50 protein-coding genes (2 of these 50 cut by a window edge) are annotated in these 57,671 nt (G+C 40.8%); 24 read left to right on the top strand and 26 right to left on the bottom strand.

What is annotated here, in order from left to right:
- Window positions 1-518, bottom strand: partial view of a glycosyltransferase gene (locus OWEHO_RS00780; protein ID WP_014200540.1) — the 5' end (the start) only. It extends 610 nt beyond the left edge of the window; 518 of the gene's 1,128 nt are visible here — the first part of the coding sequence; it begins with the start codon at window positions 516-518; its stop codon lies off the left edge, out of view.
- A 29-nt stretch (window positions 519-547) separates the two neighbouring features.
- Between OWEHO_RS00780 and OWEHO_RS00775 the strand changes: the two genes are divergently transcribed.
- Window positions 548-1,765: an S-adenosylmethionine:tRNA ribosyltransferase-isomerase gene (locus OWEHO_RS00775; protein ID WP_014200539.1), complete on the top strand. Its 1,218-nt coding sequence runs from the start codon at window positions 548-550 to the stop codon at window positions 1,763-1,765.
- The gene (locus tag OWEHO_RS00770) at window positions 1,762-2,889 is read left to right on the top strand and encodes a hypothetical protein (protein WP_014200538.1); all 1,128 of its coding nucleotides are present in this window, start codon (window positions 1,762-1,764) and stop codon (window positions 2,887-2,889) included. The genes OWEHO_RS00775 and OWEHO_RS00770 overlap by 4 nt, the downstream gene beginning before the upstream one ends.
- Here OWEHO_RS00770 and OWEHO_RS17635 read toward each other — a convergent pair.
- Window positions 2,873-3,700 carry a phosphatase PAP2 family protein gene (locus tag OWEHO_RS17635; RefSeq protein ID WP_014200537.1) on the bottom strand — a complete coding sequence of 276 codons (828 nt, stop codon included), beginning with the start codon at window positions 3,698-3,700 and terminating at the stop codon, window positions 2,873-2,875. The genes OWEHO_RS00770 and OWEHO_RS17635 overlap by 17 nt on opposite strands.
- Window positions 3,701-3,739: 39 nt before the next feature.
- On the opposite strand from OWEHO_RS17635, the gene OWEHO_RS00760 reads away from it, so the two are divergent.
- From OWEHO_RS00760 to OWEHO_RS00740, 5 genes are all read left to right on the top strand, one after another.
- Window positions 3,740-4,588, top strand: coding sequence for a CheR family methyltransferase (locus OWEHO_RS00760; RefSeq protein WP_014200536.1), 849 nt, complete (start codon window positions 3,740-3,742; stop codon window positions 4,586-4,588).
- Entirely contained in the window at window positions 4,551-5,144 is a 594-nt protein-coding gene (locus OWEHO_RS00755; protein ID WP_014200535.1) for a chemotaxis protein CheB, read from the top strand. Before OWEHO_RS00760 ends, OWEHO_RS00755 begins: the two co-directional genes overlap by 38 nt.
- Entirely contained in the window at window positions 5,104-6,147 is a 1,044-nt protein-coding gene (locus tag OWEHO_RS00750; protein ID WP_014200534.1) for an endonuclease/exonuclease/phosphatase family protein, read from the top strand. The genes OWEHO_RS00755 and OWEHO_RS00750 overlap by 41 nt, the downstream gene beginning before the upstream one ends.
- A gap of 163 nt (window positions 6,148-6,310) precedes the next feature.
- Window positions 6,311-7,288: a hypothetical protein gene (locus OWEHO_RS00745; RefSeq protein ID WP_014200533.1), complete on the top strand. Its 978-nt coding sequence runs from the start codon at window positions 6,311-6,313 to the stop codon at window positions 7,286-7,288.
- 196 nt (window positions 7,289-7,484) lie between these two features.
- The gene (locus OWEHO_RS00740; RefSeq protein WP_041627302.1) at window positions 7,485-7,898 is read left to right on the top strand and encodes a hypothetical protein; all 414 of its coding nucleotides are present in this window, start codon (window positions 7,485-7,487) and stop codon (window positions 7,896-7,898) included.
- 75 nt (window positions 7,899-7,973) lie between these two features.
- On the opposite strand, the gene yidC is transcribed toward OWEHO_RS00740, so the two are convergent.
- The 14 genes from yidC to OWEHO_RS00670 form a co-directional block, all read right to left on the bottom strand.
- Complete coding sequence (gene yidC, locus OWEHO_RS00735; RefSeq protein WP_014200531.1) at window positions 7,974-9,761, bottom strand: membrane protein insertase YidC; 1,788 nt, start codon at window positions 9,759-9,761, stop codon at window positions 7,974-7,976.
- Between the two features lie 2 nt (window positions 9,762-9,763).
- On the bottom strand, window positions 9,764-11,377 hold the full coding sequence (locus tag OWEHO_RS00730) for a CTP synthase (protein ID WP_014200530.1): 1,614 nt from the start codon (window positions 11,375-11,377) through the stop codon (window positions 9,764-9,766).
- Between the two features lie 126 nt (window positions 11,378-11,503).
- Window positions 11,504-12,457 carry an AAA family ATPase gene (locus OWEHO_RS00725; protein WP_143764663.1) on the bottom strand — a complete coding sequence of 318 codons (954 nt, stop codon included), beginning with the start codon at window positions 12,455-12,457 and terminating at the stop codon, window positions 11,504-11,506.
- A 1-nt stretch (window position 12,458) separates the two neighbouring features.
- Window positions 12,459-13,814 carry a peptidylprolyl isomerase gene (locus OWEHO_RS00720; RefSeq protein WP_014200528.1) on the bottom strand — a complete coding sequence of 452 codons (1,356 nt, stop codon included), beginning with the start codon at window positions 13,812-13,814 and terminating at the stop codon, window positions 12,459-12,461.
- Window positions 13,815-14,654 carry a hypothetical protein gene (locus tag OWEHO_RS00715; protein WP_143764428.1) on the bottom strand — a complete coding sequence of 280 codons (840 nt, stop codon included), beginning with the start codon at window positions 14,652-14,654 and terminating at the stop codon, window positions 13,815-13,817.
- A 22-nt stretch (window positions 14,655-14,676) separates the two neighbouring features.
- Window positions 14,677-16,644, bottom strand: coding sequence for a peptidylprolyl isomerase (locus OWEHO_RS00710; protein ID WP_014200526.1), 1,968 nt, complete (start codon window positions 16,642-16,644; stop codon window positions 14,677-14,679).
- A gap of 47 nt (window positions 16,645-16,691) precedes the next feature.
- Entirely contained in the window at window positions 16,692-18,167 is a 1,476-nt protein-coding gene (gene guaB / locus OWEHO_RS00705; protein ID WP_014200525.1) for an IMP dehydrogenase, read from the bottom strand.
- A gap of 173 nt (window positions 18,168-18,340) precedes the next feature.
- Entirely contained in the window at window positions 18,341-21,796 is a 3,456-nt protein-coding gene (locus OWEHO_RS00700; RefSeq protein WP_014200524.1) for a T9SS type B sorting domain-containing protein, read from the bottom strand.
- Window positions 21,797-22,026: 230 nt separating this feature from the next.
- Window positions 22,027-23,259, bottom strand: coding sequence for a T9SS type B sorting domain-containing protein (locus tag OWEHO_RS00695; protein WP_014200523.1), 1,233 nt, complete (start codon window positions 23,257-23,259; stop codon window positions 22,027-22,029).
- Window positions 23,246-25,453 carry a fibronectin type III domain-containing protein gene (locus tag OWEHO_RS00690; RefSeq protein ID WP_014200522.1) on the bottom strand — a complete coding sequence of 736 codons (2,208 nt, stop codon included), beginning with the start codon at window positions 25,451-25,453 and terminating at the stop codon, window positions 23,246-23,248. Before OWEHO_RS00690 ends, OWEHO_RS00695 begins: the two co-directional genes overlap by 14 nt.
- 194 nt (window positions 25,454-25,647) lie before the next feature.
- Complete coding sequence (locus tag OWEHO_RS00685) at window positions 25,648-26,595, bottom strand: NAD(P)H-dependent flavin oxidoreductase (RefSeq protein ID WP_014200521.1); 948 nt, start codon at window positions 26,593-26,595, stop codon at window positions 25,648-25,650.
- Between the two features lies 1 nt (window position 26,596).
- The gene (locus OWEHO_RS00680) at window positions 26,597-28,171 is read right to left on the bottom strand and encodes a S8 family serine peptidase (protein WP_014200520.1); all 1,575 of its coding nucleotides are present in this window, start codon (window positions 28,169-28,171) and stop codon (window positions 26,597-26,599) included.
- Window positions 28,172-28,180: 9 nt separating this feature from the next.
- A complete protein-coding gene (mnmA, locus tag OWEHO_RS00675) occupies window positions 28,181-29,362 on the bottom strand; it encodes a tRNA 2-thiouridine(34) synthase MnmA (protein WP_014200519.1) in 1,182 nt (393 codons plus the stop codon).
- Window positions 29,363-30,088 (bottom strand): toxin-antitoxin system YwqK family antitoxin, encoded by a 726-nt coding sequence (locus OWEHO_RS00670; RefSeq protein WP_014200518.1) that lies wholly within the window; start codon window positions 30,086-30,088, stop codon window positions 29,363-29,365.
- 161 nt (window positions 30,089-30,249) lie between these two features.
- On the opposite strand from OWEHO_RS00670, the gene OWEHO_RS17630 reads away from it, so the two are divergent.
- From OWEHO_RS17630 to OWEHO_RS00655, 3 genes are all read left to right on the top strand, one after another.
- A complete protein-coding gene (locus OWEHO_RS17630) occupies window positions 30,250-32,118 on the top strand; it encodes an HAD-IIIA family hydrolase (RefSeq protein WP_014200517.1) in 1,869 nt (622 codons plus the stop codon).
- 225 nt (window positions 32,119-32,343) lie between these two features.
- Window positions 32,344-33,327, top strand: coding sequence for a GHMP family kinase ATP-binding protein (locus tag OWEHO_RS00660; protein ID WP_014200516.1), 984 nt, complete (start codon window positions 32,344-32,346; stop codon window positions 33,325-33,327).
- On the top strand, window positions 33,320-33,922 hold the full coding sequence (locus OWEHO_RS00655) for an SIS domain-containing protein (protein WP_014200515.1): 603 nt from the start codon (window positions 33,320-33,322) through the stop codon (window positions 33,920-33,922). The genes OWEHO_RS00660 and OWEHO_RS00655 overlap by 8 nt, the downstream gene beginning before the upstream one ends.
- Here OWEHO_RS00655 and OWEHO_RS00650 read toward each other — a convergent pair.
- Complete coding sequence (locus OWEHO_RS00650; RefSeq protein WP_014200514.1) at window positions 33,919-34,854, bottom strand: J domain-containing protein; 936 nt, start codon at window positions 34,852-34,854, stop codon at window positions 33,919-33,921. The genes OWEHO_RS00655 and OWEHO_RS00650 overlap by 4 nt on opposite strands.
- Before the next feature lie 324 nt (window positions 34,855-35,178).
- Between OWEHO_RS00650 and OWEHO_RS00645 the strand changes: the two genes are divergently transcribed.
- The 4 genes from OWEHO_RS00645 (at window position 35,179) to OWEHO_RS00630 (ending at window position 37,961) form a co-directional block, all read left to right on the top strand.
- On the top strand, window positions 35,179-35,553 hold the full coding sequence (locus OWEHO_RS00645) for a hypothetical protein (RefSeq protein ID WP_014200513.1): 375 nt from the start codon (window positions 35,179-35,181) through the stop codon (window positions 35,551-35,553).
- A 124-nt stretch (window positions 35,554-35,677) separates the two neighbouring features.
- A complete protein-coding gene (locus OWEHO_RS00640; protein ID WP_014200512.1) occupies window positions 35,678-36,331 on the top strand; it encodes a porin family protein in 654 nt (217 codons plus the stop codon).
- A gap of 30 nt (window positions 36,332-36,361) precedes the next feature.
- Complete coding sequence (locus tag OWEHO_RS00635) at window positions 36,362-37,159, top strand: formate/nitrite transporter family protein (protein ID WP_014200511.1); 798 nt, start codon at window positions 36,362-36,364, stop codon at window positions 37,157-37,159.
- Window positions 37,160-37,301: 142 nt separating this feature from the next.
- Window positions 37,302-37,961: a hypothetical protein gene (locus OWEHO_RS00630; protein ID WP_014200510.1), complete on the top strand. Its 660-nt coding sequence runs from the start codon at window positions 37,302-37,304 to the stop codon at window positions 37,959-37,961.
- Here the strand turns inward: OWEHO_RS00630 and OWEHO_RS00625 are convergent.
- On the bottom strand, window positions 37,954-39,795 hold the full coding sequence (locus OWEHO_RS00625; RefSeq protein ID WP_014200509.1) for an ABC transporter ATP-binding protein: 1,842 nt from the start codon (window positions 39,793-39,795) through the stop codon (window positions 37,954-37,956). The genes OWEHO_RS00630 and OWEHO_RS00625 overlap by 8 nt on opposite strands.
- Complete coding sequence (gene truA, locus OWEHO_RS00620; RefSeq protein ID WP_014200508.1) at window positions 39,785-40,531, bottom strand: tRNA pseudouridine(38-40) synthase TruA; 747 nt, start codon at window positions 40,529-40,531, stop codon at window positions 39,785-39,787. The genes OWEHO_RS00625 and truA overlap by 11 nt, the downstream gene beginning before the upstream one ends.
- A 51-nt stretch (window positions 40,532-40,582) precedes the next feature.
- Between truA and OWEHO_RS00615 the strand changes: the two genes are divergently transcribed.
- The 5 genes from OWEHO_RS00615 (at window position 40,583) to OWEHO_RS00590 (ending at window position 44,089) form a co-directional block, all read left to right on the top strand.
- The gene (locus OWEHO_RS00615) at window positions 40,583-41,074 is read left to right on the top strand and encodes a metallophosphoesterase family protein (protein WP_014200507.1); all 492 of its coding nucleotides are present in this window, start codon (window positions 40,583-40,585) and stop codon (window positions 41,072-41,074) included.
- Window positions 41,075-41,462: 388 nt separating this feature from the next.
- Window positions 41,463-42,263, top strand: coding sequence for a helix-turn-helix domain-containing protein (locus OWEHO_RS00605; RefSeq protein ID WP_041627742.1), 801 nt, complete (start codon window positions 41,463-41,465; stop codon window positions 42,261-42,263).
- A gap of 92 nt (window positions 42,264-42,355) precedes the next feature.
- Window positions 42,356-42,907: a cupin domain-containing protein gene (locus OWEHO_RS00600; protein WP_014200504.1), complete on the top strand. Its 552-nt coding sequence runs from the start codon at window positions 42,356-42,358 to the stop codon at window positions 42,905-42,907.
- A gap of 10 nt (window positions 42,908-42,917) precedes the next feature.
- Entirely contained in the window at window positions 42,918-43,517 is a 600-nt protein-coding gene (locus tag OWEHO_RS00595; protein ID WP_014200503.1) for a short chain dehydrogenase, read from the top strand.
- Between the two features lie 17 nt (window positions 43,518-43,534).
- A complete protein-coding gene (locus OWEHO_RS00590; protein WP_316928297.1) occupies window positions 43,535-44,089 on the top strand; it encodes a VOC family protein in 555 nt (184 codons plus the stop codon).
- Between the two features lie 126 nt (window positions 44,090-44,215).
- Here OWEHO_RS00590 and OWEHO_RS00585 read toward each other — a convergent pair whose 3' ends face one another.
- Window positions 44,216-45,151, bottom strand: a complete 936-nt coding sequence (locus OWEHO_RS00585) for a T9SS type A sorting domain-containing protein (protein ID WP_014200501.1) — start codon at window positions 45,149-45,151, stop codon at window positions 44,216-44,218.
- 90 nt (window positions 45,152-45,241) lie between these two features.
- On the bottom strand, window positions 45,242-47,254 hold the full coding sequence (locus tag OWEHO_RS00580; RefSeq protein ID WP_014200500.1) for an O-antigen ligase family protein: 2,013 nt from the start codon (window positions 47,252-47,254) through the stop codon (window positions 45,242-45,244).
- A 69-nt stretch (window positions 47,255-47,323) separates the two neighbouring features.
- Between OWEHO_RS00580 and OWEHO_RS00575 the strand changes: the two genes are divergently transcribed.
- Both OWEHO_RS00575 and OWEHO_RS18570 read left to right on the top strand, forming a co-directional pair.
- Window positions 47,324-47,659 carry a PadR family transcriptional regulator gene (locus OWEHO_RS00575; RefSeq protein WP_014200499.1) on the top strand — a complete coding sequence of 112 codons (336 nt, stop codon included), beginning with the start codon at window positions 47,324-47,326 and terminating at the stop codon, window positions 47,657-47,659.
- Between the two features lie 5 nt (window positions 47,660-47,664).
- Entirely contained in the window at window positions 47,665-48,075 is a 411-nt protein-coding gene (locus tag OWEHO_RS18570) for a GldL-related protein (RefSeq protein WP_223252704.1), read from the top strand.
- Between the two features lie 79 nt (window positions 48,076-48,154).
- Here OWEHO_RS18570 and OWEHO_RS00565 read toward each other — a convergent pair whose 3' ends face one another.
- From OWEHO_RS00565 to OWEHO_RS00550, 4 genes are all read right to left on the bottom strand, one after another.
- Entirely contained in the window at window positions 48,155-49,600 is a 1,446-nt protein-coding gene (locus OWEHO_RS00565; RefSeq protein ID WP_014200497.1) for a TolC family protein, read from the bottom strand.
- A gap of 10 nt (window positions 49,601-49,610) precedes the next feature.
- The gene (locus OWEHO_RS00560; RefSeq protein ID WP_014200496.1) at window positions 49,611-52,811 is read right to left on the bottom strand and encodes an efflux RND transporter permease subunit; all 3,201 of its coding nucleotides are present in this window, start codon (window positions 52,809-52,811) and stop codon (window positions 49,611-49,613) included.
- 24 nt (window positions 52,812-52,835) lie between these two features.
- Window positions 52,836-53,918, bottom strand: a complete 1,083-nt coding sequence (locus tag OWEHO_RS00555) for an efflux RND transporter periplasmic adaptor subunit (RefSeq protein ID WP_014200495.1) — start codon at window positions 53,916-53,918, stop codon at window positions 52,836-52,838.
- 165 nt (window positions 53,919-54,083) lie between these two features.
- A complete protein-coding gene (locus tag OWEHO_RS00550) occupies window positions 54,084-54,494 on the bottom strand; it encodes a hypothetical protein (RefSeq protein ID WP_014200494.1) in 411 nt (136 codons plus the stop codon).
- A 403-nt stretch (window positions 54,495-54,897) separates the two neighbouring features.
- On the opposite strand from OWEHO_RS00550, the gene OWEHO_RS00545 reads away from it, so the two are divergent.
- From OWEHO_RS00545 to OWEHO_RS00535, 3 genes are read left to right on the top strand one after another with little or no spacing between them, the layout of a single operon-like run.
- On the top strand, window positions 54,898-55,242 hold the full coding sequence (locus OWEHO_RS00545) for a YciI family protein (protein WP_014200493.1): 345 nt from the start codon (window positions 54,898-54,900) through the stop codon (window positions 55,240-55,242).
- A gap of 1 nt (window position 55,243) precedes the next feature.
- Window positions 55,244-55,702: a DUF1569 domain-containing protein gene (locus OWEHO_RS00540; RefSeq protein WP_014200492.1), complete on the top strand. Its 459-nt coding sequence runs from the start codon at window positions 55,244-55,246 to the stop codon at window positions 55,700-55,702.
- 6 nt (window positions 55,703-55,708) lie between these two features.
- Window positions 55,709-56,944 (top strand): RNA polymerase sigma factor, encoded by a 1,236-nt coding sequence (locus OWEHO_RS00535; RefSeq protein WP_014200491.1) that lies wholly within the window; start codon window positions 55,709-55,711, stop codon window positions 56,942-56,944.
- A gap of 55 nt (window positions 56,945-56,999) precedes the next feature.
- Here the strand turns inward: OWEHO_RS00535 and OWEHO_RS00530 are convergent, their stop codons facing one another.
- Window positions 57,000-57,671, bottom strand: partial view of an ABC transporter substrate-binding protein gene (locus OWEHO_RS00530; RefSeq protein WP_014200490.1) — the end only. It continues 939 nt past the right edge of the window; the window shows 672 of its 1,611 coding nt (coding positions 940-1,611); its start codon lies beyond the right edge, outside the window; the stop codon is at window positions 57,000-57,002.

Raw genomic sequence — 57,671 nt, 5'->3', positions numbered from 1 at the left:
CTGGAATCCGAAATATTCCGTACCACATGGATCGGCTTTCCGTATTCATCCTCATACAGCGCAGCAATACTATCATTTACCGTAATTACCGTTTTGAGCTTTGGAAAAATAAATTGCTCCAAGCTTGTCCACACCTTTTTTACTAAAGGTCTATTTTGAATTTCGGGCACACCGGTAAAATACTCATGTGAATCGTAAATCAAGGGTTTCCGCTTGAGCGAAGACACTAGATAGTTTGGCAACAAGGTGTCTAAATCATTACTTATGTAAAGATCAAAACGATGGAAAAGCAGGTACCAAAACAGCCTGAAATTGTAGTTGGCATAAAAAAGAAAGCCTTTTCTAAACCAAAGTTTGAACCTACGATGAGGATATGGCTTTTTATATTCCAGACTTTCAGGCAGCTTTCGGCCTACAAATGTGGGTTCAATCCCCATTTGGAGCAGCACCTCATTGGTGCGCATCACGCGCTGGTCAGTTACCAGGTCATTTGTTACGCTTACTACGGCCTTCTTCATACTTTTGCGGCCTCAAAGAAAAGCCATTTTTGGAACAAGACGTAAAAAATATCCGAATAGAGGAGTACAACTATCCGCTCCCTGATGAACGAATTGCCAAATACCCTGTATCACCCAGAGATACTTCCAAGCTTCTAATTTATGAGGATGGAAATATCAGGGAAGATCAGTACAAGCATCTTCTGAAATATTTGCCAAGAGATAGTTTTTTGCTTTTTAATCAAACCCGGGTAGTTCAGGCCAGGCTTAAATTTCCTAAAAATGAGACCACTACCATAGAGGTTTTCTGTTTGGAGCCAGCCGAGCGAATGGACATCCAGCAGGCCATGCAAGCCAAATCTCCATTGAGGTATAAATGCCTCGTAGGCGGTGCCCGCAAGTGGAAAACTGGAAAATTGTCTATTGAACTAGAAGATGGAACTGCGCTTTATGCAGAAAAGATTGACCGCGATAATGGCTCATTTATCATCGAATTCTCTTGGGATAGTGATTGCCATTTTGCTGATATTTTAGAAAAAGCCGGAAAAACCCCGCTTCCACCCTACCTCAATCGCGATGCTGAAGATGCGGATAAAAGCACGTACCAAACTTTATTTGCCAAGCAAAATGGTTCTGTAGCTGCTCCTACTGCCGGTCTTCATTTTACCGAAGCCTTGCTTCAGGAGCTAAAGGACTGTGGCGTTGAAGAAGCTTTTATTACACTTCATGTTGGCGCAGGAACTTTTAGGCCCGTTTCCACCGAAACCGTGGCCGAGCATGATATGCATTACGAGGAGTTTTTTATTGATAAAAAGCTCATGGATTCATTATTGGATAATCTCGATCGTCCTATTATTCCAGTAGGAACAACCTCCCTGCGCGCTTTGGAAAGTATTTATTGGCTAGGCGTAAAAATTCTAAAATCAGGAATACCGGATGACAGTTATGTGATTACTCAGTGGGAACCTTATTCGGGTGAAAAACTACCTAGCCCCTTAGAAGCTTTGCAAGCAGTGGCCTATGAAATGTCCATCAAAAACCTGGAAATACTTACTGCCAAAACCCAGCTTATTATAGCGCCTGGCTATGAGCATCAAATTTGCAGTGGACTGCTTACCAACTTTCATCAGCCCAAAAGTACCCTCCTACTTTTGGTGTCCTCTTTTGTTGGCCCAAAATGGAAGGATATTTATAATTATGCTCTAGATCATGACTTTAGATTTTTGAGCTATGGTGATGGCTGTCTTATTTTAAAACCAAAAAAATGATGCTAAAAAACATCTTCTATCAGGTATTTAGCTTTTTGTACTTCGCCAGTTTTGGGCAACAAATGCCCTTAAACAAAGTTGGCGAAATACCTGAAGAAGTGAGTGAATGCAGCGGAATAGCCATGTTACCAAGCGGCAACTTTGCTATGATAAATGACAGCGGTAATGAGCCTGAAATTTTTATCACTAATAATGAAGGTAAATTACTCAAAACCATACCCCTACCTAATGTTGTAAACACAGACTGGGAGGAACTGGAGTACGACCAAGGTTATCTTTACATTGGTGATTTTGGCAACAACAAGAATAAACGCACTGATTTGTGCATCTTAAAATATCAGGTATCCACCGCGGACTCTTTGTATAATTTGGAGGAAATAAAATTTAATTTTAAGGAGCAACAAGAGTTTCCAGAGCCCAAACAGAGCCGCAATTTTGATTGTGAATCCATGGTGCACTTAGGTGATTCTATTTATGTTTTTACTAAAAATAGAACAAAGCCCTTTACAGGATACACTTATTTATACGGAATGCCTACCAAAGCCGGGAACTATTCTATTTCGCGATTGGATAGCTTCAAAACCGGGCATGGCGACAAGTCGCTATTTTGGGTGGCCGGTGCTGCTTTGAGTCCATCAAAGGATAAACTTGTCCTTTTGGGATATGATAAAATGTGGGTGTTTACTGATTTTAAGGGCGCAGATTTCTTTGGTGGAAACCAGGAAACCTATGCCTTCCGTGGGGTTTCTCAAAAAGAGTCCATCACCTTTACGGATAAAGAATCGCTACTAATTACAGATGAGCAAAATGAGCTTGGCGGTGGCTTTGTATATACTGCTTATTTCAAATTTGATGATAAGGTGAAGATCTCCGTTGAGAAACCGCAATTTGACGAACAAATTAAAATCTCAATAAACAGTAGCAAACACCCTAAATTACAATATGAGCTACTAGATACCAAAGGGATGCGAACCACATTTGGCATAATTCCCGAACATGCAAGATCCTTCACCATAGATACTAGAGATATTTCCGCAGGGGGATATGTACTGAGTATTTTAATTGATGGGAAGCCGCTTCAGGCTATAAAGCTGAAAAAGCTATATGCTAAAAAGAATAAGTAAAAGACATTGAAGTTCCTCCCTTTGAATTGGGAGCAATGCCCCATTTATACTTATCAGGCATTGCCACAGTTTTTCCAATAAAAATCCCCAATACGGCACCGCCCACCACATCAGAAAACCAGTGGCGATTGTCATACACCCGTGATAAAGCAGTAACCGTAGCCAACGGATAAGTTACCCAAGTCACCCATCGATGATCTTTATAATAGGTGCTCATACTTGCTGCCAGTGCAAAAGCGGTAGCTGAATGCCCTGACACAAACGAAAGGTTATCCATAGAAAAAGATGGTCCTCCCCAGTCCCAAGAATCAGGAGGGATGTTTTCATCTGGTCTGGCTCGGTGTGCTAAAATCTTAATCAAGCCGGTTGCTCCACCAGCTATCAAGGTTGCTTTAAATGCTGTAAGTGTAGGGTCTGAAATTTCTGGATGATGACTGATTTTTGCAACAGTATAAATCACAAAAGATCCACCTACTACTATAATGGGGTTTCCAAAAGGTTCACCAATGTATTTTGCAACAGCATCACCTGTAGTACTAAAACTCTGTTGGCTCCACTCCTGTATTTCATCATCTACTGTAAATGACAAGGCTGTGAGTGAAACAGCACCAGCAGCTAATGCCCAGTCTTTACCTTTCCATTTGGCTGGACTTAATAGTATTCGCTTAGTATCATTAAAGGTTTCTACCGGTAATTCCAGATATGATTTTTGAGACTCAATACTGCTTTCAGACTGGGATATAGCGGTTTTTGACCACCCAAAAAGTAAGAGAATGGTGAGTAAAAAACATTTTTGAAAATAGTTAATCAATTGAAAATAGCTCTAATTTAACGGCTCCAAAACTAAGCAATGAACGAGCCTGTGGCCTATCATCCTAATAAAAATAGTATAAGTGTGGAGCAAAAAGATCAATTGCTTTCTTACTTGAATGATAAATTGGAAATAGATTTTAGTCAATATTCGGAATCTTCTGTGAGGCGAAGAATCTCTAAAATCCTAATGGAGCTCAAGTTCTCGGATGTTGAGGAATACATTAAATACCTTGATCAACAGCCTAACCCACGCGAGGTTTTCATTGAAAAATTTACGGTAAACGTTACGGAAATGTTTCGTGACCCTTTTTTTTATTCATGCTTTGGCCGCTTGATTCAGCAACTCGCTAGTGAAAAAGATCACATAAAAATATGGTCTGCTGGCTGCAGTTCTGGCGAGGAAATCCTCTCGCTAGCCATCCTGCTGAAGGAAAATAACCTTCTGCATAAAGCAAGTATTTTGGGAACAGACCTTTCCGCAGCTATTCTGGATTTGGCCAAATCCAAGACATACAAGCATCGTCATATAGCTAACTATGAAGAATCTTATAAGGAAGCAGGAGGGAAATTTAGTCTGGAAAAATATTATTCACAGGATGGTGAAAATGTGATTTTTCATGACGATCTTTACCATTCTATTTCTTTTATGGAAAATGATTTGATGACTACTCCTCCGGCATCAGATTTTGACATAATCATCTGTAGAAATGTGCTCATCTATTTCAACCCTCAACTACAAAATTCGATATTAGGAAAGTTTTGTACTTGCCTAAATGATGGTGGTCATCTAATACTTGGCTCCAAAGAATCTATTATCTTCTTTGAAGATAGAAATGCATTTGTAGAAATTGAACCAGAAAGCAGCATTTATAAAAAAGTCAAATAACATCGTGGTGATTGGTGCCAGTGCTGGCGGAATCATTGCACTAAAGACCATTTTTGGGCAAATTAAAAAGCCTTTAAATTGTCCTGTACTTGTCGTTATTCACAGACCTAAACAAGGCAGCCACAAGTTAGACGAGGTACTTGGCTATTCTTCAAATCTAACTATAAAGGAGGCCTCCAATCAGGAGCCAATGCTGGATGGTATAATTTATCTTGCCGCCAGCAATTATCATTTATTAGTTGAGAATGACGGCACACTTTCACTAAGTTTGAGTGACCGGGTAAACTTTAGCCGACCCTCAATAGATGTTACTTTTTACAATGTGGTAAAACAATTTGGCAATCGTGTAACAGGCATTATCCTTACCGGAGCTAACGAAGATGGCGCCTTTGGACTTGGAGCTATTGCGAGTGCAGGAGGAAAAACTATCGTTCAAAAACCCCAGGAAGCACAGATTTCGGTAATGCCGGAAGCTGCATTAAAAATGGCTCCTGACTCGAAACAACTGACGCTGCATGAAATTTCTAACTATCTCTTGTCAAACTTTAGCTCATAGCTTCTTTCTGGTATTGCTTTTACTTTGTGTAAAGCTAAATGCACAAAAAAGCGAAAGTCAACGTATTGCCTTTTACAATCTTGAAAATCTTTTTCACCCGGAAAATGATTCTTTAAAAAATGATGATGAATACACTCCGGAAGGAAAACGCAATTGGAGTATCTACCGCTATCATGAAAAACTAAATCATATGGCAAAAGCCATATTGAGTATTGGTGAATGGCTGCCTCCTACGATTGTTGGTGTTGCCGAGGTTGAAAATAAACAGGCTTTAGAAGACCTGATTAGCACGGAGGTATTACGCAAATTCAACTATGGTATCATTCATTTTGAATCACCCGATAGGCGCGGTATTGACGTTGGTATGCTTTATAGGAAGGACGAATTTACCCCAATTGCAAGCCGTCCTATTCCTGTAAAAATGCATAATGACCCAAATTTTGTAACACGTGATATTTTATACTGTAAGGGTATTTTTAATAAAAAAGATACGGTACACCTTCTATTTTGTCACTGGCCCAGCCGCTATGGTGGACAGGCAAGATCTGAACCTAAAAGGATTCAAGCAGCCCTGACGTTAAAGCATATTACGGATTCGCTTAATATGCTCCCTTACCCTACTTACGTGATAGCTGCTGGCGACTTTAATGATGAATGGACAAACATAAGTTTACATGATACCCTCAAGGCACAACCGCTTGACACAATGCTGCATGGAAAAAGTTTAATCAACTTAATGGCTACTTTACCTCCTACACAAGGCTCACATAGGTACCGAGGTACTTGGAGTTATTTAGACCAAATAATTGTGAGTTCCAGTCTTTTGAGCAATGAGGCAATATCAATAAAAGACAATACAGCAAAGGTTACAACTCATGGATTTCTGCTCACCACAGATGATAAATATCCTGGCTCTGTTCCTTTTAGGACATTTTTAGGGTATAAGTATCAGGGTGGATTTAGTGACCATTTGCCAGTGTATGTTGATCTGATCTTTAAGTAAATATGCATCTAACCCAACCTTTGCTCTATTTCCTTCGATTACTAATATGAATCGTTTACACATCTATATCAGCAATACAATGCTTGCATGTTGCGTTTTCAGCAAATAGTTTGCATTTTCACCAGCTTTAATTTTAATATTTTTGCGATCTATCAAAACATATATGATGAAAAAAATTCTGCTTTTTAGTGCGCTCATCGCCATCTTAAGTTCTTGTGGAGAAGAAGACCCCATACCGACTGTAGACTCTGGCCCAGCAACCCCTCAAGAAAAGTACAATGTGCTATTAATGATGGGATCTGATATTCAGAATCCGGGATCAGCAGTATATGAAGAAGCTCGTATACAAGCTTTGGATGAATATAGTGGCAGTATAAATACCCTGCATATGGTAAGCACAGCAGTTGGTGGGCTTTACGAACCGGATGGTGATTCTATTATGATGAATTTTCAATCTCCTACAGCACCGTTTTTTGTGCTCGATGACGAAGAGGTATTCTCTGCTGATCTAGTAAATAAAACCAAGTTTGCACTTCGTAAAAAGCCCCTACTTGCGGTTACCAATCAGGTTAGCCAAAACGATACAGCCTGGATAATTGATCATAAAGTAAAGTTCTTTATGGACACCTTAACCAGTGATATTTATATTGATACCTACATGCTTGGTAAGAGCAAAGCAAGATCATATACTACTGAAATTCCTGGAATGACTTTAGATCTAAGAATGGCGGCTAGCCAGGATTTAATCAAACACCCACCACTACCTCTTCCTCATGAATCTCAATGGGATAAGGATGTATTAACTGAAAATGAAAAAAGGGTACTTGTGAAAAAAGGAACTACATTTTTCTATGAAAACCAGTTTCTAGCCAAATTTGACAGTACAGGAACCTGGGGCTATCCTCTTGGTGACTATTGGCCGTTTGGTGGTGAATATTATAAAGGTGATATTATTGGAACGGGTGATACACCCATCCGTCAATATATTAGAAAATTCAAGAGCAAAAATGCCGCTTCCCCTGATTATGTATCGAGCACCAAGTATACTTTTATGTCTATCGTTTGGGTTCGCGATCCACTTACAGGTTCTTTTGTTCATGCAAACAGCTATATAAACAGTGCTACTTTTACAGTAAAATAACCCAATCCATTTTTTTGATATAATTAAAGTTGCTTCAGTAATGGAGCAACTTTTTTTGATTTGTTTATAGCTAAAAATATTTGTCTGAAATTAGATGCTCCTCATAAAACTAATGTAAAGCTTGAAATCCGTCTATATTTTAATACTTGTTGTCGCATCTTCTAGTTGCAACCCCTATAGCAGAGTTCCATTAAAATTGGAAAAGAGTAGCAGTGGAACTACACTGTTCAGGACTGACGGGCTGTATTACCGAACCTACCGTGATGAAGACGGAATAAACACAAAATTTTTTATCCCTTATCAAAATGGTGTCTGTTTTGGTTTTTGGGGAAATAGCGCGGGTTTAGAAGATCTGATAGAAAGTATTAACAACGGAGATTTTGACAGATATAAAGATTTGCCCTATATCTGGGGAGTTTATAATGTAACTGGCGATAGCCTAACCGTAGAAAAATGGCTTAGCACCGGTAGTTTAAAATACCCATCCTACAGGTATAATGCGAAAATTCTAAACGACACAACCTTACTTTTTGACCTGCCACTATTTGGTAAGATGCATTTCTTTCCACTAGAAATAAAACCCGATAGCACAAACGCATTCATTGATTGATACCCCATAAAAAAGCCATCCCAAATGACTTTGAGACGGCTTCATAAAAAATATTTAAAGCGCAAAGGCGAACTTTTACTTCTTCCTTCTCGCTTGTCTATTTTGCTCCTCCTGCACTTCGCGCATTCTTCGCATAAAGCGATTTTCCTTTTTCGGCTGCGCCTTCTTTTCCTGAATCTTAGCGTGAATTTTATCATCATCTAAAAATGCACGGATGGCAAACTGCTGTCCAAAAGTAATCACGTTGGCTACAAAGTAATAATAGCTCAAACCTGCCGCGTAGTTGTTGAATACTCCAAGGAATACAACAGGCATCAAGTACATCATATACTTAAGCTGTGGCATTTGATTATTGCTACCTGTAAGCTGTTGATTCATGTAGGTGTAGATAAGCGTAGAAACGGTCATCAATAATGTAAACAAACTCACGTGATCACCATAAAATGGAATGTTGAATGGCAGATCATAAATAGAATCATAAGTAGAAAGGTCATGCGCCCAAAGGAAGGGTTGCTGCCTCAATTCGATAGAAGCTGGAAAGAATCTAAACAAAGCTATCAGAATCGGCATTTGGAACAGCATAGGTATGCAGCCTCCCAGCGGATTCACCCCAGCTTTTCGATAAAGCTCCATAGTAGCCTGCTGCTTCTTCATTGGGTCTTTATCCTTATACTTCTCGTTAAGCTCATCAATCTCTGGCTTAAGCACACGCATTTTGGCCATAGAGCGATAAGAAGCGTAAGTAAATGGGAAAAGGATTATCTTGATAAGTAAAGCAATCGCTAGAATAATCAAACCATAGTTTAATCCATACCCCTCAAGCCAGTTGAAAAGGTTGATTACAATACCACGGTTTATCCAACCTAAGATTCCCCATCCTAGTGGAATAAGTTCCTCAAAACCTTGCTCATAAGATTCTAAAACCTCGTATTTATTTGGCCCAAGATATAAACCAAAAGAACTATTTACATCTCCTGCTGTAGAGTTTAAGCTAACTTTTGAAACCAAAAGTTTGGTAAACTCTTCTGAACCTTCAATAGTTTTTGAAGCTAAACCTGCCTTTCCAAAATCCGCATTCTTATTGATAAGGATAGATGAAAAGAACTGCTGCTTATAGGCCAGCCACTTAATATTTTGAACTTCTTCGCTATCATCTCCAGATCCAGAAAGATTGTCCATATCGTCCTCGTTAGCGAACCTATACTCTAACTCGGTAACAGTATTTTCCGTCTCAATATTTTTCTCCTGACGAAGGGTTTTCATTTCCCACTGTAGGCCTCCATCCTGAGGAAGCATATTTCCCATTCCGGAAGAAACTACATCCCAACCCAGCATATAATTGTCTGGCTCAATGGTATAAACGTAGGTTAATGATTTACCACTTCCTGCATCCAAAGTCATGGTAACTTTGTTGTCAGAGTTTTGCACACCAGCAAAAACAAGGTCAGCGGTGTTCATTGGTCTATCACCATTTATGGCAATGTTGAAATCCGCATTCTTATTAATTAAGTAAAGCGGCAAAGAATCATACGTCTGATATTTTTTAAGGCGTGCCTGAACAATCTGCCCACCATTGCTAGAGATTACAACTTCTAGAAACTTATTTTCTAAGGTAAAAAGCTCCTCGCTTGCTGCCGTTGCCGGGGCAAAGAGTTGATTGCTATCAACCACCACCGAGTCCAGCTGATTGTTGTTTACTTCTTCAAGCTGCTTGGTTTCTTCTACAATTTCTGTAGAATCCACTTTGTTTGGAGTTTGTTCCAACTCAGCATTTGGCTTATTAAAAAAGTAGAAAAAGAGGAAAATACCTCCAATTAGCAACATCCCAATAATCGTGTTGCGATCCATTCCTTTATTTTCCATGCTTATTTCGCTTTTGAAGCTGTGATTGTAGCTTCAACAAATTTTACAAATAATGGGTGCGGGTTAGCCACTGTACTCTTGTACTCCGGGTGAAACTGCACGCCTACAAACCAAGGGTGAGTAGGTATTTCAACAATTTCTACCAATCCCAAATCAGGATTTTTACCGGTAGCAATCATTCCATTATCCTCAAAATCTTTGAGGTATTCACTATTGAATTCATAGCGGTGTCTATGACGCTCGCTAATGGTTTTTCTCTTATAGGCTCCAAAGGCCAAAGTATCCTCTTTCAACTCACAATCGCAGGCACCCAATCGCATGGTACCACCCATGTCCTCAACTTTCTTCTGCTCTTCCATAAGTGAAATCACAGGATGAGCACACTCTTTATCCATTTCGGTAGAGTTTGCATTTTCCCAACCTAACACATTGCGTGCAAACTCAATTACTGCGGCTTGCATTCCTAAGCAAATACCGAAAAAGGGAATATCATTTTCACGTGCGTAACGGATAGTTTCAAGCTTACCGTCAAAACCACGCTCACCAAAACCTGGAGCTACCAAAAGACCATCAAGCCCATCAAAATGCTTCTCGGTAGTTTCTATATTAAGGCTTTCAGAGTGTATCCAACGAATATTGACCTTACACTCATTAGCCGCTCCTGCGTGAATAAATGATTCTACAATAGATTTATATGAATCATGAAGCTCAACATACTTTCCTACCAGACCGATAGTTACCTCATGTTTAGGATAACGCAGTTTGTACAAAAAGTCCTTCCAGTTTACCAAATCCAAATTGTCTTCAATTGGTAAATCCAGTTTTTTCAATACTACTTCATCCAACTTTTGATTGCGCATCAAAATTGGAACTGCATAAATTGTTTCTGCATCAAGAGATTCAATTACGGAATCCTTTTTTACGTTGCAAAACAAGGCAAGCTTACGCTTAATATCTTCTCCCAACGCATGCTCAGAGCGACACACTAAAATATCTGGCTGCACACCTGATTCCTGTAAACTCTTTACAGAGTGTTGTGTTGGCTTAGTTTTAAGCTCACCTGTAGCAGCGAGCATAGGCACTAAAGTTAGGTGTATAACCAAACAGTCTTCACCAAGCTCCCATTTAAGTTGACGAACTGTTTCTACATAAGGCAAAGCCTCAATGTCACCTACAGTACCTCCAATCTCGGTGATTACGATTTCAAATTCACCGGTGTTACCCAGCTTTTTGATTCTATTCTTAATTTCATCAGTAATGTGAGGAATCACCTGAACGGTCTTCCCCAGGAAATCTCCTCTACGCTCCTTTTCAATAACCGACTGATACACCCTACCAGTAGTTACGTTATTAGCCTGAGAAGTTGGGCGGTTCAAGAAACGCTCATAATGACCAAGGTCAAGATCGGTTTCTGCACCATCATTGGTTACGTAGCACTCACCATGCTCGTAAGGATTTAAGGTACCCGGATCAATATTGATGTATGGATCCAATTTTTGAATGGTAACGCTATAACCTCTTGACTGCAAGAGTGTAGCTAGAGAAGCAGAGATGATTCCCTTACCCAATGAGGAGGTTACTCCTCCTGTTACGAAAATGTACTTTGTAGATGGCATATTTTACTTTGTCCCGGGTTTGCAAAAAACGGGGCAAAGCTAAGCATAAAAGCCCTAAAAAGGTGGTAATTCCAGATTTGAGTTTTGCTGTTTTTAACACAAAACCGTCACTAGTACTAAGACTGTTTAAATCAGCTCGTTGATGATATCTTCAATCTGAACGCCCTCTGCTTCCGCTTTGTAATTCTTTACCATACGGTGGCGGAGAACAGGTTTAGCCACAGCAATTACATCTTCCTTGTCAGGCGAATATTTCCCCTTTAAGGCCGCATGGCACTTAGCTCCCAAAATAAGATACTGAGAGGCACGTGGGCCAGCTCCCCAAGCTATGTATTCATTTGTGATGTTTTTAGCTTTTTCGCCATTAGGACGAGAGGAACTACTCAACTCCACAGCATATTCATACACACTATCGGTAACAGGAATTCTCCTTATCAACTTTTGAAAATCAATAATCTCCTGCTGACTAAGCACTTTATTCACAGTAGTATCCAGCCCGCTTGTGGTAGCTTTTACAATTTGAAGTTCTTCGTCAAAAGTAGGATAGCCTACTTCTATGTTAAACATAAAACGGTCCAACTGAGCTTCTGGCAAAGGGTAAGTCCCCTCCTGCTCAATAGGGTTTTGGGTAGCTAAAACAAAAAATGGATCAGCCATGGGATAGGTTTGTCCTGCTGCCGTAACCGAGCGCTCCTGCATGGCTTCCAAAAGTGCAGACTGAGTTTTTGGAGGTGTACGGTTTATCTCATCTGCCAAAACAATATTGGAAAACAAAGGACCTTTTACAAATTTGAAATTTCTATTCTCATCCAAAATCTCTGCTCCAACAATATCAGAAGGCATAAGATCTGGGGTAAACTGAATTCTATTAAAACTTAATCCCAAAGCTTGCGCGGTGGTATTTACCAAAAGGGTTTTGGCCAAACCTGGAACTCCCACTAAAAGAGAGTGACCCTTGCTGAAAATAGATAGTATAAGCAGATCAACCACTTCTTGTTGACCAACTATTACTTTTCCTATTTCCTGCTTGAGTTCGTTATATTTTTTACCCAAAAAATCTACTGCTTGGGCATCATTCATGTTATTCGACATATTGAGACTGTTTTATCCAGTTGCGCTGAAACTCGCAGTCAAGATAATCATTGTTAACTCTTACGTAAGTAGTTTTCAGCTTTTCTTCAATCCACTTTTGCGTAATCTTATTTTTCTTATCCTGAAGCGCAATCATCTGTATTCTTTGATAATCGGTTTTCAAATCTGCGCGGTGAGGTTCCGTTTTATTATTCAATTGAATAAGACGATATCCTTCCTTATCATCAGGTGTTCTAAAGAATGACGGTTCTGAAATTCGTCCTTTATCCATATTTTCTATGGCATAAAATACAGCTTTATCAAGCTGGCCAACTTCCCACTTAGAGTCACCCGTGTATTGGGCATTAATGGCAATCCCACCGTTTTGTTTAGAGTCTTCATCATCAGATACAGCTTCTGCCGCATCCCCAAAAGTCACCTTCTTGTCCAAAATAGCGGTACGAACACTATCGAGGAAGCTTTTGGTCTTGTCCAGATTTTCAGCCGAAATCTTTGGTTTTATCAAAATGTGACGAAGATCAAGCTCTTCCCCTCTTCTCTTTAATAGCTGTACAATGTGATAACCATACTCCGTCTTGAAGGGTTTTGATATCTCTCCTTCAGTCAAGTTAAACGCCACTGCTTCAAATTCTTTTACAAACTGTCCGCGTTTAATACCTTCATACTTACCACCATTTTTAGCCGATCCCGGATCTTCTGAATACAGCACAGCCATTGTGCTAAAAGATGAGCCATCTTCTACTCGTTGCTTTATTTCGTTAAGTCGAGTGATTGCTGCTTCAACGGCTTCTGGGCCAGCTAATGGATACTTCACAATCTGCGCATATTCTACTTCCGAGTTTATGAGCGGCAAGCTATCGTGAGGTATTTTTTTATAAAAATTTCTTACCTCCGTTGGAGTGATTTCTACTTCGGCAGTGATTTGCCCAAGCATACGCTGAGCTATCATTTGATTCTCCACAAAGGGGTACATCTCCTCTTTTATTTCAACAATAGTTTTATCGTAGTACTGCTCAAGCTTTTGACGGCTGCCAATTTGCTGAACAAATACCTCTATCCTTCGATCGATAGTAGCATTTATCTCGTCTTCAGTAACCAGTACACTATCTACTTCTGCTTGATGTAAAAGAAGTTTTTCAAAAAGAAGGTCTTCAAAAATGTTACAAGGGTCAAGATCCTTTGGTTCCACTCCTTGTTGGCTTTTCATACTGGCTACTTGCTGATCCACATCAGATTTCAACACAATATTTTTACCTACCACAGCAACCACTCCATCAATCAATTGTGGCTGTGCATAGGCTTGTCCGGCTATTGCCAAAACTAAAATTGCAAAAAACTTCTTCATTTAATAAACTTCAAATTCCTTCTTGTCGAGAGCGTCTTCCAATAAATTCTGCTCTAAACTATTAATGATATTAAGCTTTCGCTTGTTGATCAAGATATTCTTAATAATCTCCCTAGAATAAGGCAAGGGTGCTTTATCTCCACGAAGCCTGTAGTCCTTTATTTCCAACAAGTAAACATTGGTGGAGTCTTTAAATTGTGTAAAACTCGTACTTTTTATAAAATTCTCGATGTCTTCATTTGGCAAAGGGATTTGCTTTCGCAACTGCTCATAAGAAATCCAGGTACTATCCCTTACCGAAAACTTGTAGGAATACTTCAAAGCATAATCATAAAAACTGCTTTCGTCTTTTTCTTTTTTAGAGTAAAACCACTTTATGGCTTTCTCCAAGTTTGGCGCTTCCAAGTTAATGGCTGCATAATCTACTCGTAAGATATTTTCTTTCAGTACAAAATCATTACTCCCACCTTTATAGCTACTTTTTATAGCATTAGCTGAAATATTGGTATCTAATGTTTGAGAAATGTACTGTTGGCGATAGGCAAATTTCAGAAGGTCATTTCTATACTCTTCTATTTGCTTTTCAAAATTTTTCTGGCTTTCTGTAAGGTTGTATTCAGCCTTCAAAATCATCAGTTGGTCTTTGGCCCATACATTAATGTAATTCTGCAAAAATGCTAAGCTATCAGCTTCGGTCAAGTCATTCGGCATTAAGCCCTCAACGTCTTCCTTGTACAAGTAGCGATCATATACCCTAGCTACAACCGGTTTGGTTTCTTCTTCCGAACCGCTTGTATTAAAAAGCTGACAGGAGGAAACCCAAAAGATCCCTCCTGTCAAGAATAAAACTCTTGATATTTTTTTAGCTATCTGACTCAAGCTTTTCAACCACTTTTTCGAGTACCGAATCATTTATCTTCACCTCATATCTGGATTTCAAATCTTTTATCCACTGTTCTTCCAGATAATTTTGATAATCACTAATTACCAAACCACGAGCTTCTTCATAGGTTTTTCCTCCTGCCGGAACTATTTTTATAATTCCCAACACAAAGAAACGTCCCTCAACTTCCATCGGTTTAGTGTAGCCAACAGTTTTCTCTACTCCGTCCACTATTTTATTTGTACCAGCCTCATATATGCTACTGTCTATCTTCACGTTTAGTTCAGACTCTGCATTTAGAGCTTTTTGCACCTCGTTCATGGCAGTACCTTTTTTCAGCATTTTTGCAGCTTTCTTTGCCTCCTTTGCTGATGCAGCATCAATAACATAAGCTTGGTATCTATCTTTCCACTGATATTTATCCGTATGAGAAGCGTAATATTCTTTGAGGCCTGTAGTGTCAGAAACAGATTTTCTCCACACCTTTTCTTCTGTTAAGTCAAACAAAAGAATTCCTTCGTAATACTCACGGCTTAGCAATTTAAATTCCGGGTATTTTTTAACTAACATACCTTTCTCGTAATTAACAAGCTCTTCCTCGGCATAGGCTTTATAATTTCCGCTCAATGCAGTAGACAATGAGGCTCCATTACCCGAACCTTGCTTTTTAGAAAGTGTAGTTATTACATCTTCTACAGTATACTTTTTATTGGCAAATTCAAAAACTACCTTACTGCCGTTTTTTATTTTCCCTGGCATGTACTCTCCTTTTAGAAATGACTCATCAATTTGGCTAAAGGCTGTTTTCATAACTTTGGGATACTCTCTAAAATTATACTCCTTTTTCAATTTTTTGATGATGCTCATGCGACTTTGTTGAGAGCGCTCGTCCCTATCTACTTTAGCCTTAATATCTGCAATAGCCACTTCTTTGTCAGCAACCCCAGTATGCTTTACCAACTGAATAATGTGCCAGCCCACTTCGGTTTGCACAGGCTCAGTATAATCTCCTGGATTTTTTAAACCGAATGCAGCGTCTTCAAACTCGATATACATTTTGTTGATTCCAAAAGGAAACATTCTTCCACCGTTCTTAGCTGTAGATTTATCTTCACTATACTGTTTAGCTAGAGTTTCAAAGTCTGACCCCGACTCAAGTTCGCCATATATTTCGCTTATCTTCTTTTCAGCCGCTTCTTTTTGCTCTAATGTAGACTTTTCGTTTGCGATGATAAGAATGTGGTTTACCATAATCTCTCCTCTTGCTTGGCGCTCATCCGTTTTCTTTATCAAGTGATATCCAAAACGTGTTTTAACGGGTCCAACTAATTGACCTACATCTGCAGTATATACAGCCTCTTCAAAAGGATATACCATATTGAAAACTGTAAAGTAACCTAAATCACCACCTCTTTTTGCAGAGTATGTATCAGCAGAAAACTGCTTAGCCATTTCAGAAAAGCTTGCACCTTTCTTTATCTTACTCTTAATGCTCATAATTTCACCATAGGCTTTAGCTGTATCTTCTGGAGAGGCCCCTCTGGGAATAGCTACCATAATATGTGAAGCACGAACGTCATACTGCATTCTATCATAGGCCTGCTCTACCAGCTCCTCCGTTACATCTTTATCTGTAAGATATGGCTTGGCCAATTGATCACGATAACTACCGTACTCGCTAGTAAAACCTGGCATAGTATCCATACCCAATTCCTTAGCTTCATGCACTTTCAGCTTAAAGTTGATGTACATATCCAAATACTCAGTAGGGGTTTTAGGATCTATGTCCTCTCCTAAATTTCGGTTCTTGTTGTACACAGCAATGTATTCACCGGCAGTTACTGTATCCTCTGCCACTGTAAACAAGGTTTTGTCGTCAAAAGACTCTTGTGCAAAGAGTACAGATCCACTTAATGCCAACAGGCAGGATGCAATGATTTTATTCATAAATAATTATTAATTTTAGTTAGACAAGATTGCAAATCAACTAAAAATTATTTTCTACTGTAATTTGGAGCCTCACGAGTTACATGCACATCGTGTGGGTGGCTTTCGTGAATACCAGCTGCGGTCATTTTCACAAACTTTGCATTTTCCTGCATATCCTTTATTGTAGGTGCTCCGCAATATCCCATTCCGGCTCTAAGCCCTCCAATAAACTGGTACATCACTTCGCTTACTTCGCCTTTATAAGCCACTCTTCCGGTAATACCTTCGGGCACTAATTTTTTAATATCCGCTTCCATATCCTGGAAATATCTGTCGCTGCTGCCTTTTTGCATAGCTTCAATAGACCCCATTCCACGGTAAGTTTTATACTTTCTTCCTTCGTATATGATTGTTTCTCCTGGAGCTTCCTTGGTTCCCGCCAATAATGAACCCAGCATTACACTATCAGCTCCCGCTGCTACCGCTTTTACAATATCTCCAGTAAAACGAATTCCACCATCAGCAATTAAAGGAACTCCGCTACCTTCCATTCCTCTTTTTACATCCATAATAGCAGACAATTGTGGCACACCCACACCTGCAACTACACGTGTAGTACAGATAGAGCCTGGGCCGATACCTACTTTTACTGCGTCAGCACCAGCATGCACCAAATACTTTGCAGCTTCAGCTGTCGCAATATTTCCTACTACCACATCCAGGCTTGGGAATTTTCCCTTTACCTGCTTAAGTGCATCTACTACTCCACGGGTATGTCCATGAGCTGTATCAATAATTACCGCATCCACATTAGAACCAACTAAAGCTGTAACTCTTTCCAACACATCGCCTGTTACACCAACAGCGGCAGCTACTCTCAAGCGTCCGTATGCATCTTTACATGCGTTTGGCTTAATCTTTAGTTTGGTAATATCACGATAAGTAATAAGGCCAATAAGGGTATTATCTTTCTTTACCACAGGGAGTTTTTCAATCTTATGCTGTTGCAAAATCACTTCTGCTTCTGCAAGACTTGTATTTTCATGAGTTGTGATAAGATTATCCTTAGTCATAATCTCATGAAGCATTCGATCATCATTTTTTTCAAAACGCAGATCTCTATTGGTAATGATACCAATAAGCTTCTTGTTACCATCTACAATTGGAATACCTCCAATTTTAAAATCAGCCATCATCTTTTTGGCGTCTGATACCTGTGCATTTTCACGCAAGGTTACCGGATCCAAAATCATCCCACTCTCTGCACGCTTCACATTTCTTACCTCTACAGCTTGCTGCTCGATAGTCATGTTTTTGTGAAGCACACCTATTCCGCCATCCTGAGCTACAGCAATAGCCATAGTAGATTCGGTAATAGTATCCATTGCCGCAGAGACAATTGGAGTTTTAAGGCTAATATTTCTTGTAAAGTTGGAAGTAAGATCTACTTCCCGTGGTAAAACCTCTGAATATGCAGGTATGAGGAGTACATCGTCATACGTTAGAGCTTCACCAAGAATTTTGTCTGAATTCAATAACATGGATGGCAACTTAGAATTAAATTGCGTGCGAATTTAGTAATAATACAGACGATATACACTGATAATGGGATAAGGTTTATTTATAATTCAAAAATAGTTCTCTAAATAATAAAAACAGCCCCGAGAGAAACTCCGCGAGGCTGTTTTTATATAAATCTACTAGTTCAAAGTTTCTACCTAATCAAAGTAAAACTACCTCTTTCTTCGGTGGCCACCTCACCTGGTGTGGCGTAGGTGATAAAGTAGATGTACACGCCTTGGGCTGCTTCTGTGCCATCAAAGGTGCCATCCCAGCGCTCTTCGGGGTTGGTAGTTTCAAATACCTTCACTCCCCAGCGGTTCATTATATAAAATGAGTACTGGCTTACTTCGGTAAATTTCATCGAGGGGCCAAAGCTACGGTTTATCTCCTGCTCACTATTGGGATTGAAGGCGGTAGGTATAAACACGCGTGCTTTTTGATTCATGCACACTGTATTGCTTCGGCTATCATAAGGATCACCGTTGGGCTGTACCAGCACCAAGGGATTCGGACCTTCTACAGCTACCACATAGTAGCAAAAGTTACCTTCACCTTCACCATACACTGCTCTGTCAAAATTATCCTGATACGTGCTATCGGCTGATGATACCTGTGCTATAAGGCTGTAGCTGGTTTCATCTTCGGCCTGACGGTATACATCATATCTGGCCACATCTCCCGCCCAGTTTTTATAGGTATTCCAACTCAGCATATTGCTTACATCGCCTCGCGCTTCTACATTCAGCAATACATTGTTCGACAGATCGGTTACCGTGTCCCTACCTCCACAGCTATCCGTGGCCGATACGCGGTAGTAGTAGATGTTGCTCTTAGGATTGGCTCCGTAGTCAAAAAAGTTAAAGGTATTCCCTACAGTAGGTTTGGGGATAGTAGCTATACGCTCAAAAGGACCTTCGGGCGTAAGCGCTCGTTCTATATCAAAGTTTAGTACATCGGCCTGAGCATCTATATAGGTGTTCAGCTCCATCGTATTCCGGTTTGTATTATTAGTTACCTGAGCTACGTACAAAATCTTCGATTTAGAGGGCACTTCGGCCAGTATACACAGCTCATTGGAGGTAGAACTCTTGGCTCCACTCGTATCTATAACTTGTATGCGGTAGCAATATTCATAGCCATTTTGCAAGTTGTACTGCGTGTAGGTGGTATCTTCTCCGGTACGGGTGTCCAGTATATTCCAGCCTCCGGGGGTACCATTTACTATCTCTTGTATCCATATACGATACTCCGCTACTCCCTGGTTACCAAAGCCTTCATAGGTGTTCCAGCTTAGGCGAGAGTAGGCTTCGCATTTATTTAAATAATTGCGCAGATATATGGTAGCGTGGGGTTTTACCAACTGATTGTCGCTAAAGTTGCCACAGCTATCTGCTGAGATTATTCTAAACTCTTCGCTGCGGGTATCGGCCTCACTGTTCGTCCACTCATGGGGCATGGGGGTGCCTTCGGGTATCGTGTCTACTATTTGCCAGCCCAGCTTGGGGTCGTTAAAAAACAGGTAGTACACCACTACATCGCCATTCTTGGTATCGTTCCAGCTTATTATGCTGTTGCCATTCGCATTTACACTTACACTATCCAGCTGCAAGGGGTCGTCATTGCTCTTATCGCTAAAGCGGCCTTTTTGCAAATTGGAACCACTGCCACAGTACAGCAATGTGGTATCGGCTACTCGAACCTGATAGTTTACAAACAAGTCGCAAACCTGCACAGTATCTACATAGGTGGTACCATTGGTTTGTCCCACCTGTTTCCAATTGCCGCTTCCCGCTGGTACTTCTTGCCACACCTGGTACAGGCCTTCGCTCGTATATGGCAATGGGTCGCTCAGCTTCGTCCAGCTTAGGTCCGCATAGTCGCCCAGTGGAGTTACTATCACATTCATCGTTAGGTCCATCACAGTCAAGGTATCGGAGGGTAAAGACAAAAAGTCGCACTTACCCGTACTCTTAATGATGTAAAAATTATTGTACCCTCCACTTCCGCTCACTATAGTTCCTAAAGAGTCAATGTCATATATCTTTTGAATGGTATCATAACCGCCCGTACTATTAGGGCCGGCCAATACCATGTAGTAGTTAAAGTCCAAAGCACTATCTATGGTAGCTTTTTCCCAACCTAGCTTACGATCGCCACTTACACTGTCTACATTCAGGCAAGTGAGGTTCAGAGGGCTTGGGTCTCCGGGAAGTACGTCTACTATAAAAGTTGTCAAAGCGATCTCCGGGGCCGGACAGCCGTCATCCTGCATACGCATTGAGAAAAAGAAGGTGTTGATCGGGTTACAATAACTTCCTTCCACATTCAAGTGCTGGCAGTCCGGCACCCAAAAGAACTCAATATTATTATTCAAAGCTTTTACATAACCTACCTGAGGAGCCACGGGAGTAAATTGTGCACAAGGGGCCACTCCATCACAGCCTGTACCGCTAGCCATAGGTCTTGATACTTCTAGCCCTGCCGCCTGAAAGGTAATTTGTTGAGGAAGAAAAGTAGACGGATTGATATCTGTATCCGTAGCTGATAATCTGAAGTTAACAGTATCTCCAGGGTACACACTTGTCTTATACGTTTTAGGCCCTAGTTGTTTTATATTCTTATACGTAGAGGTATCGATAAAAGCGTTTGGCTCGTTATTGTTAACGCAGTTATTAATAACCACAATAGCCACGTCTCTAAAAACTGAGGCTACCTTTATCATTTTACTATTACCATTAGCATCCACACCACATTTCCAGGCTTCCACCTCATAACAACTCACATAACTACCTTGAGTTGCTGTCTGTATATCCATACTAACCTCCCCAGTTCTACCATCTAAAGTAATAGGGCCATTGCCGGCATTAGTCAAATTACTGGGATAAGGGGATGTTCTGCTATAATTTGATACCCAATTAACGTTTTGGGTTCCTGCAGAATTGATCTTAGCATCTCCGAAACGGATAAATAATGAATCTAAGTCTTTGTCAGAAGCTAGGTGGTTATAAGTAAAAGGAGAACCTGCACAAATAGTTAAAGAACCAGTTTCATTAAATTTAGGGCTATTATCATAACATGGATTTGCATTTAGAGGAGCGGTAGCTCCAGCGGGAGTATATGGATACATCACCGCTCTAAGAAAATACCCTGCACTTGTTGGGCTCGTAATATTGGCAATCCCAGCTGGCCTACAGCAGCTATACCAACTAAATACCCATCCACCGGCACCTGGAACACCTGATAAAGTTGTTGGCTGTGGCCTACCAGCCACCCCATCATTCGTATACACATAACGTTCTACCGCTCCATTACCAGGCCCTGAGGTTGCGCAGCTAATAGACCCTCCTCCCAAGCAGGTTGGCGAAACTTCTGTAACGGATATTTGACTCAACTGAATACTTCCATTAGGTCCACTTAAATTTTGTGTTGAGCCTAAACCGGCAGTAGAACCACCGCACTCCTTATATATCGCTAGGGTAAATATATACTTCCCATTAGCTGTACACTCCCAGGTAATCTCACCACCCAGTAAGTGTGATGCCTTTGCCGTGTGGCCTGTAAAAAGCATTATCCCTATAAATGCTATTAATTGAATGACTTTTTTCATGTGCTAATCGTTTCGTGGTTTAGTATCGTTTCCTAATATAATGGATAAAACACTTTTTGTTCTAAGGCCTAAATCTATGAAGACCTGACATTCTACGAAAGTACAAATTAGAGAATGATGATTTTGCCTGTTTTAAAGCGTAGTTAATACGGATTAGCAAAACAAAGCAGCCCCGAGGCTTTAGTCCTCGGGGCTGATGATGATCTTTCGATTTATCAATCTTTTGTTTTCTACCTTATCAAAGTAAAACTACCTCTTTCTTCGGTGGCTACCTGGCCAGGTGTGGCATAGGTGATAAAGTAAATGTACACGCCTTGGGCTGCTTCTGTGCCATCAAAGGTGCCATCCCAGCGCTCTTCGGGGTTGGTAGTTTCAAATACCTTCACTCCCCAGCGGTTCATTATATAAAATGAGTACTGGCTTACTTCGGTAAATTTCATCGAGGGGCCAAAGCTACGGTTTATCTCCTGCTCACTATTGGGATTGAAGGCGGTAGGTATAAACACGCGTGCTTTTTGATTCATGCACACTGTATTGCTTCGGCTATCATAAGGATCACCGTTGGGCTGTACCAGCACCAAGGGATTCGGACCTTCTACAGCTACCACATAGTAGCAAAAGTTACCTTCACCTTCACCATACACTGCTCTGTCAAAATTATCCTGATACGTGCTATCGGCTGATGATACCTGTGCTATAAGGCTGTAGCTGGTTTCATCTTCGGCCTGACGGTATACATCATATCTGGCCACATCTCCCGCCCAGTTTTTATAGGTATTCCAACTCAGCATATTGCTTACATCGCCTCGCGCTTCTACATTCAGCAATACGTTGTTCGACAGATCGGTTACCGTGTCCCTACCTCCACAGCTATCCGTGGCCGATACGCGGTAGTAGTAGATGTTGCTCTTCGGATTGGCTCCGTAGTCAAAAAAGTTAAAGGTATTGGATGTGGTGGGCTTAGGGATAGTGGCTATTCGCTCAAAGGGACCTTCAGGCGTAAGGGCGCGCTCTATATCAAAGCTTAGTACATCTGCCTGAGCATCTATATACGTGTTCAGCTCCATCGTATTCCGGTTTGTATTATTAGTTACCTGAGCTACGTACAAAATCTTCGATTTAGAGGGCACTTCGGCCAGTATACACAGCTCATTGGAGGTAGAACTCTTGGCTCCACTCGTATCTATAACTTGTATGCGGTAGCAATATTCATAGCCATTTTGCAAGTTGTACTGCGTGTAGGTGGTATCTTCTCCGGTACGGGTGTCCAGTATATTCCAGCCTCCGGGGGTACCATTTACTATCTCTTGTATCCATATACGATACTCCGCTACTCCCTGGTTACCAAAGCCTTCATAGGTGTTCCAGCTTAGGCGAGAGTAGGCTTCGCATTTATTTAAATAATTGCGCAGATATATGGTAGCGTGGGGTTTTACCAACTGATTGTCGCTAAAAGTTGCCACAGCTATCTGCTGAGATTATTCTAAACTCTTCGCTGCGGGTATCGGCCTCACTGTTCGTCCACTCATGGGGCATGGGGGTGCCTTCGGGTATCGTGTCTACTATTTGCCAGCCCAGCTTGGGGTCGTTAAAAAACAGGTAGTACACCACTACATCGCCATTCTTGGTATCGTTCCAGCTTATTATGCTGTTGCCATTCGCATTTACACTTACACTATCCAGCTGCAAGGGGTCGTCATTGCTCTTATCGCTAAAGCGGCCTTTTTGCAAATTGGAACCACTGCCACAGTACAGCAATGTGGTATCGGCTACTCGAACCTGATAGTTTACAAACAAGTCGCAAACCTGCACAGTATCTACATAGGTGGTACCATTGGTTTGTCCCACCTGTTTCCAATTGCCGCTTCCCGCTGGTACTTCTTGCCACACCTGGTACAGGCCTTCGCTCGTATATGGCAATGGGTCGCTCAGCTTCGTCCAGCTTAGGTCCGCATAGTCGCCCAGTGGAGTTACTATCACATTCATCGTTAGGTCCATCACAGTCAAGGTATCGGAGGGTAAAGACAAAAAGTCGCACTTACCCGTACTCTTAATGATGTAAAAATTATTGTACCCTCCACTTCCGCTCACTATAGTTCCTAAAGAGTCAATGTCATATATCTTTTGAATGGTATCATAACCGCCCGTACTATTAGGGCCGGCCAATACCATGTAGTAGTTAAAGTCCAAAGCACTATCTATGGTAGCTTTTTCCCAACCTAGCTTACGATCGCCACTTACACTGTCTACATTCAGGCAAGTGAGGTTCAAGGGGCTTGGGTCTCCCGGAAGTACGTCCACTATAAAAGTCGTCAGGGCGATCTCCGGGGCCGGACAGCCGTCATCCTGCATACGCATTGAGAAAAAGAAGGTGTTGATCGGGTTACAAAAGTTACCATCTACACTTAAGTGTTGACAATCCGGTACCCAAAAGAACTCAATATTATTGTTCAAAGCTTTTACATAACCTACCTGGGGTGCCACGGGGGTAAACGTAGCACAAGGTGCTCCTCCATCACAACCAACTCCACTAGCATAAGACTTACCCGGACCTGAAACTGTAAGGCCAGCCGCATCAAAAGTGATCTTTTGAGGCAAAAAAGTAGAAGGGTTGATATCTGTATCCGTAGCTGATAATCTGAAGTTAATCGTGTCACCAGGGTACACACTTGTTTTATACGTTTTAGGGCCTAGTTGTTTAATGTTTCGGTAGGTAGAGGTGTCAATAAAAGCACTGGGCTCGTTATTGGTAGCACAACCATTAGCTGTTATTATAACCACATCTCTAAATACTGAGGCCACCTTTATAGGTCTAATCACTCCGTTGCCATCCACACCACATTTCCAAGCTTCTACCTCATAACAACTGGCGTAACTTCCATCTTGCGCCACCTGTATATCCATAGAAATCTCTCCAGTTTTACTATTCAAAACCACAGGACCATTGGCCGGATTAGTAAGATTGCTTGGATACGGTGACTGAAAACTATAGCCTGGATCCCAATTCACCGGGGTATTTGCCGCTGTCCAAGGCTCCGCAAATCTTACAAACAAAGAATCTAAGTCTTTATCAGCAACCAAGTGATTATATGTAAATGGGCTTCCCGTACAAATGGTAATAGAACCCAGCTCCTGAAATTTTGGACTATTATCATAGCAAGGGTTGGAGTTCAGGGGAGCTGTAGCTCCCACTGGTTGATAAGGGTACATAATGGCGCGTAGAAAATAGTTTCCTGGAGTAATATTAACCACCGTACCCGGTCTAGCACTCTGAAACCAACTAAAAATCCATCCCCCAGCAGGAGGCACCCCACTCAATGTAACAGGTGAATTACTTTTAAAAGTATGTTTCTCAACTGCACCTTTACCAGAAGGTGATGTATTACAAGAAATACTACCTCCACCAAGACAAACGGGAGACACCTCTACTATACTTTGTCTTGTCATGGGAATATTAACCGGGCCATTGATAGTTTGATTACCTGGAAGCGGTATAGCCCCTGCACCACACTCTCTATAAACAATCATTGTAAAGTCGTACTTTCCATTTGCTGTACACTCCCAAATAATCTCTCCACCAAGCAAGTGTGACGCTCTTGACTGAAAAGCCATTAGGCTAATCATCGTCACTATCAGTATTCTAAATAAATTTTTCATGCTCCTTAATTTTTCTGTAAAACTATCCAGATAAGGAGCTCATTAAAAGGGTCAATGAGTTTATGCCAGTGCTAAATGCTTGTTCAAGCAAAGAAAAAAAGGACAGCGAAAACTAATGCAGAACGCGCTTTGCATAATCCTGCAAAACTATTATTCTACGATAAGTCAATCATTATCAAACCGAAGGAACAAGCTTACAGAACTTGGGAAGGCCAGTTGGCTTGTAGTAAATTAAATTCAGAAATAATCTCTTCTACAATTTCGGCTGCTGGCTTAATGTTATCAATCAAACCACTAATTTGCCCAATCTCTAACTCACCTTCGTCCAAGTCTCCTTCAAACATACCACGTTTGGCACGAGCTCTACCGAGCAAAGTTTTAAGATCATCCACTGTGGCGTGATTAGCATAGGCATTCATTACATCGGCATGAAACTTATTACGAATAAGACGAACGGGAGCAAGCTCCTTCAAGGTAAGATGTGTTTCGCCTTCACCTGCTTCCACTACCCTGTTCTTAAAATTGAAGTGACCGCTACTCTCTTCGCTGGCCACAAATCGAGAACCTACCTGTACAGCATCAGCGCCCAAAATCATAGCTGCAAGCATTTGTCTGCCGGTAGCAATGCCACCAGCTGCAATTAATGGGACATTCAATTTTTCTTTCACCATAGGGATAAGGCAAAAAGTGGTAGTTTCTTCGCGACCATTATGACCACCAGCTTCAAAGCCTTCGGCTACTACAGCGTCTACACCAGCTTGCTCGGCCTTTAAGGCAAACTTTACACTACTCACCACATGAACTACGGTAATGCCATGTTTTTTAAGGTGAGCCGTCCAGGTTTTAGGATTTCCAGCAGAGGTAAATACGATCTTCACCCCTTCTTCTATAATAATATTAATGTGGTCTTCAATCTGTGGATACAGCATCGGGAGATTTACCGCAAAGGGTTTGTCTGTTGCTGCTTTACATTTTTGAATATGTGTTCGCAACACATCTGGATACATGCTTCCTGAACCAATAATTCCGAGCCCTCCGGCATTGCTCACTGCCGATGCCAATTCCCAACCGCTGCACCAAATCATACCCGCCTGTATTAGTGGGTACTTGATGCCAAACAGTCCGCAAATGCGGTTTTCCATCTTACTTAATGATTTTGCGGAGGTGTGATTTTCCTCCATATTGAATATTCAAAAGGTACATCCCTTCCGGAAGGGATGTTTGTATTTTCAACTTAGAGTTTCCACCCTCTACTTCATGCTCATACACGGGCTTACCGTTAATATCCAAAATGCTAATCTCAATATTTTTTTGGATAACAAAATCCTCAGATTCTACCTCAAACTCATCACCAATAGGGTTTGGGAATACATTAATATGTGTAGCTATTTCCAATTCTTCAACACCAACTTCCCAAGAGGCAATTCTAAAATTTGGAATTCCAAAACCAATGGCGTTATCAGGAGTGAAAGGCTGTGAGCAGCTAGCAATAATGGCTTCATATAGCTCCATATTACTAAGGGATGGATTTTGTTGCCAAAAACACGCTGCCATGCCAGAAATAATAGGGCAGCTAAAAGAAGTTCCGTTTCCATAAGTAGGGCCAGCCGGAGATATAAAAGCTGTTCCTCCAGCTACAGCTACTACATCCGGTTTCACCCTACCATCTGCTGTTGGGCCAGTGCTACTAAAACTCACGTAAGCACCACTTGCATCTACTCCACCTACGGCCATAACACTATCTCCATCTGCAGGAGCCGTAATATATTGCCAGCCACTATTCCCTTCATTTCCTGCACTTACTACTACCAAAATTCCTTTGGCCGCAGCCATATCTGCTGCTTTGGTAACTAATGCAGTATTTCCGTCCATATCATTATAGGCAAAATCGCCTACACCTCCTACAAAATTGTTGTAACCCAAACTTGAGGTAATAATATCAACACCTACGCTATCCGCAAATTCCGCGGCAGCCAGCCAATTATCCATTTCTGAGATGTTCTCATCAGACTCATTTTCTGATTTGAGTAACCAATAATTAGCATCAATAGCTGAGCCTGCATAGGCTGAATCTATATACCCAGCCAAAATGGAAAGTACACTTGTACCATGACTTCCATCCTTATAAATGTCCGTGTCGTTATGAACAAAATTGTAGGTGCCCAAAATTCTATTTTGCTGTCTAAGGCTATCTAAACCGGTTAAAGTATTTGTACCCTGAAAACCACCATCAATTACGGCAATCGTCATTCCCGCTCCTCTGTAATTAAGGTCATGAAGATATTCTCCTTCTACCATTTCAATTTGATTATCGGCAATACCGTAAGTCAAATTTGTAGCTTGAGATGCCTCCGGCATTTCTGCAAAAGAAACTTTATACCGATTTGGAGTTTCCACTCTTTTTACAAAAGGAAGGTCTTTCACTTTTTGAAATACATCTTCACCATCTACTAAGGCGTAATTAAACCAGCGGCTAGTCATTTTCACTTCGAGCTCTGCATCATGAAGACTTTGTAAATGTGATTTTGAAACTGGAATATCCCGAATGTCTACTGCTACATTTCGCTTCTCTTTATTGTCAATGGCTTTTGGAGAAAGAAATAAGTAAGGATTGCTTAACATTTCCGCATTAGCCCCCTTATCGGTAAAATACACACGCGACAGTTGGGCTTGCGCCACACAACTTAATAGAGTAAACAGTACTACAAATTTCTTCATCCTCATTTTTTAATAATTAATCACGCCTGAACCTACCAACTCGTCCTTGAGGTACCAAGCGGCAAATTGCCCCGGAGTGATCGCCTTCATCGGCTCATCAAATATAATATACAAGCCCTTGTTTTCTCTGTACAAAGTGCCCCCAACTAGCTGCTGGCGGTATCGAATGCGTAAAAGAAAAGGAGAGCTTTCACCTTCTTTCAATTCCAAATCCGGGCGCACCCAGTGAATATCATCTTCTGCAATAAACAGTCCTTTTTTGCTCAAAGCTCTATGATGCTCACCTTGACCTGTATAAATCAGGTTTTCCGTAGTATCCGTTGCTAACACAAAAAGTGGCTCTGGAGTTCCTCCCACAGCAAGGCCTTTTCGCTGGCCCACTGTAAAATAATGCGCACCTTGATGCTCGCCTACTACCTTTCCCCTTTCGGGTGAAAATACATACGGTGCAACGAGTTTATCCAGATCATTTTCAATCTTTGAAGCATCCTGACCCCACATTCCATCGGCATCGGTCACTTCTATAATTTTACCTTTTTTGGGTTTTAATTGCTGTTGCAAAAATGTTGGCAAACTCACTTTCCCGATAAAGCAAAGTCCTTGTGAGTCCTTCTTCTCGGCTGTTACCAAATTTAGCTCCATGGCAATTTTACGAACTTCACTTTTTTGTAAATGTCCGATAGGAAACAAAGCCTTAGAAAGCTGCTCCTGATTGAGCTGGCACAAAAAATAGCTTTGATCCTTGGTGTTATCCACACCCGCCAATAATCGGTGAACGGGCTTCCCATCCACTTCTATAGTATCTTTTCTGCAATAATGCCCTGTGGCTACATAGTCTGCGCCAAGCTCCATGGCAGCCTTTAGAAAAGTGTCAAACTTTATTTCGCGATTGCAAAGCACATCCGGGTTAGGTGTTCTCCCCGATTCATATTCAGCAAACATATAATCCACAATGCGCTCCTTATATTCCTCGCTCAGGTCTATCACCTGAAAAGGAATATTGAGTTTATCGGCCACCAAAAGCGCGTCATTACTATCTTCTACCCAAGGGCAATCATCATCCAGAATTACTGAATCATCATGCCAATTGCGCATAAATAGTGCTATAACCTCATGCCCTTGCTCCTGCAAAATATGTGCTGCCACACTGCTATCTACCCCTCCACTTAATCCTACTACTACGCGTGCCATTTATTTTTTTTCTTCCTCTTCAAAAAATTCATCCTTCTCCTCCGGTGGGTCCTGGCTCACCAAAGTTCCCTTATCCCACACCTGTGTTTTTATCACCTTATTGACATCATCAAAAAAGTACCAATTGCCATCCATCAATCCTTTTACATATTTCCCTTTGGCTCTAATTCGCCCAGTTGTCTCATAGTAAAATACCTCACCCTGTATCTTATTATCCACGTAAGCTCCTTTTGCTCTCGGTTTGCCGGTTTCGTAAAACTGCAACCATTCACCTTCTTTTTTGCCATTCACATAAGTGGTAACCTCTGCCTTGCGGCCAGAAGGAAAAAAGGTGATAGACTGCCCGTTTCGATCATTGTTTTTATAGTCTTCCCGAGAAATAACTTCACCCTTTATGTTGTAAAAAGTCCAAACGCTATCACGCTTTGAATTGATGTACTTTCCCTCGGCAGCTAAAATGCTATCGCCTCCAAATTGGTAAGAATAGGCTACGCCAGACTTCCCTCTAAACTTATTGATAGCTTTAATATCACCACTCGGGAAATAAAAGATAAACTCCCCTACCTCCTTGCCGTGATCAAAGGTTCCTTCGTAACGAAGTTTACCATCTTCATGATATTTTTTCCATACTCCATGTTTCTTACCCTGCGCATCAGTTTGGTTGGTGGCTTGCGCCAAAGCGCCAAATGAAAAAATCACAAAGGCGAGCAGAAGAGAGTGTTTCATCTAAAAGTCAGTTTTTCAGTATTTTATATAATTTGCTGCAAAGCACGCAAGATGCACAAACTTAATGAGCGGCAAAAATAGCCCCTATATCTTAGATTTTCGATTACTATTGTCAATCTTCGCATAAACCAATTTTGCAATTTTAACGCCAAATTTCATTCATGAAAGTAGTAATACTTGCGGGCGGTAGAGGTACCCGTCTGGGCGAGCTTACCAAAGATATTCCCAAGCCCATGGTTCCCCTTTTGGGCAAACCACTTTTGCAATACCAAATAGAATTACTGGTGCGCTATGGCTTTTCGGAGGTTATACTTATCGTAAATCACTTGAGCCAACCTATAAAAGACCACTTTGGCGATGGTGCCGATTTTGGTATCAAAATCCGTTACTATCAAGAAGAAAAACCCCTGGGCACCGTTGGTGGAATAAAGGATTTGGAAGCAGAACTTACCGAAGATTTTCTTGTCCTTTACGGAGATGTGATGATGGAGATGGACCTCAAACGTCTTGCAAATTTTCACAATGAAAAAGGAAGCCAGGCTACTTTGGTAGTGCATCCAAATGATCATCCTTACGATAGCGATTTGGTAGAAATGGACGAAGAAGGACTCATTGTTAATGTGCTCCCCAAGCCGCATTCTGCAGATTTGATCTACCACAACATGGTAAATGCAGCGGTATATATTTTGTCGCCAGCCATTTTCCCCTTCCTTGAAAAAGGTAAAAAAGCAGATTTTGGAAAAGATATTTTCCCTCGTGTTTTTACTGATCTAAAGATGTATGGCTACAACACGCCCGAATATCTAAAGGACATGGGAACCCCAGACAGGCTGGAGCATGTAGGGCATGATGTGCAATCTGGCAAGGTGAGAAAGAGAAATCTGGAAAATCGTCAAAAGGCAATTTTTCTGGATAGGGATGGTGTGATTAATGAGAATGTTGACCTCATCCACAAACCAGAAGATTTTCACCTCTACCCTTTTACGGCTAGAGCTATTTCAAAAATCAACACTTCAGATTATTTAGCTGTAGTGACCACTAACCAAAGTGTGGTAGCCAGAAATCTTACTACCATACAGGGACTTGGAGAGATTCATAAAAAAATGGAAACTGAGCTTGGTGATGCTGGCGCAAAACTGGACGCCATTTATTATTGTCCACATCATCCTGACAAAGGTTACCCAGAAGAAAATGTGGCTTACAAAATAGACTGCGATTGCCGCAAGCCAAAGCCCGGAATGATAAATAATGCTTCCCGAGATTATAACATCGACCCCTTACAATCTTTTATGATTGGTGACTCAGAAGGTGATATGGGTGCAGGAAAAGCTGCTGGCTGTACCACGGTTGGCGTGATGACTGGCTTTGGGTTAAGAAAAGCCAAAACCAAACCCGATTACTTGTTTGCCAATTTGGAGGAAGCCGCCAACTTTATAGTTGACGAGCCTTATAAAGACTTAGCTGCCAAGGTGAAAGATTTAGTGAGTACCAGCTCAAAAGAAACCTTGGTAATCAACATCGGTGGAAACACGAGAAGCGGAAAATCCACCCTTGCCACTTATCTGCAAAAGCAGCTAAAGGCTGACGGCATAGATTGCCTAAGGATAACTTTGGATCATTGGATTTTGCCAAAATCCGAACGAATCGGCAAAGAGGAAGTGTTTCACAATTTTCAAATTGACAAACTGGAAAGTGACGTGCAATCCATTATTAATGGTGAAACCATAGAATTAAAAGGTTACACCCCTCACCCCGATTATGATGTGGAAGATGTGACCTACAAACTGGAAGGACAGAAAGTAATTTTGATAGAAGGCGTGGTAGCTCTGGCTACTGAGAGCCTTCGCACAATAAGTGACTTTAAGATTTTTAAAAACATAAGTGAAGATTTGCTAAAGCAACGAATGTTCACGTATTATGACTGGAAAGGCTATAGCGAAGAATCTATTCATGTTTTGTGGGAAACACGGAAGCCAAATGAGTATGATCTGATTGCACAAAATGAGGAGTTTGCGGATTTGGTGATTTAGCATTGTAAGGTAAAGATTCCGGCTCAAGGCCGGAATGATCAGACTTGCCTTACATTTCATTCCGGGCGAAGAAGAAACGAAGACCCCTGCAATTTTGCGAGACAGACCGGAATCTGTCTTTTGATTTAGTACACTTCAAACTTTTCCGAATTTTAATAGATAAATAAGTTTCCATGGCATTTTTATGAAAAGCTTGCTTTCTTTGCAACAAACACCTTTGCTCGTATGATAATCACCCAAACCCCTTTTAGGATAAGCTTTGTAGGCGGAGGCTCCGATTTGGAAGCTTTTTATTCGCAAAGTACGGGGGCTGTGCTCAGCACATCCATCAATAAGTATATGTACATTTCTTCACACAAGTTTTTTGAAGAAGATAAAATACGCACCAAGTACTCGCAAACTGAGACTGTATCTGCTGTCTCGGAGCTAAAGCACCCGATTCTCAGAACGGCTTTGGAGAAATTCAACATCAGCGGAGGTATTGAAATAAGCTCTATTTCTGATATCCCCGGGGGTACCGGTATGGGATCATCTTCTTCTTTTACAGTGGGGCTTTTGCATAATTTACACGTTACGCAAAACTTATATGCCAGCAAGGAAACCCTAGGCAAAGAAGCTTGTGAAATAGAAATTGACATCCTCAAAGAACCCATCGGGAAGCAAGATCAATATGCTGCGGCTTATGGTGGCCTTAACGTAATTGAGTTTCATAAAAACGGATTGGTAACGGTAAATCCCGTTTACCTTTCGGCAGATAATTACAATACATTACAAGACAATCTTTGTCTTTATTACATCGGAAATCAAAGAAGTGCTTCCTCCATCCTGTCGGAGCAAAAAAAGAATACAGCGCAGGCCGATAAATTCAAAACGCTTCAAAATATGGTGAAGCTGGTATATGAATTGAGGGATGTTTTGATGAAAGGAGATTTGGATTCTTTTGGCCACATCATGCATGAAAACTGGATGATGAAGCAACAGCTGGCTTCAGGAATCACAAGTCCATTGATAAATGAATTATATGAAACCGCCATGAAAAACGGAGCGCTTGGCGGAAAACTTTTGGGAGCTGGTGGCGGAGGATTTATGTTGTTTTACTGCCCAAAGGAAAAACAGCAAAAGCTGGATGAAGCACTACACAAAGTGCGTAGATTTGATTTTAAATTTGAACAAGAAGGCTCCAAACTAATACACTACGGAAATGGATAAGGCAAAAGAATATTTAGGACTTGTAAAACAAACTATTGACAAACTAGATCAATCGGCAATAAACGCGGCCGCTCAGGCATTTTTGGATGCCTACCACAAAGGTGGAAACATTTATGTGTTTGGAAATGGTGGTAGCGGGGCTACGGCTTCTCACGTAGCGGGTGACTTCCTAAAAGGTGCGAGTTATGGTTTGGACAAGCGTTTTAAAATGATTTGCCTGAACGACAATATTGCCTCCATGATGGCTATTGCCAATGATATTGGCTACGAGGATATTTTTATTGAGCCCCTGAAAAACTTCATTGGTAAAGACGATTTGGTAATCGGTATCAGCGGAAGCGGGAATTCTGAGAATGTGGTTCGTGCTATGACTTACGCCAAAGACCAAGGTGTAAAAACCCTCGCTCTTTCAGGTTTTAATGGTGGCAAAATCAGCAGGCTTGCGGATATATCAGTTCATGCTGATGTCATGGATATGGAAGTGTGTGAAGACATTCACATGATTATTTTCAACATCATAAAGAAGGAAATGCAAGCCACCCTGATGGGCGACAATCCAAGTATGGGTAAGGTGTATGATGATAGAGTGAGTTAATGCAACTCCTCTTCTATGACCTGACAAGCAGCTAGAATTTCCTCAAACTCATCACTGGTTTTCATAAAGTACCAGGTCCAGCTATTGTGTGAAAAGTTGTCGAGTATATTGGCATCAGCATAGTAAATGTCGCTTAGGCCTTCAAAGCCTTGGCGACTAAACACGATAGAGGTGATACAAGCCGCTCTTATCCTCTTTTCATCATTGGAGAGATGCTGCCACTCTTCATAAAATAAATAGGTAAGCTTGGAGGAAACCATGGCAAAATAGCGCTGCATGGTAGAGGTGGATACCCTTTCAAAATTTATACGATGATAGGCAGGTGCCCCTCGTGAAAATTCCACCTCAAACCTATCTCCGGTTTTTAGCGGCATCCCATTCCCAGAAATCATTTCAATTTTATTATTACTCACGTATTGCTCGTCCTTATAAAGACTATCTCCTACCTGAAAGGCGTACTTCAAACGCTTCATACCAATACCTACTACCTCAACTTCGGCCACTTGGCGATCACCATTTATCATAAGGTTGGTGTAAAACTTATACCCTTGCCAAAGCCCTATGGCCGCTATACAAATAGCCACCAAAAGGTAAATCGCTTTTTTGTACTCCTCCCCTTGCTTGCGCTCCTTTTCCTTTTTAAACTCTCTTACTTTTTCGCGGTACTCACGCTTGGCTTTTTCTTCGGCAGCCTTCTTCATTAATTCATAAAACTTCTGAAGATCCTCATAGCTCATCCCTTTGCCTTCGTTCATCTGACGAATACCAATAAGGTATTCATAGGCTTCTAGAATTTCGATAAACTTTTGTTTGGATTCCTTTCCTGGATTAAGGTCAGGATGATACTGCATGGCCATTTTGCGATAAGCCTGCTTTATCTCTTTTTTGGTAGCGCCCTCCTGCAGGCCGAGTATATCGTAATATCGTCTCATCCTTGAAGGCGAAAATTACAAATTGGCAGTTTATTACACACATTTGGAAGCATACATTAATAAACAAAGAGCCCGGCAAAGAAATTCTCTACCAAGGCTCCTGTAAACTTCCGAAGTGTTCTAAGTATTTAACTCTATGAAAATTAAAATGTTGTAGTCCACGCACTTTATTTTTCTTGGCCGCCTACTTTCTATCAAAAATCTAAGCCTCTGATATTGAATTCACTTATTTATTAGGTTTAAAATGTGAAAAAATTACTAGTGGAAGACATACCTAATAAAGGCAATTGCTATTAAATTTGCCCTGTTCTTTAACCACTATTAATGGACTCGGCAGACAGACTTATAGAATACTATTTTCAGCGCAAGATTGCAGGAATGCCTTCATCTGATATACATCAGAGCTTGAAACAGCAAATGATGGAGGAAGAGGAAAGAGATGTAATTGTAAGTCAGGTGGAATATAAAGAATCTCTGTACCTGAAGGCATTGAGTCGAAAAAAAATTGCCAAGATATTGGCCATTGTAGGCATCGCACTTATCCTGATCACTGCCAGTGTATTCTTTTACACTTATACTTCTGACAACATTTTTATAAATCCCGCAATTATATACTCGGTTTTTGGTGTTGGTGTAGCCTTAGCCCTAAGCAGTTTTTTCCTTTATCCAAAAGGAAACATTGCCAGCTTCAAATCCTAAGGAAAGGTTTTTCACACTTCTGGTTTTATATTTTTACAAAGTTGAATACAATAAACTGGTTTTGTAAAACGGATTGTATTAACATACCTTTGGCCTAAGCTCGCTCGAAAAAATCTCTACTTTTATGAAACATTCGAGCTCTCTACTACTGGCCTTTATTGTCAGTGCCACATCTGCGTTTTCGCAGCAATCACCAAAATCAGCCCTTACACTCCGAGCAGGAGTTGCCACCCTTCAAGGAGAAACTACTTCAGACAATTTGTTTGGAAGTATAGGTCCCGAAGTTGGTATAGTCTATTCTTATTCTATGAAAAATGAGCAATGGGCCGCAACAGCAGAGGTTACACATTCCATTGTAAATGCCTCTCTGAATTTCACAGGAGATGGCTCCTCTTCCAATTTGGAAACACAAGTTGCTCAAACCTACTTTGGAGTTGGAATCAGACATATTTTGAATCCTTCAATCAACGAGTATAAGCCTTATGCGGGTCAGTTTTTACCTTATATAGGAATTGGTGTTGGCGCTATAAAAACCAGTAACGACATAGATTTAGATACTGATAAACTAGGTGGCTACACTTTGCACCAAGAAAGCACAATGGATTTTACCGCTTCCGCAGAATTTGGGTTCATCATCGTTCTGTCAAAACACTGGGCCATTGATGCCTATACAGGAGGACGCACTGGGGGCACGGACAGCTGGGATGGATTTTCCGGCAGCGGTGATGGAAATGACTGGTTGATACATGGTGGATTAGGTTTACAATATCATTTTTAAACTTTTCTGATTATTTGAGGTTCTTTCTGCATGGCAGAAAACGACAAACCCAAGGAGCATGACGAAATTGTAGAAGACCAGATAAAACTAGGTTTTCGAGATTATGAACGTTCCAGTGTTGGGCTTAGCCTGAGCGCCTTTACGGCAGGTTTAGAAATTGGTTTTTCAGTAATGCTTATGGGAATTCTTCATGCTATGTTTAGCGGAAAAGTAGACCCTGAAGTTTTACACCTCATCATTTCATTGGGATACCCGCTTGGTTTTATATTCGTGATAATCGGTCGCTCAGAACTCTTTACAGAGCAAACGGCTTTGGCTATTTTACCTGTTCTCAATGGCAAAGCCAGTGTTGGGGAGTTACTCAGACTATGGGGCTTTGTAATTTTAGGAAACCTTGTTGGAGGGCTTCTTTTTGCGCTTTTCATCACTTGGATAGGCCCAGAAAGTGGCCGAATACCGGCTGAGTCATTTGAGCATATTGCCAAAGTAATGGTGGAGCCCAACTGGCAAATAACACTAGGCTCCGCTGTACTTGCAGGCTGGATGATGGGACTTTTGGGTTGGCTTATTGGCTCGGTACGCGAATCAATAAGCCATATTGTAATAGTGATTTTTATAACCTTAATAATTGGTGTGGGCGGTCTGCATCACTGCATTGTAGGAAACATAGAAGTGCTGAGCGGACTACTTGTTGGTGATAGCATCACCCTCTACGATTACCTCGAGTTTTTGATTTTCGCCATTATTGGAAATACAATTGGTGGAGCATTCTTTGTGTCTATTCTTAAGTATAGTCAAATGAAAGCAGGGAATCAAAGTAAACGTTAGGATAAATATTTCCACTTTATCACCTAATTATTTCTTCTCATTGCTGACATTGTAAAACCTTTATCATTTATTTTCCGTAGATATTTGCTAGTTATCTGATTTGGTTATATTTAAATTAGCCAAATTTCCAACAACCTAGCCAATGAGGATTTTATTTTTAGTATTACTTATTTCATTATTTCTTGTCAAAAATGTAGCAGCACAAACTTCCGCCCTAAGCCTTCACGCTGGCCTTTGCAATGTACGTGGTGAAACCTCTGACGGTATTAAAGATAACTATGGCGTGGATTTTAGCGCTGTTTACACCAATCTATTCCTAAATTCACCCTGGCTTTTTGTAGGAGAGGTATCCCACAGTTCGGCAAACATCGAGCACAGCTTTGAGCCCGATACCGTATTTCAAACCATGTTTAATCAAACTTATTTAGGAGTTGGTTTTCGATATTCAACAAATCCTTTTGAAAAAAAACGCAGAGGCAGAAGCCGGAGAAGACGCAGACCAAGACCTGGTGACTTTTTACCTTATGTAGGATTTGGATTTGGATTTGCTCAAACCATTAATTCATCCGATACTCCTGAATATATACCCCCGGGCTACGAAACAAATGACGGGACAAAATACGAAGCATTGATTCAATTGGAAGCTGGTGCTACCATACGATTGACTAAGCAAGTGCTATTAGAAGGTTACTTTATTTCACGCACAGCAGGAAATGATGGCTGGGATGGCATAATTGGAATTGGAGATGGAAAAGACTGGCTTATTCGTGGAGGCCTTGGCTTAATTTACGAGTTTAAGTAACATCTTCTTCCTCCGCTTTAAACTGCATTTCATAAAGGCGGGTGTAATAGCCATTCATGGCCAACAGCTCAGAGTGAGTACCTTCCTCTACTATTTCACCTTTCTCCATCACCAATATTTTATCGGCTTTTTTGATGGTAGCCAATCTGTGAGCAATAATTACAGAAGTGCGTCCCTCAGTAATTTTATCAATAGCCTTTTGAATCAGCTTTTCGCTGTGGGTATCAATAGAACTTGTGGCTTCATCCAAAATTAAAACAGAAGGATCGGAAACATAAGCACGCAAAAAAGCCAGTAGCTGCCTCTGCCCTACCGAAATCATGTTTCCACGCTCACGAACATTGTAATCATAACTATCCGGTAGGCTTTCAATAAAATCATCTACACCAATAAATGCCGCTGCTTCTTCTACCTGATGGCGCTCAATATCCTTGCTCAAAGTGATGTTATTCATGATGGTATCCGAAAACAAAAACACATCCTGAAGCACCACCGCCAAGTGGTCTCGAAGCGAACCAAGGTCCATATCTTTTATATCAACCCCATCTACTTTTATAGACCCTGAATTGATTTCATAAAAACGGCTTAGCAAGTTTACAATGGTGGATTTACCAGCTCCTGTTGCACCAACAATGGCGAGGGTTTGACCGGCTTCTACTTTAAAGCTAATTCCCTTCAAAATAAGTTCATCAGACTTGTAGCCAAACTTTACATTTTGGAACTCAATATCTCCACGAACATCATCCATCACAATGTCTCCCTTATCTTCAATTCTGGAATTAGTTTCTAAAATTTTGAACACACGCTCCGAAGCTACCATACCCATCTGCAGGGTATTGAACCTATCAGCCAATTGGCGCAGGGGGCGGAAAAGCATGTTTATAAAAATGATAACAGCCGTTATTTCTCCCAGGGTAATCATTGTCATGTCTGGAGCTACATCCCAGCCCATTCCTCTGTAAAGTAAAAGCTCCAGTGAAATTTTACTTGCCTCCTGCGCAGCTTTTAGTCCACCAAACCATACCGCCAAGCCAATGCTTATGGCACTCATGATTTCTATTACCGGAAGGAATATAGAGAAGTACCAAATAGAACGAATATTTGCGGCCTTGTGCTTTTCGTTGATAGATTTAAACTCTTCCATCTCAGCCTCCTCCCTATTAAAAATCTGAACGATATTCATTCCCGTAAGGTGCTCTTGTACAAAAGCATTGAGTGAAGAAACCTGCGTACGGACATCCTGAAATGCAGACTTTATCTTAAGCTGAAAGAGACGTGTGGCATAGAATAAAACAGGAACAACTGAAAGTGAAATCAATACTAGCCTGAAGTCAAAAAAGTAGAACATAGCGGCAATCATTACCACTATCTTGAAAATATCTCCAAAAATGGTGAGAATACCCTGCGCGAAAATATCGGCTATTGTTTCAATATCCGATACAGCACGGGTTACCAGTGTGCCAATTGGCGTTTGGTCAAAGTATTGAAGCTTAAAAGAAAGAATGTGTTCATACAGCTGAAGCCGCAAATCACGGATAATATTTTGCCCCAAATAATTAGCTCCATAGGTAAAGAAAAACTGGAAAATAGACTCTAAAAGCAGGAGTCCTGTAATAATCAAAGTATAATTAAGAAGGCCTTCGCTATCAGGTGTAATCACAAAGTTGTCGATTACATATTGTATCAAAATAGGGCGAGCTGTACCCAAAGCCGAAAGAACCACCGTAAGCACCATTGCACCATAAAACACAGCCTTGTACGGGCGCACATAGGTCAATATTTTACGTAAAAGTTTTAGGTCGAAAGCTTTACCGCTTACATCACTACTTGCCATTCAATACTTCTTTTGGATAAACCACACGTGTAAGGTACAAGCCATGGGCCGGTACCGATTCTCCCGCTAAACTACGGTCTTTTGCTTCTATTATCTCTTTCAAACTTTCTATCGGCTGCCTCTCCCTGCCTATATTTACCAAAGTGCCTACAATAGCACGCACCATATTTCGCAAAAACCTATCTGCCGAAATGTAAAATACTAGCCTGTCTTCGCGCTCTTCCCAGCGAGCTTCTATCACCCTGCAATTGTTGGTCATAGTTTGGGTTTTACTTTTTGAAAAAGAAGTAAAATCCTCAAAATCAAAAAGAAACTTAGCCGCCTCGTTCATCTTTTCTACGTTAAGCGGATACGGGCAAAACCATCCTAAATCCTGTAGAAATGGGTTCTTCTCTTTTAGGATATGATATTCATACGAACGAGCTGCTGCATCAAATCGGGCATGAGCGTCATCCTCTACTTTTATAAATTGCTTAATAGCGATATCGGGTCCGCAAAAGCGATTGCACTTATGAGCAGCATTTTCAGGAATAGGATTTTGCACATCAAAATGTGCCCACATTTCCGAAGCATGAACACCCGTATCTGTTCGGCCCGCACCAACCGTATTTACCTCTTCATTAAAGATTGTGGAAAAAGTTTTGTTTAGGGTTTCCTGCACCGAGGTAGCATTGGGCTGTATTTGCCAACCATGAAAATTTTTACCCAAGTAGGAAAGCCGCACAAAGTATCGCAATCGAAAGATAATTTTTAATCTTGCGCAAAGGTAATTTAAACGCCCACACCATTGATTAAGATTTCCCTATTAAGCGATACCCATTCCTATATCAGTCCCAAAATACTGGAGCTCTGCGAAGGCAGTGATGAAATATGGCATGCGGGCGATATTGGCTCCTTGGCGGTAACGGATGCTCTGGCCACCATAGCTCCGGTGCGTGCTGTATTTGGAAATATCGATGACACTTCAATTCGTGCCGCCTGGCCCGAAAACCTACGCTTTATGTGTGAAGGTGTGGATGTGTGGATTACGCATATTGGTGGTTACCCGGGAAGATATAGCTCGTACGTAAAACCCGAAATCTACAATGCTCCACCCAAGCTTTTCATTTGCGGCCATAGCCATATTCTTAAAGTGATGAACGACAAAAAGCTTGGCCTACTCCACATGAATCCGGGAGCTATTGGTAAGCATGGTTTTCATAAAGTACGCACTATGCTGAGCTTTAAAATAGATGGGGATAGAATTTTTGAGTTGAAGGTAGTGGAGTTGTCGAGGTGAAATTCTCTAATTTTAGGATATGCCGAATCCTTCATAACCGATCATAATAGTTGAGAAGTTTTTTCACGGAGAGTGCCCATGCCTGACATTAAAGTGCGTCTGCACATAGTTCTTGAGGCCCTCTGGTTCCAGAGGCATTGTAAAACCTTTGCCCTTAAATAAATCTGTGGCGGTATTGATCCGCCAGCTCTTCTTGTGGATGTCGATCCCAATGAATAGTTTTGATACGGCAGTGTCTTGAGTTTGCATTGTATAGGTATTTTGAAAGTTTACCTAAACTTAGGACACTGCTTTTACATAGGGGCTATAGTACATGGCTTCCTATCGTCAGCCACGACACCATATACAGACCGTTAGCGGTAAGGTTAAAAATGACACCATACGAAATATGGAACAAACAATAAAAATATCAAGTATTCTCAGCAAAATGACATCTCGGCAAAACGATGATTGTTATGCTGTTTTCTGGATTCAAAATGAAGTGGAGGGGATAGAAATAAATAAAACCCTCTATAAGAACATATCAAATGCAGTCTTTTTCTTAAACCCTACCTTTAATTGGAAAATTTTTAAAAAAGACACTTCTACATCATCGGGATACGTATTGTTAATCCCAAGACAAATTTTAAATCATCCAACTTTCAAAAACCTTCACATTACAGAAGTTCGTCTTTTTAGTGCCAATGAAATTCCTAAAATAAATCTCTCTCCAGGTATCGAAACACGAATACAATCCATTCTTGAAATGCTTGATGAGTTGATAAGCACCAAACTGAAACACCGAGAAGAAGCGATATTATCCCTGCTGAACACTTTTTTTGTTTACTGTGACGGAAAATGTAACATCAAATCTGTCATCACAGACAACAATGCAAAATCGGCTTTGGTCTATAAATTCAAAAAAAGTATAGACCGATACATTTCCCAACATCACGAAGTGGGCTATTATGCAAACTCTCTCAATGTGTCGGACAAATATCTCAACGAATGTGTAAAGGAAGTTTTGGGAGTTAATGCCAAGCACCTTATAGACGAACAACTGGTTATGCGTTCCCGTCACAGTTTGAAATTCACCGACAAGACCATCAAGGAAGTGGGCTACGAGTTAGGCTTTTCATCGCCTGACTATTTCAGCTATTTTCTCAAAAAACAGACAGGGTTTACACCTTCTCAGCTACGGATAAACTAATTTTTCTGAAATTCTAGGGGATTGCCGAGTTTTTCACAACATCCTAAACGCATGCTACTTCTATTTTAGTCCAAACAAAAGAACGATACGTTATGGACAGAAAAAAATTCATTCAGACTTCGGGATTGGGTCTTGGGGTTGCATTGATTCCTGGAATAGCTAACAGCAAGCAACTGTTTGAAAAATCAGAGCTTGCGGGCAAGCTAAATCCAAAGATCATTAAAGATAAAGAGGGCGAAGTTCTAAACGTTCTTGGAGATGTACAAACTCACAAGCTAATTGGTGGTGAAACCGATAATCAAATCGTTGAATGGGTTGATGATGTTGAACCCGGAGTTGGCATTCCTCCTCACATCCACACCAAGGAAGATGAGATATTTAGGGTAATCAAGGGGCAAATTGAAATAATGGTAGCTGGAAAAACTACTGTTTTAGAAGCCGGAGATACAGCCTTTGCTCCCAAAAATATTCCCCATTCTTGGAATGTGGTAGGAACGGAAAAAGCAAAAATGATTACAAGTGCTTTTCCCGCTGGGATTGAAGAAATGTTTAAAGAATTAGCCAAGTTACCTCCCGGACCACCCGATTTTGAAAAGGTGGCGAAAATATGCGGAAACCACGGAATATCGTTTCTAAAACAATAACAAAACAGGTATGAAAAAAGCAGTAGTAATCGGTGCCACAGGCACCATAGGAAAAGCTGTTAATCAACAGCTTACTGAAAAAGGTTACGATGTGATAGCAACATCTAGAAAATCAAACCCAACCTTAGATATTGAGAATAAAGAATCTATAGACAAATTTTTTGCTGACAAAAAAGATGTGGATGCTGTAATTTGTGTGGCAGGAGATGCCAGTTTTGGTGCATTTTCCAATCTCACAGACGAACAAATTAACGTTGGAATAAATAGCAAGTTGATGGGTCAGATAAATATTTGTCGAAAAGCGTTGAAAGCATTAAAACCAAATGGAGGTATTATCCTTACTGGAGGTATTTTTGCTCATAAGCCTTGGCCTGAAACAACAAATATTGCTATGGTAAATGCTGCATTGGAAGGATTTGTTAAAGCACTTGCTTTGGAGTTGACAGAAGGACGTAGGATTCTTGTGGTACATCCTCCATTTGTCAAAGAGACTGCCCAAGCTATGGGAATGGACAGCAGTAATTGTCCACCAGCAATAGAAGTTGCCCGTGCGTATGTACGAGGTTTGGATGGCAAAGAAACCGGAAAAGCAGTTTATGTAGATGAATAAAGCCCGGACCGCTAACATTGTATAAAATCAATAACGGTTTGGGTGTTTACTCAAACCGTTTTTGGCATTTAATAAATTATCTTGCTATCCGAAAGGAAAGTGCTTTTAAATCCGTTACTGTTCTTATTCTTGGCTTTGTCGCGAACAGTAAATTAAGCACTGATAACCAAAAAAGTATGAAATACACATATACGATACTTTATGTCGAAAATGTGACGGAGACAATTGAATTCTATGAAAAAGCATTAGGGTTTAGTCGAAAATTTATAACGCCTGAAAACGATTACGGAGAATTAATTACAGGAGAAACGACAATTGCATTTGCTTCCACCGAATTGGGAAACTCGAATTTCAAAAAAGGATTTGAAAAAATAAAAAATTCAGGAAAACCATTTGGTGTAGAATTAGCTTTTACCACCGAAAATATAGAAACATATTTTCAACACGCCATAAAATCAGGAGCTACAGAATTTGAACCTCTTACCGAAAAACCTTGGGGGCAAAAAGTAGGATACTTAAAAGATAATAATGGATTTCTCATTGAGATTTGTACACCAATCAAACCGGAATAAGAACTAAATAAAACGGATGCCCAGGATTTGTAACCGAGCTCTCGAGCTCAAAGCAGTTAACATATAGTATGCCTAAAAAAAGCCCGAACAACAGTCCGGGCTTTCAATTAACAAAACAACCAAATGCTATTGGCGCACCAACTTCTTGGCAGCAACCACTTCATCATTTGAGATAAACTGTATGGTGTAGCTTCCTTTAGCTAAATTTTCTGTATTCACTTTTATCAGGTTTTCCTGCACTTCTACACTGTAGCTATACTGCGAAACTGCCTTTCCTGTAAGGTCAAAAATCTGAACATCCATATCTGAATATTGAGTTTCAAAAACAGCTGTAAGCTCTGTGGTTACCGGGTTTGGATAGATTTTAAAATCTACATTATTATATTCTGCACGGCTAAAAGTATTGTCAATATCAAAAGAGGCGGTGCTGGTGTACATCATATTATCATCCGTGTACACATTTACATCCCACATGCCTTGCGTAGTTCCCACTGGTACATTTACATCTGCTGTAAAAGTGGTTGCATTAACCACACTAATATTGGTGATATCCGTAATCACCTCTCCATTTAGACTCAACCATACTTTTTCGATGGTTTGCTGAGCAGAGCTTTTGAAGCTCGCACCACTTACTGTAAAAGTTGCACTGAAGGCTTTTCCGGGCTGGCCACCATTTGGAGAAACAGCTACCGAGGCACCTGAAGGTTGTGCCACTTCAAATGCCGAAGTTTTGTTTAAGGTAGATGAGCCAGTACCCATAATATAGAGATCATAAAAACCGACTGGCGCAGACCCGGGAACATTGAGATTTGCAGATATTGTAGTGCTATTTACAATTGAAATATTAGCTATTCCAGATCCTGCTTGTCCGATGGTGTATGATCCCTGTGATAAAAACATGGTCATGCTACCTTGGGTAAAAGCCGTGTTTTGCCCAGATACGATGATGGGAAGCGTTTGTCCTTGATTTCCTGTAGCTGGGGTGATTCCAGAAATGGTCTGTGCCATAAGCCCAGATGAAAGTGCTAACCCCAGTGCTAGAGTGAATATTTTTTTTGTCATAGTTTGAGTTTTTTGATTTTTACGTTTTTGGTTGTACTAAGATGACGATCAATTTGATAAAACGGTTTGGTTTATACCTAGCATTTTATGTTAAAATTTACCTTTTGCGCTTTCAGCAAAAATCTCCGCCAAGGTAATATCTTGATTTAAAGACTCAAAATATAGTGACTGAAGTTCATCATCATCGATGGAAATTAGGTGAGCTTTTAGAGATTCATTAGCTGTAGCTTTTAGCACTTCAGCTTTTTTGGCTTTTAGTATGGCCTGTCTGTATGCACTTAGTGTTGGGTGATTTGGGCTTTCTTTGGCAAAAGTGGCTTCATATTTTCGAAGCAATTTATAGGCTTCATCGGTTTGTTGAGTGTTAAAGTAGACTGCCATCAAATTTAAGGCTCCATCTAAGTATTTTGGAGATACTTCCAGAGCTTTTTTATAATACACTATAGCACTGTCCGTATTCCCTTGAAGGAAATAAATGTTTGCCATATTGTTGATCACATGAATGTTGTTGGGGTGCAACTTATAAGCATTGGCAAATTCAGTTTGTGACTTTGGATAGTTTTCTAGATTGAGATAAGCCAAACCGCTATAAAAGTTTAAAGGCACAGATGCAGGATCTATTTTGTAAAATCTATTTTCTTCCACTTGGTTATAGTACTCCAGCAATCCATCCCAATCTCCCATAGCGCGGGCTTCATTTATTTTTCTGGTTACCCTCTCCCCGTGCCACCAATTAGCCCCAACCCAAATCATCATTCCGCCAAGGATAATGGCTAATACACTAAAAGTATTCCGTTCAAAAGATTTAGAAGAAACAGCTGGCCTACTTAAATAAATAAGTAGCCCCAACATAGTGTACAACACCACTTGATGGAAAACCCGTTCCCTTGGGAAGCTAAAAAAAGCTATGAGCAAGTAGGCCAAAACACCGGATAGTAATAAGCGAATCAAAACTCTTTGGCTTTGGTCCAACCGATGACTGGAAGCTGCCCTTAGGCCGTAAAACATGATTAAAGCAAAACCACAGAAATAAGCCACCAATCCCAAAACTCCTGTTTCGGACAAGATCCATAGGTAATCATTGTGTGGCCGCTGAAACTGAACCATACCCTGCCTTGCTCTAAACATGTCTGAACCGTAAGCTGGAAACATGATTTTCCAGTTCCCAGCTCCTATTCCACCAATGTCCTCATTCCAAACCATTCGCAGCGTTCCCTTCCACAACATAATGCGCTCATCTATGGTAAAGGTCTTTTCATTTGAACCATCAAAACCCATTTCTGACTTTAGTACCTGCCCCTTTCCCTCACTTTTTTCGTTTGTAAAATAAACCCAGCTAAAAGCTGAAACACCTGCTAAAAGCAAGACCACGAATAGGTTTCGCCAAAATCGAAAACTAAAATGTTGAACCATTTTTTCCAAAAGAATCCATACCGGGTAACTCACTATAAATACAAAGTAAGCCAGCCATGCCGTGCGTGATTCAAGTACAAAAATCAGAAAAGTAGTATGCGCCAACATTACTAGACTTATCCATTGCCAAAGCCCCTTTTGGCGCCAAGCCGTAAAAACTAAAAAAGGTAAAGTGAGCACCAAGGCAGAGGCAAAAAGGTTGCGGTGCCCTAAAAGAGATATTACTTCATAAAGTCTCGTTTCATCAACGATGGCATTGAGGGTAACCAGCTGATACAGCCCAAAACTGCCTATTACGGCATTTACCAACACCATGCTTTTGGAAATACCCGATATCGCACCCTCTGTTTGGCAAGTGTGTATTACCATAACAAGAAACATTAAAAGACCTGAATCTCGCAGTAAAACCACCAAACCTTCACTTGGCGTATTTGCATTAAAAAGACTCAGACCTTCAAAGATTATGAATGCCAAAAATGGCCAAGTGAATTGGAATAGGGAAAGACTATTTGGTTTAGAAAATATTTGGCTCACCGCCAACAGTGCTAACAATACCCCCAAATAGGTAAATCGCGGAGCAAGGGTAGAATCTAACGTAGAAGTGGAAAAAACCAAAGGCAACAATACCAAGCCAAGTACAAGAATGTATAGAGGTATGGAAGCAAATCGTTGTTTGGCGGGTTGGAGCATATCCACAAATATGAAATATTTTATCTAAAATTTTTTCAAACACATAATTTACTTATGTATATTTGAGTTATGTATTCAAAGAATTTAATAAAAGGTACCCTGCAACCCATCCTTCTCAAACTCTTGGAAGAGAATGGAAGAATGTATGGTTATGAAATAACCCAAAAGGTAAAAGAGCTTACCGATGGAAAAATTGAAATTACGGAAGGTGCGCTCTACCCCACCCTTCACAAACTGGAGGCGGAAGGTGTGCTTACCACAGAGAAGGAATATATCGGCAAACGCGTACGTAAATACTATACACTCACCACTTCCGGTAATTCTGTGGTAACACAAAAGGTGAATGAACTAAACGATTTTATGTCAACCATAGGACTTATTCTTAACTCAAAAGCCAAAGCATAGTGGAATTGACAAAACAACATATTGAGTTTATCCAGCAAGACATTCATCAAAAAGGCATAGCCATGGATGACCTTGCAGAAAGCTTGGTGGATCACATTTGCTGCTCCATTGAGAATGATACTGAAGGTAATTTTAGCCTCGCTTATGCCAAAGCCCTAAAAGCCTTTGGGGAAGATGGACTTCAAAAAATTCAAGACGAAACTTTTTTTCTATTAACCTTAAAACGTGAAATCACCATGCAAAAATCAATGTATATCATGGGCTACATGGCCGCTATTTTAGCCACCACCGGTTTACTTTTCAAAATGATGCACTGGCCAGGAGCCAACATAATGCTTGTGTCAGGCATAGCTCTTCTCAACCTTGGCTTTTTGCCCATGTACTTTTATGATAGGTACAAGAAAGCGATTAGTTAAAACTCAAAAACCCCGCTCTACATTACTGCAGAACGGGGTTTTCTCTGTTAAACCACCAACCAACTATTCTAAAATCACTTTACTTCCAACCACCGCCCAGCGCTTTATACATATTCACAAAAGCATTCATTTGCTGCTGCTTGGTTTCGATCAACTCAAATTTGGATTCAAGGGCATCGCGCTGTGTCAACAACACTTCCATATAATCCGCTCTAGCCGAACGGAAAAGACCATTTGAAATTTTGATGGATTCTGTAAGAGCATCTACTTCCTTAGATTTCAATTCGTAGCTCTTTTCCATGTTGCTAATCTTAGCCATTTGGTTAGCCACCTCTATATAAGCGTTTAGCAATGTTTGCTCATAATTGTAAATAGCCTGCAATTGCTTGGCATTTGCATTGTTATAAGTTGCCTTTATAGCTGCTCTGTTAATGAGCGGTGCAGCTATATCTCCTGCCAAGGAAAATAATAAAGACTGTGGTGTCTTTATTAAATACTGAGGATTAAAAGCCTGAAAGCCCACTCCTGCTGAAATTCCCACCGAAGGATAAAACTTGGCTTTGGCCACTTTTACATCCAACTTGGCTGCTGCCAATTCAAGCTCCGCCTGACGAACATCAGGACGGTTTTCGAGCAATTGTGAAGGCACGCCTGAATGAATTGTGTCAGGAATAAGATTGGCAAAAGCATCAGAACTCCTTTCTACCTTTTGCGGAAAACGCCCAACCAAAAAGTTGATTCTATTTTCGGTTTCCACAATCTTCTGCTGAACATCATATTGCAAACTTTTGGTGTGAAAAACCTCAGCTTCAAATTTACGCACGGCAAGTTCAGTAACACGCGCTGCCTGCTTTTGCATTTTTACAATTTCAAGCGCATTACTTTGAAGTGTAATGTTCTGGTTTATGATATCCAGTTGATTATCCAAAGCCAATAGCTCATAATAGGATCTAGAGATTTCAGCAATCAAGTTAGTTACCATAAAGTTTTTACCCTCTACAGATGCCGCATATCTGCGCAAAGCAGACTGGCGCGCATTGCGTAGCTTATGCCAAATATCCACTTCCCAAGTGGCATTGAGGCCAAACATATAATCGGGCAAAGGGTCTGGCATTTCCATTCCCGGCTTAATGTCGGTGGTAGCATCATTTGCACCTTTGCTGGTATACCTTCCGGGCTTATCAATACCTGCTCCCGCACCAAAGTTTACATACGGCATGTACTCCCCTTTTCGGGCTCTGGCCTCGTTTCGGGCAATTTCTATTTCCTGCATGGTTATGTTCAGCTCCTGATTATTTGAAAGCGCTGTATCGATCAGCGCATTCAAATAAGGATCTGTAAAATAGTCTTGCCAGTGTACCTCAGCCGTGTTGGTAGAGTCTATCGTGGCGCTGCTGCTAGTATAGTTTTCAGGAACCGTTCTGTTGGCTTCCTTAGTTACTTTTTCTAATGATCCGCAACTTGAAACCACCAATATCAGACAAACCATTCCTAAGCTCTTGGCTATATTTCTTTTACTTATCATGATTCGTGTTTTATTCGTTTTTAGCATTTTCACCTTCTACACCTTGACGCTCATGAGCGGTAAAATCATCCGTCAGCGAGCTTTCCTCTTCACCTTTTATGAGCTTGCGACCATCAGCCAAACTGCCAAAAATGAAGTACAGCCCCGGCACAATGATCACTCCGAAAATGGTTCCGAACAGCATACCACCAAGGGCTGATGCACCAATAGTACGGTTCCCGATTGCTCCGGCACCTGTAGCTATAATCAATGGAATCAAACCGGCTATAAAGGCAAAGGAGGTCATCAAAATTGGGCGGAAACGCACCTTAGCGCCCTCTATGGCTGCTGCCAAAATGCTCATGCCCTGTTGTCGTTTTTGTACCGCAAACTCCACGATAAGCACCGCGTTTTTGCCTAGCAGCCCGACAAGCATAATGAGACCTATCTGCGCGTAGATATCATTGTCCAGCCCCATCATTTTTAGCATCATAAACGAGCCAAACACCCCGACAGGCAATGAGAATATTACCGCCATAGGTATAATGAAACTTTCATACTGGGCCGCCAACACGAAGTACACAAACACCAGTACAATGATGAAAATGTAAAGCGATTCATTTCCACTATTTGACTCATCATAAGAAAGACCTTCCCAGGCAATGTCATAGCCTTTCGGCAAAGTTTCCTTCGCTACTTCTCTTATGGCTTCGATGGCATCAGCTGTAGTGTATCCTTCTGCCGGAAGGCCACGAATAGCCGCTGAGTTATACATATTAAAACGTGTAACCTCGTTTGGTCCCTGCGTCTTTTTCATTTTCATGAAAGCGGAATAAGGCACCATTTCACCATGATCGTTTTTCACAAAAAGATTGAGCACATCCGATGGCAATCTTCTGAACTTAGGGTCTGACTGAACGTACACTTTAAAAAATCTACCAAACTTGATAAAGCCTTGCTCATACGTACTACCAATCAAGATGTTTAGGTTTTCCATGGCTTTGCCAATAGAAACTCCTTTTTGCATGGCCAGATCATTATCTATTTCCAACTCATACTGAGGGTAGTTGGCAGCAAAAAAAGTAAACAAGCCAGTAAGCTCAGGACGCTTACTCAGGTCGTCCATAAATTGCTTGTTGATTTTATCAAACTCCTGATAATCTGTATTGGTAGTTTGATCCAGCAAACGCATGGAGAAACCACCGGACGAACCAAAACCTGGAATTGCTGGCGGCTCAAAGAATTCTACAATCGCTCCCAGGTTTCTGGATTTTTCTTCCAGCTCTTCCATTATTTCCTTCACCGTATGCTCGCGATCAGACCATTTCTTGAGGTTGATCAAGCATGTTCCGGCATTGGAGCCACGGCCTTCAGTCATGATTTCATATCCTGCCAAAGAAGACACAGATTCTACTCCATCCACCTCTTCACATATCTTTTGAAGCGCTTGAGAAACTTTGTTCGTTCGCTCAAGTGTGGCTCCGGGAGGCGTTTGAATAATAGCGTAAATCGTTCCCTGATCTTCACTTGGGATAAACCCTGAAGGAAGAATTTCACTTTCAAAAACGATTCCCGCACCAAAGGCAAGAAGGATAATCCAGGTTAGCCACTTTCTACTTACCATACGTTTCAGCAAGGCTACATACCTTCCGGTAAGCTTTTCAAAACCGGAGTTAAAACCATCCAATGCTTTGGTCAATATATTTCTCTTCTTCTCTTTACCATGATGATTTTTGAGAAGCATGGCACAAAGCACAGGAGTAAGCGTAAGGGCTATAAGTGCCGAAATCACAATAGAACTTGCCATGGTAATGGAGAACTGGCGATAGAAAGTACCCACCGGACCGCTCATAAATGATATTGGTAAAAACACCGAAACCATTACAGCAGTAATAGCGATGATGGCTCCACTAATTTCACCAAGCACACATTTTACCGCTTGATATGGTGTGAGGTGGGGCATTTCTTCCATCTTAGCGTGAACGGCTTCCACCACCACAATGGCATCATCTACCACAATACCGATGGCCAATACAAGGGCAAAAAGTGTAACCAAATTGATGGAGAGTCCAAAGAACTGGATAACGAAGAAGGCTCCAATTAAGGACACCGGAACGGCCAAAATGGGTATCAGCGTAGAACGCCAATCTCCAAGGAAAATAAACACCACAATAGCTACCAGAATAAAAGCATCACGAAGGGTGTGAATTACCTGTTCAATAGACGCATCCAGAAAGTTTGACACATCATAGCTAATTTTATAATCCATGCCCGGAGGAAAAGACGCCTCCATATCTTTCAACTTAGCTTTTACCTCAGCAATTACATCGCTGGCATTACTACCATAGTTTTGCTTAAGCACAATAGCTGCTGACGGATGCCCATCCAGATTGGAGTAAATGTCAAAAAATTCACTTCCCAGCTCTACTTTGCCAATGTCGCGCAGGCGGATACTTTCTCCTTCTGCATTAGCACGAATGATTACATTTTCATATTGCTCGGGCTCATTATACCGCCCTTTGTAAGTAAGCACATATTCCAGCGATTGCGCTTTTATCCCAGAGCTTCTTCCCAATCTACCGGGGCGCCCTACCACACTTTGCTCCTGCAAAGCTTCCATTACTTCTTCAATAGAAATATTGTACGCCCGCATACGATCAGGGTTTAGCCACACACGCATGGCATACCTGCGGCTACCCAATATTTGGGCTCGGGCCACTCCTTTTATCCTGTTTATTTCAGGAATCATTTTTACGTTGGCGTAGTTGTACAGAAACTTTTCGTCCATCGTAGTATCCTTGGCGTAAAGGTTTACATACATCAACATACTAGGTTGGATGGGCGTAATAATTACACCTTCGCGCTGCACAAGCTCGGGCAAAAGCGGCATCACCTGATCGACTCGCGTTTTTACCCTAATTACCGCTTGGTTAGGATCAGTGCCCGGTTCAAATATTACGTTAAGGGTAGCTTCACCTGCACTGGTAGCATCGGTTGCCATATAGCGCATTCCTTGTACCCCATTGATGGAATTTTCTAATGTGATAAGTGTGGATTTTACCAGTACATCAGCACTAGCGCCCGGATAGGCGATAAACACACTAACTGTAGTGGGTGCAATTTGAGGAAACTGTGAAATGGGTAATTGCTTAATAGCGAGAGACCCCACAAACACAATGATCACGGAAATTACAATCGCAAATACAGGTCTATGTATGAATTTACTAAACATGTCTACTGTTTTTAGATTGTTCTTTTACTCAGCGTATAATTCCAAATCTGCAAGCGCAACTTTTGGCTCCACAAACTCAGGATCTACCTCTTCATTTTCCCGCACAAGGCGCAAGCCCTCAAGCAAAATTCTGTCGCCTTCTTCCAGTCCGCGTTGTACAGCATATATGTGCTCCATTTCTGCACCTACCACAATCTCGCGTGAATGAAGCACATTGTCTTTATCCAATACATACACATACCTTTTATCCAACACTTCAAATGTGGCTTTTTGAGGAATTAGCATTGCTCCTTTTAGTGGAACCGTCATTATTACATTTCCTGTTTCGCCATGGCGTAATAGTCCATCAGGGTTTGGAAATGTTGCTCTAAAAGCAATATTCCCGGTTTCATTATTAAAGTCAGCTTCGATGGTTTGTACCACCCCGCCATATTTGAATGGCTTGTTATTAGCCATCATCAGCTTTACCTTCATTTTTTCCTCAGTCTTAAGCTGTGTTTTATATTCCAGATACTCAGCTTCGGGAACGTTGAAGTATACCCACATTTCACTGTTGTCTGAAAGGCTGGTCAATAAATCTCCCTCATCAACAAGGCTTCCCAATCGTACATGAAAGCGGTCTATATATCCATCAAATGGTGCTCTGATTTCAGTAAACTGAAGGTGCACATCCGCCAATGCCAACTCGGCCATAGCTTTGTCATATTTAGCCTTAGCCATAGCCAGCTCATTAGGAGCTACCACATTGCTATCAGCCAGCTTCTTGGTATTTAGGTATTCTATTTCGGCAAACTCAGCCTCGGCTTTGGCCTTCTTCTGTTCGGCTTGATAAAGCCTTGGCATAATTTGAAACAACAGGTCTCCTTGTTTTACAAATTGACCTTCATCTACATATATTTTATCCAGGTAGCCCCTTTCCTGGGCTCTTATCTCGATGTGCTGGATGGAATGAATTTGACTCACATACTCCTGAGTAGTAGCCGTATCCATAAGTATAGGACTAGTCACCAAAAACTTGATTTCCTCCTCTTTTTTTTCTGAGTGGGATTTACAGCTTGTGGTTATCAATAGCGCACAGGCACTAGTGAACATGAGAATTCTCTTCATGATAAATTTTGATTTAAAAAAAACGAAAGGGTTAATTGATATTTGTTCGAACGGTGCGTAGAAAACACACGGAAGTATTCATGTCAGCCGAGGCTAATGAATACGACAAGGCTAATAGAAATCGACTTTAAAGCCAATTTTATTAAGCCAAAAAAGAATTGTAAATCAAAGTCTGATCACGCGGAAAGCGAGAAACAAAGGACTAAAAGATGAGAAATACGGGGTGTATTCGCCTATGCGTAAAGCACCCTTAAGATTTTTGAACAAATACCCAAAAAATAGCGCGTAGAACAATGCGCTGACGTAGTCAAACCTCTCTAAAAACTGAACCGGAGGAACAATGTGATTTTCTTCTTCAGAAATTTCGGTGACCTCAAATTTGTGGTCAATAGTGTGCTTGGATGAAAATGGCTTGGAAATATTGGCTTGAGCATATTGCGCCTCATCCTGGCAGGAATGCAATGCCTCACTTATACTTGAGACATTCTCTAGGGTATGATGAGCATGAACTTGTCCGTATCCGTTCAAAAGAAGGATACACAGTGGAAGCAAAAATTTACCGAATAAACTTTTCATTGCGTTCACGCCTATAGCAAAATCGAGGCCAAAACTACTGCAAATCTTTTATTGGCAAGCATGAGATACTAAAAATTAATATTTGGCTAAAGTGACTAAAGTGGCCAAACCACATAGCAAGGGTATTTGGTACCAAACACCCTTCTTAATCTGCTTCAAATAATGCTGCTTGTATTTATTCGCGTCATCAAGTAGATTAGCTTGCTATTAAAAACAATCATCTAGCCGGTAGATAAACATTTAGCTTTCGTTTCCAAATGCTTAATGAGTGCTTACAAACTGAAAGGTGTTTTTAGCCGCTAGTTGGCAACAAGCTGAAAAAACTAAAACAAAAAAAACAAACGATGTCCTATTTTGAAAAACTCAATCGTCATAAAGACATAAACTTAAAATATTAGAAATTATGAAAGAATTTATGATGATTTTCAGAAACGAAAAAACTGACCAGCCAAAACCTTCGCCAGTGCAGATGCAAGCGATGATTAAACAATGGCAGGATTGGATTGGTGGAATTGCAGCACAAGGAAAATTCGTTAGCACCAATGCTTTGGGTTACGAAGGACAAACTGTAAACTCAAACGGAGTTGTGAGCGATGGCCCTTATGCCGAAGTAAAAGAAATGGTTGGTGGCTACATCATTGTAAAAGCGGAAAACCTAGCCGATGCTGTTAAACTTTCTGAAGGTTGCCCAACACTTTTTATGGGTGGAAAAGTAGAAGTTAGAGATGTAATGGTAATTGATTTGTAAAATGGCCTTACCAAATATTTTCAACAAAGACATTTCAGAAAAGGTAATTCAAAGAATTGACCACCTGAAAGTAGACACCCAACCAAATTGGGGAAAGATGAATGTTTCGGAAATGTTGGCACATTGCAACGTTGCCTATGAAATGGTTTATGAAAACAAACATCCTAAACCTAATTTTTTTATGAAACTAATGATGAAATCTTTTGTAAAGAAAATCGTGACAAGCGAAACACCATACAAACACAATGCCCAAACTGCACCTTCGTTCAAAATTAAGAATTCCAGAAACTTTCAAACAGAGAAAATCCGTTTGATTGATTACATCAATAAAACCCAGCAATTGGGTGCAAGTAATTTCGACAACAAAGAATCACATTCGTTTGGAAAGTTAAGTATCAAGGAATGGAATAATATGTTTTACAAACATTTAGACCATCATTTAAATCAGTTTGGAGTGTAAAAACAGATGCAAGAAAAAGAACTTATTCCTCAATTATTCAAAACAGAGTACAGGAAAATTATTTCTGTACTCTGTAAATTGTTTGGTATAGTTCATATAGAAATTGCAGAAGACATTGCAAACGACACTTTTCTGTTGGCTTCTGAAACTTGGGGATTAAAGGGAATTCCCGAAAATCCTACCGCTTGGCTTTACACAGTCGCCAAAAACAAAACAAAGGACTATTTCAAAAGAACAAAAATATTTTCCGAAAAGGTCGCAAAAGAACTTAAAAACGCTCAATCCATTTCCCACGAAATGGAACTCGACCTATCTGAAGAAAATATTAATGATAGTCAATTGCAAATGTTGTTTGCTGTATGCAACCCAATCAATAGCAATGAATCTCAAATCGCTCTTGCTTTAAAAATCCTCTGTGGCTTTGGCATCGATGAAATTGCCAACGCACTTTTAAGCACAAAGGAAACAATCAACAAAAGGCTTTATCGAGCAAAAAATACTTTACGAGAAAATAATGTAGATTTATCGTTTCCGTCTGGTTCAGATTTGGGAAAACGTTTGGATAATGTGCTTTCAATTTTGTACCTACTTTTTAACGAGGGCTATTATTCTTCCACATCCAAGAATACCATTAGTAAGGAATTATGCCTTGAAGCAATGCGTTTACTTTACATTTTGACAGAAAATGATAAAACAAATGTTCCAAAAGTAAATGCGTTAATGGCATTGTTTTGTTTTCATACTTCAAGATTTGATGCAAGATTTGACCAAATCGGGCAACAGGTCGTTTATAAAAAACAGGACAAGACCAAATGGAATTTTGAACTGATTGAAAAAGGTGAAACCTATCTTAACACTTCGGCAAAGGGCAACCAAATATCAAAATATCATTTGGAGGCAGGAATTGCTTTTTGGCATACAAGAATAAAAGTGGTAGAAAAAGAAAAATGGAATAACATTTTGCAATTGTACAATCGCCTTTTACAAATTGAATATTCGCCTATTACTGCTTTAAACAGGACTTACGCTTTAGCAATGGCAGAAAATAAAGAAATTGCACTAAAACAAGCATTAAAAATTGACTTGAAATCTAACCATCTTTATCATTCCCTTTTGGCAGAATTATACAGTGGAATTGATATACAAAATCAAATCGAGCATCTGAATTTGGCACTAAAACTGACAAAAAACGAAAATGATAAACTATTATTAATGAACAAAATAAACAAAGCCAGTGGCTAACAATGTATCCAGTGCAAAGCAGTATTCCCAACCTTAAGTTAGATAAATAAATCTACTACTCCCCCTTCCTCACCCTCTTCAAATCCAAAAGATTCATAGCATTTCCGCCAAGGCCGCTTACGGTATTTGGGTAAAAGCGCAGCACCTGATCATAATACAAAGGCACCACAGGAGCCTGAGCCATCACCAGGCTATCCATTTTAGTATAAAGCACCATTCGGCTGCTATCATTGGTTTCGGCAGTAGCTCGCTGGTAGAGGCTGTCAAAAACAGGGTTCTTAAAGTGCGTATAATTTGGACCATTGGGTGCCCAGTTTTCTGAGTAAAATAAGGACAAGTAATTTTCCCCATCAGGGTAATCACCAATCCAGCTGGCACGAAAAAATGGCACTTTGGAGGTAGCAATAGATTGACGCAAAGTAGAAGGTGGCGTTACCTCCACTTCCATTTTGATGCCGATGCCCGCAACCTCGCCTTGTATGTATTCGCACAAATCCAAATAGCTGGCATTGGTCTGCAGTTTTATAGGTGGCAAGCCTGCACCATTGGGGTATCCCGCTTCCGCTAAAAGTGCTTTTGCCTTTTCAGGATTATAATCATAGCCCACAACCCGGCTGGTGTCAAAAGAAGCCAAACCGCGCGGTATCATTCCATAATTGGCAGGCTCACCAATATTGTTGCGCAGGTAACGCATCATCTTTTTGCGGTCAAAACCATAATTAATCGC

The organism is Owenweeksia hongkongensis DSM 17368 (genome assembly GCF_000236705.1).
In the GTDB taxonomy this organism is placed as follows: domain Bacteria; phylum Bacteroidota; class Bacteroidia; order Flavobacteriales; family Schleiferiaceae; genus Owenweeksia; species Owenweeksia hongkongensis.
The sequence above is the reverse complement of the archived record's forward strand: the minus strand, read 5'-3'. Positions and strand labels throughout refer to the sequence as shown.

Bases quoted from the DNA above. Each gene is read 5' to 3' on its own strand.
- OWEHO_RS00770 (WP_014200538.1), top strand. From the start codon at position 1,762: ATGATGCTAAAAAACATCTTCTATCAGGTATTTAGCTTTTTGTACTTC.
- OWEHO_RS00760 (WP_014200536.1), top strand. From the start codon at position 3,740: ATGAACGAGCCTGTGGCCTATCATCCTAATAAAAATAGTATAAGTGTG.
- OWEHO_RS00750 (WP_014200534.1), top strand. From the start codon at position 5,104: ATGAAATTTCTAACTATCTCTTGTCAAACTTTAGCTCATAGCTTCTTT.
- OWEHO_RS00745 (WP_014200533.1), top strand. From the start codon at position 6,311: ATGATGAAAAAAATTCTGCTTTTTAGTGCGCTCATCGCCATCTTAAGT.
- yidC (WP_014200531.1), bottom strand. From the start codon at position 9,761: ATGGAAAATAAAGGAATGGATCGCAACACGATTATTGGGATGTTGCTA.
- OWEHO_RS00730 (WP_014200530.1), bottom strand. From the start codon at position 11,377: ATGCCATCTACAAAGTACATTTTCGTAACAGGAGGAGTAACCTCCTCA.
- OWEHO_RS00725 (WP_143764663.1), bottom strand. From the start codon at position 12,457: ATGAATGATGCCCAAGCAGTAGATTTTTTGGGTAAAAAATATAACGAA.
- OWEHO_RS00720 (WP_014200528.1), bottom strand. From the start codon at position 13,814: ATGAAGAAGTTTTTTGCAATTTTAGTTTTGGCAATAGCCGGACAAGCC.
- OWEHO_RS00710 (WP_014200526.1), bottom strand. From the start codon at position 16,644: ATGAATAAAATCATTGCATCCTGCCTGTTGGCATTAAGTGGATCTGTA.
- guaB (WP_014200525.1), bottom strand. From the start codon at position 18,167: ATGTTATTGAATTCAGACAAAATTCTTGGTGAAGCTCTAACGTATGAC.
- OWEHO_RS00700 (WP_014200524.1), bottom strand. From the start codon at position 21,796: ATGAAAAAAGTCATTCAATTAATAGCATTTATAGGGATAATGCTTTTT.
- OWEHO_RS00690 (WP_014200522.1), bottom strand. From the start codon at position 25,453: ATGAAAAATTTATTTAGAATACTGATAGTGACGATGATTAGCCTAATG.
- OWEHO_RS00685 (WP_014200521.1), bottom strand. From the start codon at position 26,595: ATGGAAAACCGCATTTGCGGACTGTTTGGCATCAAGTACCCACTAATA.
- OWEHO_RS00680 (WP_014200520.1), bottom strand. From the start codon at position 28,171: ATGAAGAAATTTGTAGTACTGTTTACTCTATTAAGTTGTGTGGCGCAA.
- mnmA (WP_014200519.1), bottom strand. From the start codon at position 29,362: ATGGCACGCGTAGTAGTAGGATTAAGTGGAGGGGTAGATAGCAGTGTG.
- OWEHO_RS00670 (WP_014200518.1), bottom strand. From the start codon at position 30,088: ATGAAACACTCTCTTCTGCTCGCCTTTGTGATTTTTTCATTTGGCGCT.
- OWEHO_RS17630 (WP_014200517.1), top strand. From the start codon at position 30,250: ATGAAAGTAGTAATACTTGCGGGCGGTAGAGGTACCCGTCTGGGCGAG.
- OWEHO_RS00660 (WP_014200516.1), top strand. From the start codon at position 32,344: ATGATAATCACCCAAACCCCTTTTAGGATAAGCTTTGTAGGCGGAGGC.
- OWEHO_RS00655 (WP_014200515.1), top strand. From the start codon at position 33,320: ATGGATAAGGCAAAAGAATATTTAGGACTTGTAAAACAAACTATTGAC.
- OWEHO_RS00650 (WP_014200514.1), bottom strand. From the start codon at position 34,854: ATGAGACGATATTACGATATACTCGGCCTGCAGGAGGGCGCTACCAAA.
- OWEHO_RS00645 (WP_014200513.1), top strand. From the start codon at position 35,179: ATGGACTCGGCAGACAGACTTATAGAATACTATTTTCAGCGCAAGATT.
- OWEHO_RS00640 (WP_014200512.1), top strand. From the start codon at position 35,678: ATGAAACATTCGAGCTCTCTACTACTGGCCTTTATTGTCAGTGCCACA.
- OWEHO_RS00635 (WP_014200511.1), top strand. From the start codon at position 36,362: ATGGCAGAAAACGACAAACCCAAGGAGCATGACGAAATTGTAGAAGAC.
- OWEHO_RS00630 (WP_014200510.1), top strand. From the start codon at position 37,302: ATGAGGATTTTATTTTTAGTATTACTTATTTCATTATTTCTTGTCAAA.
- OWEHO_RS00625 (WP_014200509.1), bottom strand. From the start codon at position 39,795: ATGGCAAGTAGTGATGTAAGCGGTAAAGCTTTCGACCTAAAACTTTTA.
- OWEHO_RS00605 (WP_041627742.1), top strand. From the start codon at position 41,463: ATGGAACAAACAATAAAAATATCAAGTATTCTCAGCAAAATGACATCT.
- OWEHO_RS00600 (WP_014200504.1), top strand. From the start codon at position 42,356: ATGGACAGAAAAAAATTCATTCAGACTTCGGGATTGGGTCTTGGGGTT.
- OWEHO_RS00595 (WP_014200503.1), top strand. From the start codon at position 42,918: ATGAAAAAAGCAGTAGTAATCGGTGCCACAGGCACCATAGGAAAAGCT.
- OWEHO_RS00585 (WP_014200501.1), bottom strand. From the start codon at position 45,151: ATGACAAAAAAAATATTCACTCTAGCACTGGGGTTAGCACTTTCATCT.
- OWEHO_RS00580 (WP_014200500.1), bottom strand. From the start codon at position 47,254: ATGCTCCAACCCGCCAAACAACGATTTGCTTCCATACCTCTATACATT.
- OWEHO_RS00575 (WP_014200499.1), top strand. From the start codon at position 47,324: ATGTATTCAAAGAATTTAATAAAAGGTACCCTGCAACCCATCCTTCTC.
- OWEHO_RS00565 (WP_014200497.1), bottom strand. From the start codon at position 49,600: ATGATAAGTAAAAGAAATATAGCCAAGAGCTTAGGAATGGTTTGTCTG.
- OWEHO_RS00560 (WP_014200496.1), bottom strand. From the start codon at position 52,811: ATGTTTAGTAAATTCATACATAGACCTGTATTTGCGATTGTAATTTCC.
- OWEHO_RS00555 (WP_014200495.1), bottom strand. From the start codon at position 53,918: ATGAAGAGAATTCTCATGTTCACTAGTGCCTGTGCGCTATTGATAACC.
- OWEHO_RS00550 (WP_014200494.1), bottom strand. From the start codon at position 54,494: ATGAAAAGTTTATTCGGTAAATTTTTGCTTCCACTGTGTATCCTTCTT.
- OWEHO_RS00545 (WP_014200493.1), top strand. From the start codon at position 54,898: ATGAAAGAATTTATGATGATTTTCAGAAACGAAAAAACTGACCAGCCA.
- OWEHO_RS00540 (WP_014200492.1), top strand. From the start codon at position 55,244: ATGGCCTTACCAAATATTTTCAACAAAGACATTTCAGAAAAGGTAATT.
- OWEHO_RS00535 (WP_014200491.1), top strand. From the start codon at position 55,709: ATGCAAGAAAAAGAACTTATTCCTCAATTATTCAAAACAGAGTACAGG.